General features: G+C 44.8%; 40 protein-coding genes, 1 pseudogene and 1 riboswitch. Of the genes and pseudogenes, 16 read left to right on the plus strand and 25 right to left on the minus strand.

Features of this window, described 5'->3' with window-relative positions:
- Nucleotides 1-218: 218 nt before the first annotated feature.
- Together purH and purD are read left to right on the plus strand one after the other, a co-directional pair.
- A complete protein-coding gene (gene purH, locus AAC147_RS01365; RefSeq protein WP_047684878.1) occupies nucleotides 219-1,808 on the plus strand; it encodes a bifunctional phosphoribosylaminoimidazolecarboxamide formyltransferase/IMP cyclohydrolase in 1,590 nt (529 codons plus the stop codon).
- Between the two features lie 30 nt (nucleotides 1,809-1,838).
- Entirely contained in the window at nucleotides 1,839-3,137 is a 1,299-nt protein-coding gene (gene purD, locus AAC147_RS01370) for a phosphoribosylamine--glycine ligase (protein ID WP_047684881.1), read from the plus strand.
- Between the two features lie 36 nt (nucleotides 3,138-3,173).
- On the opposite strand, the gene AAC147_RS01375 is transcribed toward purD, so the two are convergent.
- From AAC147_RS01375 to hemE, 5 genes are all read right to left on the minus strand, one after another.
- Nucleotides 3,174-3,872 (minus strand): DUF1481 domain-containing protein, encoded by a 699-nt coding sequence (locus AAC147_RS01375; RefSeq protein WP_081989128.1) that lies wholly within the window; start codon nucleotides 3,870-3,872, stop codon nucleotides 3,174-3,176.
- A gap of 5 nt (nucleotides 3,873-3,877) precedes the next feature.
- On the minus strand, nucleotides 3,878-4,150 hold the full coding sequence (hupA, locus tag AAC147_RS01380) for a nucleoid-associated protein HU-alpha (RefSeq protein ID WP_010848914.1): 273 nt from the start codon (nucleotides 4,148-4,150) through the stop codon (nucleotides 3,878-3,880).
- 187 nt (nucleotides 4,151-4,337) lie between these two features.
- Nucleotides 4,338-4,925 carry a YjaG family protein gene (locus AAC147_RS01385; protein WP_047684884.1) on the minus strand — a complete coding sequence of 196 codons (588 nt, stop codon included), beginning with the start codon at nucleotides 4,923-4,925 and terminating at the stop codon, nucleotides 4,338-4,340.
- Between the two features lie 76 nt (nucleotides 4,926-5,001).
- Nucleotides 5,002-5,679: a deoxyribonuclease V gene (gene nfi / locus AAC147_RS01390; RefSeq protein ID WP_047684887.1), complete on the minus strand. Its 678-nt coding sequence runs from the start codon at nucleotides 5,677-5,679 to the stop codon at nucleotides 5,002-5,004.
- A gap of 3 nt (nucleotides 5,680-5,682) precedes the next feature.
- Nucleotides 5,683-6,747, minus strand: coding sequence for a uroporphyrinogen decarboxylase (gene hemE, locus AAC147_RS01395; protein ID WP_047684890.1), 1,065 nt, complete (start codon nucleotides 6,745-6,747; stop codon nucleotides 5,683-5,685).
- 402 nt (nucleotides 6,748-7,149) lie between these two features.
- Here hemE and dcp point away from each other — a divergent pair, with 402 nt between their 5' ends.
- A complete protein-coding gene (gene dcp, locus AAC147_RS01405; protein ID WP_047684893.1) occupies nucleotides 7,150-9,357 on the plus strand; it encodes a peptidyl-dipeptidase Dcp in 2,208 nt (735 codons plus the stop codon).
- A 176-nt stretch (nucleotides 9,358-9,533) separates the two neighbouring features.
- Here the strand turns inward: dcp and nudC are convergent, their stop codons facing one another.
- Nucleotides 9,534-10,298 carry an NAD(+) diphosphatase gene (nudC, locus tag AAC147_RS01410; protein WP_047684895.1) on the minus strand — a complete coding sequence of 255 codons (765 nt, stop codon included), beginning with the start codon at nucleotides 10,296-10,298 and terminating at the stop codon, nucleotides 9,534-9,536.
- A 252-nt stretch (nucleotides 10,299-10,550) separates the two neighbouring features.
- Between nudC and AAC147_RS01415 the strand changes: the two genes are divergently transcribed.
- From AAC147_RS01415 to thiH, 8 genes are all read left to right on the plus strand, one after another.
- Nucleotides 10,551-11,225: an HAD family hydrolase gene (locus AAC147_RS01415; RefSeq protein ID WP_047684898.1), complete on the plus strand. Its 675-nt coding sequence runs from the start codon at nucleotides 10,551-10,553 to the stop codon at nucleotides 11,223-11,225.
- Between the two features lie 83 nt (nucleotides 11,226-11,308).
- Nucleotides 11,309-12,238, plus strand: a complete 930-nt coding sequence (locus tag AAC147_RS01420) for an Rpn family recombination-promoting nuclease/putative transposase (protein ID WP_047684901.1) — start codon at nucleotides 11,309-11,311, stop codon at nucleotides 12,236-12,238.
- 272 nt (nucleotides 12,239-12,510) lie between these two features.
- Nucleotides 12,511-12,634: riboswitch (TPP riboswitch) on the plus strand.
- A gap of 191 nt (nucleotides 12,635-12,825) precedes the next feature.
- Nucleotides 12,826-14,811, plus strand: a complete 1,986-nt coding sequence (gene thiC, locus AAC147_RS01425; RefSeq protein WP_052189733.1) for a phosphomethylpyrimidine synthase ThiC — start codon at nucleotides 12,826-12,828, stop codon at nucleotides 14,809-14,811.
- Nucleotides 14,795-15,481, plus strand: a complete 687-nt coding sequence (gene thiE / locus AAC147_RS01430; RefSeq protein ID WP_052189735.1) for a thiamine phosphate synthase — start codon at nucleotides 14,795-14,797, stop codon at nucleotides 15,479-15,481. The genes thiC and thiE overlap by 17 nt, the downstream gene beginning before the upstream one ends.
- Nucleotides 15,475-16,260, plus strand: a complete 786-nt coding sequence (locus AAC147_RS01435) for a HesA/MoeB/ThiF family protein (protein ID WP_047684904.1) — start codon at nucleotides 15,475-15,477, stop codon at nucleotides 16,258-16,260. Before thiE ends, AAC147_RS01435 begins: the two co-directional genes overlap by 7 nt.
- Nucleotides 16,257-16,469, plus strand: a complete 213-nt coding sequence (thiS, locus tag AAC147_RS01440) for a sulfur carrier protein ThiS (protein ID WP_047684907.1) — start codon at nucleotides 16,257-16,259, stop codon at nucleotides 16,467-16,469. The genes AAC147_RS01435 and thiS overlap by 4 nt, the downstream gene beginning before the upstream one ends.
- 15 nt (nucleotides 16,470-16,484) lie before the next feature.
- Nucleotides 16,485-17,252, plus strand: coding sequence for a thiazole synthase (locus tag AAC147_RS01445; protein WP_047684910.1), 768 nt, complete (start codon nucleotides 16,485-16,487; stop codon nucleotides 17,250-17,252).
- Nucleotides 17,249-18,427: a 2-iminoacetate synthase ThiH gene (gene thiH / locus AAC147_RS01450; RefSeq protein WP_052189738.1), complete on the plus strand. Its 1,179-nt coding sequence runs from the start codon at nucleotides 17,249-17,251 to the stop codon at nucleotides 18,425-18,427. The genes AAC147_RS01445 and thiH overlap by 4 nt, the downstream gene beginning before the upstream one ends.
- Before the next feature lie 153 nt (nucleotides 18,428-18,580).
- Here thiH and AAC147_RS01455 read toward each other — a convergent pair whose 3' ends face one another.
- The 6 genes from AAC147_RS01455 to malT all read right to left on the minus strand — a co-directional run bounded on the left by AAC147_RS01455 (nucleotide 18,581) and on the right by malT (nucleotide 26,429).
- Nucleotides 18,581-19,186, minus strand: coding sequence for a DUF1349 domain-containing protein (locus AAC147_RS01455; protein WP_047684913.1), 606 nt, complete (start codon nucleotides 19,184-19,186; stop codon nucleotides 18,581-18,583).
- Between the two features lie 14 nt (nucleotides 19,187-19,200).
- Nucleotides 19,201-20,310: an MFS transporter gene (locus AAC147_RS01460; protein ID WP_187649452.1), complete on the minus strand. Its 1,110-nt coding sequence runs from the start codon at nucleotides 20,308-20,310 to the stop codon at nucleotides 19,201-19,203.
- 203 nt (nucleotides 20,311-20,513) lie between these two features.
- Complete coding sequence (locus AAC147_RS01465; RefSeq protein ID WP_047684976.1) at nucleotides 20,514-21,146, minus strand: HAD family hydrolase; 633 nt, start codon at nucleotides 21,144-21,146, stop codon at nucleotides 20,514-20,516.
- 24 nt (nucleotides 21,147-21,170) lie between these two features.
- Complete coding sequence (locus AAC147_RS01470) at nucleotides 21,171-22,232, minus strand: zinc-dependent alcohol dehydrogenase (RefSeq protein WP_047684917.1); 1,062 nt, start codon at nucleotides 22,230-22,232, stop codon at nucleotides 21,171-21,173.
- Nucleotides 22,232-23,506 carry a class-III pyridoxal-phosphate-dependent aminotransferase gene (locus tag AAC147_RS01475; RefSeq protein WP_052189741.1) on the minus strand — a complete coding sequence of 425 codons (1,275 nt, stop codon included), beginning with the start codon at nucleotides 23,504-23,506 and terminating at the stop codon, nucleotides 22,232-22,234. The genes AAC147_RS01470 and AAC147_RS01475 overlap by 1 nt, the downstream gene beginning before the upstream one ends.
- A 208-nt stretch (nucleotides 23,507-23,714) precedes the next feature.
- Nucleotides 23,715-26,429 (minus strand): HTH-type transcriptional regulator MalT, encoded by a 2,715-nt coding sequence (malT, locus tag AAC147_RS01480; protein WP_047684920.1) that lies wholly within the window; start codon nucleotides 26,427-26,429, stop codon nucleotides 23,715-23,717.
- A 345-nt stretch (nucleotides 26,430-26,774) separates the two neighbouring features.
- On the opposite strand from malT, the gene malP reads away from it, so the two are divergent.
- Nucleotides 26,775-29,210, plus strand: a complete 2,436-nt coding sequence (gene malP, locus AAC147_RS01485) for a maltodextrin phosphorylase (RefSeq protein ID WP_047684923.1) — start codon at nucleotides 26,775-26,777, stop codon at nucleotides 29,208-29,210.
- 9 nt (nucleotides 29,211-29,219) lie between these two features.
- Nucleotides 29,220-31,367: a 4-alpha-glucanotransferase gene (malQ, locus tag AAC147_RS01490; protein WP_047684926.1), complete on the plus strand. Its 2,148-nt coding sequence runs from the start codon at nucleotides 29,220-29,222 to the stop codon at nucleotides 31,365-31,367.
- A 193-nt stretch (nucleotides 31,368-31,560) separates the two neighbouring features.
- On the opposite strand, the gene malG is transcribed toward malQ, so the two are convergent.
- The 3 genes from malG to malE all read right to left on the minus strand — a co-directional run bounded on the left by malG (nucleotide 31,561) and on the right by malE (nucleotide 35,399).
- Complete coding sequence (gene malG / locus AAC147_RS01495; protein WP_047684929.1) at nucleotides 31,561-32,451, minus strand: maltose ABC transporter permease MalG; 891 nt, start codon at nucleotides 32,449-32,451, stop codon at nucleotides 31,561-31,563.
- 12 nt (nucleotides 32,452-32,463) lie between these two features.
- Nucleotides 32,464-34,053 (minus strand): maltose ABC transporter permease MalF, encoded by a 1,590-nt coding sequence (gene malF / locus AAC147_RS01500; RefSeq protein ID WP_047684932.1) that lies wholly within the window; start codon nucleotides 34,051-34,053, stop codon nucleotides 32,464-32,466.
- Between the two features lie 146 nt (nucleotides 34,054-34,199).
- Nucleotides 34,200-35,399, minus strand: a complete 1,200-nt coding sequence (gene malE / locus AAC147_RS01505; RefSeq protein WP_047684935.1) for a maltose/maltodextrin ABC transporter substrate-binding protein MalE — start codon at nucleotides 35,397-35,399, stop codon at nucleotides 34,200-34,202.
- A gap of 377 nt (nucleotides 35,400-35,776) precedes the next feature.
- Between malE and malK the strand changes: the two genes are divergently transcribed.
- The 3 genes from malK to malM are packed head-to-tail and all read left to right on the plus strand — an operon-like array spanning nucleotide 35,777 to nucleotide 39,146.
- Nucleotides 35,777-36,886, plus strand: a complete 1,110-nt coding sequence (gene malK, locus AAC147_RS01510) for a maltose/maltodextrin ABC transporter ATP-binding protein MalK (RefSeq protein ID WP_047684938.1) — start codon at nucleotides 35,777-35,779, stop codon at nucleotides 36,884-36,886.
- 35 nt (nucleotides 36,887-36,921) lie between these two features.
- Nucleotides 36,922-38,184 carry a maltoporin gene (locus AAC147_RS01515; RefSeq protein WP_047684941.1) on the plus strand — a complete coding sequence of 421 codons (1,263 nt, stop codon included), beginning with the start codon at nucleotides 36,922-36,924 and terminating at the stop codon, nucleotides 38,182-38,184.
- A 20-nt stretch (nucleotides 38,185-38,204) separates the two neighbouring features.
- Nucleotides 38,205-39,146, plus strand: a complete 942-nt coding sequence (gene malM / locus AAC147_RS01520) for a maltose operon protein MalM (protein ID WP_047684982.1) — start codon at nucleotides 38,205-38,207, stop codon at nucleotides 39,144-39,146.
- 165 nt (nucleotides 39,147-39,311) lie between these two features.
- Here the strand turns inward: malM and AAC147_RS01525 are convergent, their stop codons facing one another.
- The 10 genes and pseudogenes from AAC147_RS01525 to tuf form a co-directional block, all read right to left on the minus strand.
- On the minus strand, nucleotides 39,312-40,580 hold the full coding sequence (locus AAC147_RS01525; RefSeq protein ID WP_369793167.1) for a polysaccharide deacetylase family protein: 1,269 nt from the start codon (nucleotides 40,578-40,580) through the stop codon (nucleotides 39,312-39,314).
- A gap of 124 nt (nucleotides 40,581-40,704) precedes the next feature.
- Nucleotides 40,705-44,928 (minus strand): DNA-directed RNA polymerase subunit beta', encoded by a 4,224-nt coding sequence (gene rpoC, locus AAC147_RS01530; RefSeq protein ID WP_047684947.1) that lies wholly within the window; start codon nucleotides 44,926-44,928, stop codon nucleotides 40,705-40,707.
- A gap of 196 nt (nucleotides 44,929-45,124) precedes the next feature.
- Nucleotides 45,125-49,153, minus strand: coding sequence for a DNA-directed RNA polymerase subunit beta (rpoB, locus tag AAC147_RS01535; protein WP_047684950.1), 4,029 nt, complete (start codon nucleotides 49,151-49,153; stop codon nucleotides 45,125-45,127).
- A 421-nt stretch (nucleotides 49,154-49,574) separates the two neighbouring features.
- Nucleotides 49,575-49,940, minus strand: coding sequence for a 50S ribosomal protein L7/L12 (rplL, locus tag AAC147_RS01540; protein WP_047684952.1), 366 nt, complete (start codon nucleotides 49,938-49,940; stop codon nucleotides 49,575-49,577).
- Nucleotides 49,941-50,003: 63 nt separating this feature from the next.
- Nucleotides 50,004-50,501, minus strand: a complete 498-nt coding sequence (gene rplJ, locus AAC147_RS01545) for a 50S ribosomal protein L10 (RefSeq protein ID WP_038260741.1) — start codon at nucleotides 50,499-50,501, stop codon at nucleotides 50,004-50,006.
- Nucleotides 50,502-50,841: 340 nt separating this feature from the next.
- On the minus strand, nucleotides 50,842-51,543 hold the full coding sequence (gene rplA, locus AAC147_RS01550; protein WP_047684955.1) for a 50S ribosomal protein L1: 702 nt from the start codon (nucleotides 51,541-51,543) through the stop codon (nucleotides 50,842-50,844).
- Between the two features lie 3 nt (nucleotides 51,544-51,546).
- On the minus strand, nucleotides 51,547-51,975 hold the full coding sequence (gene rplK / locus AAC147_RS01555; protein WP_047684958.1) for a 50S ribosomal protein L11: 429 nt from the start codon (nucleotides 51,973-51,975) through the stop codon (nucleotides 51,547-51,549).
- 212 nt (nucleotides 51,976-52,187) lie between these two features.
- Complete coding sequence (gene nusG, locus AAC147_RS01560; RefSeq protein ID WP_038260749.1) at nucleotides 52,188-52,733, minus strand: transcription termination/antitermination protein NusG; 546 nt, start codon at nucleotides 52,731-52,733, stop codon at nucleotides 52,188-52,190.
- 2 nt (nucleotides 52,734-52,735) lie between these two features.
- Nucleotides 52,736-53,119 carry a preprotein translocase subunit SecE gene (secE, locus tag AAC147_RS01565; protein WP_047684961.1) on the minus strand — a complete coding sequence of 128 codons (384 nt, stop codon included), beginning with the start codon at nucleotides 53,117-53,119 and terminating at the stop codon, nucleotides 52,736-52,738.
- Between the two features lie 358 nt (nucleotides 53,120-53,477).
- Nucleotides 53,478-53,618, minus strand: a pseudogene (gene tuf / locus AAC147_RS01570) (elongation factor Tu); the annotation flags it as partial.

Consider the following 53,618-nt stretch of genomic DNA (forward strand, 5'->3'; position numbering starts at 1 on the left):
CGCTGACAATAGTTTTTTTGAAAAAAATTATCATTTGCTGAATTACACAGCAAAATCCCGACTTATACGAAGTTACACACAAGTTATTAACAGGTGGATATTTTGATAAAATTTATCGAGCATCACGCAAACGTTTGCGTTACAATCATAGTAGAAAAATTACCACATAATTTTTTAATGACACATTCTTGTTTGATGAAATCCAAGGGATCACACTAATGCAACAGCTTCGTCCAATCCATCGTGCCCTGCTGAGTGTTTCTGACAAAGCGGGTATTGTTGAATTTGCTAAAGCCTTATCCAATCGCGGTGTCGAACTGCTTTCAACAGGGGGAACAGCACATCTACTGGCCGAAGCAGGTCTGAATGTTACCGAAGTTTCCGACTATACTGGTTTTCCTGAAATGATGGATGGACGAGTGAAAACACTTCATCCTAAAGTACATGGCGGCATTCTTGGTCGACGCGGGCAAGATGATGCAGTGATGGCGCAACATCAGATTGCGCCGATTAATATGGTCGTCGTCAATCTTTACCCTTTCGCGCAAACTGTCGCGAAGCCGGATTGCTCTCTGGAAGATGCGGTGGAGAATATCGATATTGGCGGCCCGACCATGGTTCGCTCCGCAGCCAAGAACCATAAAGATGTCGCTATTGTTGTTAATAGCCAAGATTACAACAAGATTATAGAGGAAATGGATAACCATCAGAATTCTCTGACCCAATCAACTCGCTTCGATCTGGCTATTAAAGCATTTGAACACACAGCCGCTTATGACAGCATGATCGCCAATTACTTTGGCAAACTGGTTCCTGCTTATCACGGTGAAATTGATCAACCGTCAGGTAAATTCCCTCGTACACTAAATCTGAACTTCATCAAGAAGCAAGATATGCGTTATGGTGAGAATAGTCATCAGGATGCTGCTTTCTATATAGAAGAGAATATAGAAGAAGCTTCTATTGCTACAGCCACACAATTACAAGGCAAGGCGCTCTCTTACAATAATATCGCAGATACCGATGCCGCTCTGGAGTGTGTGAAAACCTTTTCCGAACCTGCTTGCGTAATTGTCAAACATGCCAATCCTTGTGGCGTTGCGATTGGAACTGATATCCATACAGCTTATGATCGAGCATTCACAACTGATCCTACCTCCGCATTTGGTGGAATTATTGCCTTTAACCGTGAACTGGATGCAGATACTGCCAGAACCATCATTGAGCGCCAGTTTGTTGAAGTCATCATTGCACCTACTATTCATGAAGCAGCCTTGCCCATTCTGGCAACCAAACAAAATATCCGTGTTCTGTCCTGTGGCGAATGGTATTTACCCGCTGTCGGGTTAGATTTCAAACGTGTCAATGGTGGTTTATTGGTACAAGAGCGTGACTTAGGCATGGTAACAAAAGCTCAATTACAGGTAGTTTCTAAACGTCAACCAACAGAACAAGAAATGCAGGATGCGCTATTCTGCTGGAAAGTCGCTAAGTTTGTTAAATCCAATGCCATTGTTTATGCCAAAGATAATATGACAATCGGTATTGGTGCAGGCCAGATGAGCCGTGTTTATTCAGCTAAGATCGCAGGAATTAAGGCAGCCGATGAAGGGCTGGAAGTTCAGGGATGTGCTATGGCTTCTGATGCTTTTTTCCCGTTCCGAGATGGTATTGATGCTGCCGCAGCCGTGGGAGTGAGTTGTGTGATCCAGCCAGGCGGCTCTATACGTGATGATGAAGTGATTGCTGCTGCTGATGAGCATGGCATTGCCATGATTTTTACCGGCATGCGTCATTTCCGCCATTAACCTATCTCAGCTTTATAATAGGAGAACCTGATGAATATACTGATTATTGGTAGTGGTGGGAGGGAACATGCACTGGCGTGGAAAGCAGCTCAATCTCCGCTGGCAAGCCAAGTTTATGTCGCACCGGGTAACGCTGGAACAGCATTGGAAACGAATCTAAAGAATGTAGATATTGCTGCAACAGATATTGATGGTTTATTGGCCTTTGCTCAAAGCCATAATATTGCTCTCACTATTGTAGGGCCAGAAGCCCCTCTGGTTATCGGTGTGGTTGATGCTTTTCAACAGGCAGGGCTGACAGTCTTTGGCCCGACTAAGGCGGCCGCCCAACTGGAAGGTTCTAAGGCTTTCTCCAAAGATTTTCTCGCACGTCACCATATACCAACAGCGGCTTACCAAAATTTCACAGAAGTTGCACCCGCTCTCGCTTATCTGGAAAAAATGGGAGCACCTATTGTCATTAAGGCCGATGGTCTGGCAGCAGGTAAAGGAGTAGTTGTCGCCATGACGATGGAAGAGGCTCAAAACGCTGTTAAAGATATGTTGGCGGGCAATGCATTTGGTGACGCAGGGCACCGTATTGTCATTGAAGAATTTCTGGACGGAGAAGAGGCCAGTTTTATTGTCATGGTAGATGGTAAAAATGTGGTTCCCATGGCAACCAGCCAGGATCACAAACGGGTCGGTGATGGAGATACAGGGCCAAATACTGGCGGAATGGGCGCATACTCTCCAGCACCAGTTATAAATAATGAGATCCACCAGCGTGTGATGGAGAAAATCATTTACCCGACAATTGAAGGTATGGCTGCAGAAGGACATACCTATGTCGGCTTTCTCTATGCAGGTTTGATGATTGATAAACAAGGTGAGCCGAAAGTTATCGAATTTAACTGCCGTTTTGGTGATCCTGAAACCCAACCAATTATGATGCGTTTGCGCTCTGATTTGGTTGAACTCTGTCTCGCTGGAGCAAAAGGCCAGTTAGATGGCAAAACATCCGACTGGGATGCCCGCTCTGCACTGGGTGTAGTGTTAGCGGCAAATGGCTATCCGGCTGATTATACCAAAGGTGATGTGATCACTGGCCTGAATCAAGAAGCACTATTCAACGAAACTCAATCTGATGAAAAAGTTTTCCACGCGGGAACAGCGCTCAAGGATACAGAGATAGTAACCGCAGGTGGCCGTGTTTTATGTGTTACGGCATTAGGTGGCAATATTGCAGAAGCACAAAAAAAGGCTTACTTGAAAGCTGAAAAGATTAACTGGGAAGGTTGTTTTTATCGGAAAGACATTGGTTATCGTGCCATTGCGCGTCTGAAATAAAATAATCGGAAATAAAGGGCTGGCGAAAATACAGACTTACAACTTATCTTTCGTCGGCTCCCAGCGACAAAAATCATCATTGGCAACCAGTAATAACTGCCTCCCTGCCGGGGCTTCCAACCATGCAATTGTGAGTGTACCATAACTATTCTTGTGCCTTTCTTCGAGCCATACCCGATCCTGAGGCTCAAACTCAATAAATACTTTTTTCCCCGCACAAGTAGTCACTTCACCATTCTGCCAATGTCCCTGAACCAGTTTAACTGCTCCTGCAATTAAAGCATTGCTGATTTCCTTTGTCCGTTTAGCATCAAACTGCAAGCTAATAATGTCATCATTGGAGAGTTGTTCACGTCGGCCATCGAACTGACTTTGCATAAAAATAACATTGTCCTCTCTATCTAACCGCAAAATCTCTTCTACCGGATAGTTGTTGAGTACATTACGACGCACTTGCCACAAATTCCCCCAGCGGTATTCATAGAAAGAGACAGTGGTATTTTTATGATGATAGGGGCTGTAAACACTCATAATAACTTGAGGTTTACTATTTTGATCATTCAAGCGCCATAAGCGGATAACGCCACCATCGGTAATGAAACCACTGGCGCTGAAAATTGGAGTTTTTGGTTGGACTGAACAGGCGCTGAGCAATGAGATAACCCCCAATGCTAGCAGCCCCTGTAGCGTCAACAAAAGGGGCGTTGAATTCCCCTCTCTCTTCTTTTTTCGCAATACGATTACTTAACTGCGTCTTTTAGTGCTTTACCAGCAGAGAAAGCAGGTACGTTTGCTGCTGCAATTTTGATTTCTTTACCAGTCTGTGGGTTACGACCAGTGCGCTCTGCACGATGATTAACTTTGAAAGTACCAAAGCCAACCAGTTGCACTGCATCACCGTTTTTCAGAGATTCAGTGATTGCATTCAAAGTTGATTCCAGGGCAGCTTTAGCCTGAGTTTTGGTCAGATCAGCACCTGCTGCGATTGCATCAACTAATTCAGTCTTATTCATAGATTATCCTTACAGTGTGTTTATCGTTTGCAAAGCATCGAGTGCGACGGATATGCCGATTTGACAGCACCCCTGCATACACGCACCGATAGCCACTTCTTTTCGCCCTCAATGTAGAACAGAGTGAGGGCAAATGTGAAGTCTTTAAATCCGGCAATTCAAGCACTAAGTCACGTTTTATGACTTATCACTCCAAGTTTATGCCGATATTGCTGACCCCGCACTCACGGAGATCAGCCTTTAATCCTTTAATTAATTCTATGTCCCGTTCTTCGCAGTTCGCCAATAAACGGTAAATCTCCCATTGAATATCCCATTCTTCTTCAATGGCAGGCAATGCCTTTAATTCATCCTCTGTCATTTCTTTACCAACTTGGGTCATTTCCAGCATGGCGACAGTTCGGATGGATATTTCACTGACGGCTATTGCATGCTCTAACGTTGAACCACTCAAACGCGAATGAATGACTTCACCTAATGCAATACACGCATCAATTGCTGGATACACACCATAAATATCATAGCTATCTGCTGATGGGATAATGGCTTCCAGTTTTTCCAGTTGGTTATCAAAATTTACTTTTACATCTTTGACAACTAATGTCTCCCAAACCAGATCGAGAATGCGACGATATTGCGCAGGATCTACAAACTCAGTCTGGCAACAAAACGCTCGATAGTTTGGATGCATCCGCTCACATAGACTAGCCATAAAAGTCAAATGTTGCCAACTTTCAAGTTTCTCCAACCTCAGGTGGATCGGGTTTCTTAACATTAGCTGTTACTCATGATGCTTAATTTGCGTCGAAGTTTACCTGAAAATCAAGAATATCCACATATTTCCGCCTCAATTATAGATTTTTCTGCATTGTTTGCTTAAAAAACGGTCTATTTGAGGCAATTCCATCAGCCCAACGGGTCGGTTCAGGCAATTTATATCCTTTCATACAATGTTCAATCCAATAGATAGCACTCTCAATACTGATCTTATGACCGATGGAAATATAGAGTGGATTACATCTTTTTTTACTCCGCCATACGAGACCAATCTGTTCACCATGATCGATCAATGGCTGACTACTACCCAATGCCTCGCCCACAGGCTCATGCTCACCACATAAGCGACTTTTAGCTATCCCGATTGTCGGAACATCCACCAGCAAGCCAAAATGGCTGGCAACCCCCAAGCGTCTCGGATGGGCAATACCCTGACCATCAACCATCACCAGATTGGGTCGTAGATTTAGCTTATTCCATGCTGCGAGCAATGCCGGATATTCACGAAATGAGAGTAAACCGGGAATATAGGGGAGTACAGTATCCACCCTCGCGATTTGGTATTCTACCAGTTTAAGGGTGGGATAATGCAAGATAGCAATGGCAGCACGGGTTATCGTACCGTTTTCTTCAAATCCAACATCCGCGCCCGCAATGAACTCCGGTACAAAAGACGCAGAAAAAGCATCATGGCGGATAACCTGTCGTGCTTTTTCTATCTGTTCCTGACGTAATGCCTTCGTATCAATCATAGGCTATTGATGATATTTTACTGAAAGTCTGTGCACTGCTTCGACAAAAGCCCCTGCATGTTCTGGCGGAATATCCTGATGGATACCATGCCCCAGATTGAAAACGTGCCCGCTGCCTGCACCAAAGTCCTGTAGGATCGTCGAAACTTCTTGTTCAATTCGCGCTGGCGCGGCATACAGCATGGATGGGTCCATGTTACCTTGTAAAGCAACTTTATCCCCGACACGGCGGCGGGCGTCAGCAATATTCGTTGTCCAATCCAGCCCAAGGGCATCACAACCTGTTGCAGCTATCGCCTCAAGCCACTGCCCGCCGCCTTTTGTAAACAGAGTCACAGGTACACGGCGGCCTTCATGTTCACGGATTAATCCATCGACAATTTTATGCATATATTGCAACGAAAATTCCTGATAATCACGCTGAGATAACACACCGCCCCAAGTATCGAAAATCATGACAGATTGAGCACCAGCTTTAATTTGCGCGTTTAGATATAGAATAACGCTGTTTGCCAATTTATCCAGCAGTAGATGCAATGTCGCGGGCTCAGCATACATCATGGCTTTGATCTTAGTAAATGCCTTACTGCTTCCCCCTTCGACCATATAAGTCGCCAATGTCCACGGACTGCCAGAAAAACCGATCAGAGGAACTTGCCCTGCTAGTGCTTTGCGGATCGCTCTAACAGCATCCATCACATAACCCAACTCCATCTCTGGATCGGGGACAGATAACTTTGCCACATTAGCACGATTAAGGATCGGAAATTGAAAACGCGGCCCTTCACCTGCTTCAAAATAAAGCCCCAATCCCATTGCATCAGGGATCGTCAAAATATCAGAAAACAGAATCGCCGCATCCAATGGAAAACGTCGCAGGGGCTGGAGCGTAACTTCGCAAGCCAATTCAGTATTTTTACATAACGAGATGAAATCCCCCGCCTCCTGACGCGTGGCTTTATATTCAGGTAAATAGCGTCCTGCCTGACGCATCATCCATACGGGTGTAATATCAACAGGCTGACGTAATAAGGCGCGCAGATAGCGGTCGTTTTTCAACTCATTCATGACAAGCTCCCTTGATTATCGACAAAAAGCGCGCGCATGATAACACGTCAGAAGCTGAACTTCCGTCTTGACTACAATAAATAAACGTTCAAGCACCAATTCCCCAAAACAAACGTCACCAGATAAAAAAAATTTATGTGCAGAGTCACAAAACCCGGAACAAGAACTATGCACACCGACCCATCGCTCTCATTATGTTACATTCATGTAACACCGATGTTGCATGGAGGCAATACCGTTTCTCGTGTTGCCATAACCCTTCATTGTTTGCGCTCTTCAGTTAATCATTGGACGAATTGGTTTACGTTAGTTAATTGTTTAGTTAGTTAATTAACTGTGTCAAAGCGCCTATGAAGTCATTTCATTGATAAATAACCTATTTACATGGAGGAGTTTAGACTAATGCGTTTATCCACTTTAGTACTAGCTATTGGCTTGGCACTAGGCAGTCAGGCGCAGGCCGAAGAAAATAAACTGGGATCTGACCACACAAACGTATCAAGTGACCAAGTAAAGGAGGTGAGTGTGACCGATGAAGCGAATCAACAACAATACAAGAAGAACAAAAATCCTTTCTTCTCTCCAAGTGTACTACCGTTCCAGGCTCCTCCGTTCAATAAGATAAAAGAAACAGACTATGCCCCCGCAATTGCGGCCGGTATTAAACAGAAACTGAAGGAGGTAGAGAAGATCGCCAATAACCCCGCTGCACCTAGTTTTAAAAATACATTTGTCGCGCTGGAGAAATCGGGGGCAATGTTAACACGGGTGATGAACGTATTTGGGGCAATGACGTCGGCTAATACCACTGGCAGGCTACAAAAACTGAATGAAGAAACTTCACCAAAACTGGCAGCAATGAATGATGAAATTATGCTGAACAGTAAATTGTTCAACCGTATCAAAACCATTTACCAGCAGCGCGAAACGTTGAATCTGGATCCAGAATCGCGCCGATTGGTGGAAGTGACTTATCAAAACTTCGAGTTAGCGGGAGCCAACTTATCTGATGCAGATAAAACAAAGTTAAAGGCGTTGAACCAGGAAGCAGCAACACTCAGTACCCAGTTTACTAACAAACTGCTGGCGGCAACCCAAAATGGTGCGCTGGCGATTCAAGATAAAGCCAGCCTGGACGGGCTGTCCGAGGGTGAAATTGCCGCAGCTGCGCAGGCTGCCAGTGAGCGTAACCTAGATAAACAATGGTTGTTGGTATTGCAAAACACGACCCAACAGCCGAGTCTGCAAAGCCTGAAAGATCGTGGGACGCGTAAAGCGTTATTTGAGGCCTCGTGGACGCGAGCTGAAAAAGGTGACGATAATGATACGCGTCAAACCCTGGCCCGGTTAGCGAAGATCCGTGCTGAACAAGCTAAGCTGCTAGGCTTCCCGGATTATGCATCGTGGAAACTGCAAAATCAGATGGCCAAAACGCCTAAAGCCGCATTGAAATTTTTGCGTGATATTGTACCAGCGGCCACTGCACGCGCTGAGCGCGAAGCCAAAGACATTCAGGCGGTGATTGATCAGCAAAAAGGAGGCTTCAAGCTGGAGGCCTGGGACTGGCCGTTTTATGCCGAACAGGTACGCAAAGCAAAATATGATTTGGATGAATCACAGATTAAGCCATATTTCGAGTTGAATAACGTTCTGAATAATGGCGTATTCTATGCCGCCAATCTGCTGTATGGCCTTACTTTTAAAGAGCGCAAAGACATCCCAGTTTATCAACCCGACGTCCGCGTGTATGAAGTTTTCGATAAAGACAAGAAGCCATTGGCGTTGTTTTATGCCGATTACTTTAAGCGCGACAACAAAAGCGGTGGGGCCTGGATGAGTAATTTTGTCGATCAGTCAAAGCTCATCGGAACCAAGCCGGTGATTTACAACGTCGCCAACTTTACTAAACCAGCACCGGGCCAACCAGCGCTATTGTCGTATGATGACGTGATCACAATATTCCATGAGTTTGGGCATGCCTTGCACGGAATGTTTGCCGATCAGGAATATCCGAGCCTGTCCGGCACCAACACCGCCCGTGATTTTGTGGAATTTCCATCACAATTTAATGAGTATTGGGCGCGTGATCCAAAAGTGTTTGCCCACTATGCCAAGCATTACCAAACCGGTGAAGCAATGCCACAGACGTTGGTGGATAAAATCAATAAAGCTGACAAATTCAACAAAGGTTATAGCATGACCGAACTTCTGTCAGCCGCGTTGCTGGATATGCACTGGCATATGCTGACCGCGGCTCAACCACAGCAGGACGTGGATAAGTTTGAAGCCGAGTCCCTGCAACAAGACAACATCTATCTCAGCTACGTACCGCCGCGCTATCGTTCCAGCTACTTCAGCCACATTTGGGGTGGCGGTTATTCTGCCGGTTATTATGCTTATCTGTGGACAGAAATGCTGGCAGATGATGCTTTTGCCTGGTTTACCGAACACGGCGGTCTGACGGCAGAGAATGGCCAACGTTTCCGCGATAAAGTGTTGTCACGTGGTAATAGTGAAGACTTGGAAAAACTGTATATCGACTGGCGCGGTAAGCCACCGAGTATTAAGCATATGCTGAAAAACCGAGGCCTAGAGGAACAAAAACAATAAAGTGTATTAAAGATTGAGAGTCACCTATTTTGATATGAGTATAGTCCCCTTATACAAAACACAAGGTAACTCTCATGGTTTATACAGCCGCGGGAGAAATAGCTGTTACCAGGCTACTCCCGCGCAGATTATGGACATGTTTTGAAAAGGATTAGCGCATTGATCAATCAACATCATTACTGACGACATAATGCAACCGTTTCCTCAATCAAACGGCGGGCAATCGTGTCAGACGTAGGGATCAGAGGGAGCTCATCATAACGATACCAATCTGCGCTGATAAGTTCGACAGGGTCATGTTCAATTTCACCGCTATCATAATCCGCCAGAAATCCCATCATCAATGAATTTGGGAAAGGCCACGGCTGAGAAGCAACATAACGCAAGTTACGGATTTTTATCCCACTCTCTTCCATCACTTCACGATGCACAGCTTCTTCCAGTGTTTCTCCCACTTCAACAAACCCGGCAAGCACCGTATGAATACCGTTACGATGACGCTGATGCTGTGCCAGCAGAATGTGATCACCACGACGAATGCCGACAATAATGCAAGGCGCAATTTGCGGATAATAATGTTCATCACAGTGCCGGCACAAACAGGCCCATTCATGCTGACTCTGTTGCATTTCTTGGCCACAATAACCACAGTAATGATGTGAACGATAGAACTCAGCCAATTGGATTCCACGTCCTGCCAATTGAAATAACCTGGGATCTTGCTCTGCAACCCGACGAGGAGAAGACATATCTGCTTCCATCTTATGACGTATCAACCAAACAGTTTCTCCCAACCATTCACCGATAGCGTAAGCTACATAGCCTTGCAATGACCACTGACTGGCTGTCCCTAATGGCAATTCTCCTTGTGGTAGCCATAGCCTGTTTTCCAGACTGACAATCCACCAGCCTCGTTCTATACCTGTCAATTTTTTTTGCATCATCAATTCCATCATGTGTTGCATCGTATTTTGTGTTATAGCCAAATTAAGTTATAACCACATTAAAATGTTAATTAAATGTTATAAAAAATCAATATAAGTACAGCATACTCCTCTTCATCGTATTTTGTCTGCAATCTGTTATATTAATTACGTTTCTGAATGTTCTTTAATGCAGATAAAGTGTTTAATTTTCTTTCAATCAATAATAAGAAGGTATCAATAGGTATCCTAAATTAAGGAATAATAACTATGTCACAACAGGTTGCCATATTTGATCTGGATGATACCCTGATTTGTGGAGATTCCAGCCAGTTCTGGACTCATTATTTATGGGAAAAAGGCATCATTACTGACCCGCACTTTATAGAAGCTGACCAGAAAATGATATCGGATTACTGTGCAGGAAAACTGAATATGCAAGAATATCTGGCGACCAACTTGCAGGCACTCAGCCAAATTCCTCATGAGCAAATAGATATCTGGCTGACCGATTTTGTGGAAACCAAAATCAAACCTGTCTTCTATCCTGCCGCCAAAAAACAATTAGATATCTACCGCCATCAAAACATTCCTGTCATCATCATTTCTGCCACTGTTTCTTTTGTCGTTAAGAAAATCGCGACGGCATTTGGAGTACAAACAGCAATGGGGATTGATATGGTAATGAAAGATGGTTGTTATACCGGAGATATTCAGGGTATCCCTACTTTCCGGGAAGGAAAAGTTGCCCGTTTACAACAGTGGCTGGCAGAGCAGAATTTATCGCCACAACATATCTATTTTTATACAGACTCTGCGAATGACTTACCGATGTGCCGATTTGCCAGCGAAGTCTTTACCGTTAATCCAGATAGACAATTGCGGGCGGCAGCAAAAGCTCATGGTTGGAAACAATTGAATTGGGCTTTAGCGTCACGCACTTAATTTACAGATCTAACTACGTGAAAAATTAGTTTTTTACAAATGTACTATACACTGGGTGCGAGAATCATTTTTAATAAAAAAATATGAAGAATAAAAAGGCGATCCCCACACCGCATGATGCAACGTTCAAAAGGTTTATGGCTAAGATTGAAAATGCCCGTGATTTTTTTGACATTCATCTGCCGGAAAAAATCAAGAAACTGTGTGATTTTGATACGTTAAGATTGACTAACTCTTCATTCATTGATCGTCAGTTACGATCAAAAATGTCCGATGTTCTCTATTCGGTAAAAACTCAACAAGGTGACGGTTATATTTATGTACTTGTTGAACACCAGTCTACACCGGATAAAATGATGGCCTGGCGCATGATGCACTATGCATTTATGGCAATGAATCAGCATTTGCAACAGGGCAATAAAGAATTGCCGCTGGTTGTGCCCGTTTTGTTTTATCATGGCGATGCCAGCCCTTATCCTTTCCAGCAGGTCTGGACGCAATGTTTTTCATTGCCAAAACTGGCGGAGGAGATGTATTTCAACTCATTTCCGCTAGTCGATGTGACTGTTATTGATGATGACGAATTGGTTAATCATCGTAAAATCGCCGTGATGGAACTGGCGATGAAACATAAGAATTTGCGCGAGGGGTTTAAAGCTGTGACTACGTTATTAGCTCACGCCCTCAAACAGAACTACAATAGTGACAGTGATGTTGTTACTATCCTTAATTACCTGTTTGTTACGATGGATTCTCCCCATTTTGAACAGGTGATCCAGCAACTGACTGAACAGGCAGATAGTCATCAGGAGGTAATTGTGAATATTGCACAACGATTACAGGATAAAGGCAGATTGGAAGGTAAATTGGAAGGCAGATTGGAAGGCAGATTGGAAGGTAAAAAAGAGGCATCAATTGATATTGCCCGTACTCTCTTAAAGAATGGCGTCAGTATTGAACTGGTCATGGCAAGCACTGGCCTGAGCCGTGAAGAACTTCTTTCCCTGCAATAATACTCTCTTCTTGTTGTTCCCTTACCCGCTTTTCGGGGCGGGTAAGCGTTATTAATTTATTAAGTTAACCAAAATTAAATTTACTCAACCATTTTCTTTGAGAAAAGGGCAGTTGGCACAAGGTCTTTTAACGGAAAAAAGGGGGTTCAGACTCATCGTAGTACCTAATCCCACGAATCTAATCCCGGATGGCCAGCTTCACACAAAGGATTCTGACTTTAAGGTTATCGCTTTCTGGTTGCAGTTTTCAGAATCCCCTTTATACTCTGGGTGTTTTCTTGTCGGAGTGCCTAGCGTTCACCTGTATCACGGTGAACACAGGCTGAGACCGTTTATTCGGGATCCGCAGAACCTGATCGGGCTAATACCCGCGAAGGGAACAAGAGTAATCACTCCGCTGATATGTTCTTCTTTATTGTTGTACAAATAAGTTGTTGTACAAACAAATCTGTTTGGATGACGTAATTCAGCAATCAACCATTACTCCCTGCGAGCTCCAGACAAGCAATTTTCTCAACTTAAGCCCTCTCTGAGCGTCATGTTTATTTGCGCAATGAGACAGGCGATAACACAGTCAGGAATTTGCTATGTCTAATGCGATTAATAACAACAGCGTTACCTCTACCGCTGACATTATCCCTGCAACCAATATCTCACCTAAAGCTCATCCAGCACGGCCACGTAAAGCCCAACGAGATGCAGCACAGGAATTTATCAGTTCGATTCAAGGTGTGACATTTCCCAATTCAAACCGTATTTATCTGGCAGGATCACGCGAAGATATTCAGGTTCCCATGCGGGAAATTCAGTTATCTCCCACACTGATTGGCGGAACGAAAGAGGATCCTCAATTTGAGGAGAATGAACCCGTACCTGTTTATGACACCTCCGGCCCTTATGGTGATCCAGAAGCCATACTGGACGTAAAAACGGGTTTGCAGAAAATCCGCCAACCATGGATTGAAGAGCGCAATGATACTGAACCTGTTGCAAGACTCAGTTCTGACTTTACTCAACAGCGTCTTGCAGATGCCGGACTGGATCACCTGCGCTTCAAACATCGTTCTCAGCCATTGAAAGCCAAACAGGGCAAGCGCGTGACTCAATTGCACTATGCACGCCAAGGCATTATCACACCAGAAATGGAATTTATTGCACTGCGTGAAAATATGGGACGTGAGCGTATCCGTGGTGACATTCTGCTTCAACAACATGCAGGACAAAGTTTCGGCGCAAACTTGCCGGATAACATCACCCCTGAATTTGTCCGTCAAGAAGTCGCATCTGGCCGTGCGATTATTCCTGCTAATATTAATCATCCAGAATCTGAACCGATGATTATCGGGCGTAACTTTCTGGTGAAAGTTAATGCCAATATCGGTAATTCCTCCGTCACTTCCTCTATTGAAGAAGAAGTCGAAAAATTGATTTGGTCTACCCGTTGGGGGGCTGACACGGTGATGGATCTCTCCACCGGACGCTATATCCACGAAACCCGTGAATGGATACTACGTAACAGCCCAGTACCCATCGGCACAGTGCCTATTTATCAGGCACTGGAAAAAGTCAATGGCATTGCGGAAAGCCTGACATGGGAAATGTTCCGCGATACGTTACTGGAGCAAGCCGAACAAGGCGTGGATTATTTCACCATCCACGCGGGGGTATTGCTGCGTTACGTTCCTATGACCGCCAAGCGCCTGACAGGCATTGTTTCCCGTGGTGGTTCAATTATGGCGAAATGGTGCCTTTCCCATCATCAGGAAAACTTTCTCTATACCCACTTTCGTGAAATTTGTGAAATTTGTGCGACCTACGACATTTCCCTCTCTTTGGGGGACGGATTACGCCCCGGCTCTATTCAGGATGCTAATGATGAAGCTCAATTTGCCGAACTGCATACCCTCGGTGAACTGACCACAATCGCCTGGGAATATGATGTTCAGGTGATGATAGAAGGGCCGGGGCATATTCCGATGCAGTTAATTCGCCGCAATATGACAGAAGAACTGGAGTATTGTCACGAAGCGCCATTCTATACCTTGGGGCCACTGACAACGGATATCGCACCGGGTTATGACCATTTCACCTCTGGTATTGGTGCTGCAATGATCGGTTGGTTCGGCTGTGCCATGCTGTGTTATGTCACGCCTAAAGAGCATCTCGGCCTGCCAAACAAAGAAGATGTGAAACAGGGGCTGATCACCTACAAAATCGCCGCTCATGCAGCAGATCTTGCTAAAGGTCATCCCGGTGCACAAATCCGCGATAACGCCATGTCAAAAGCTCGTTTTGAATTCCGTTGGGAAGATCAATTTAATCTGGCGCTTGATCCTGAAACTGCCCGCGCTTACCACGATGAAACTTTACCACAAGAATCCGGTAAGGTTGCTCACTTCTGCTCAATGTGTGGGCCAAAATTCTGTTCAATGAAGATCACGCAAGATGTGCGAGATTATGCTGCAAAACTAGAGCAAGAAGCTGGCATGGAACAGATGTCCGAAGAATTCCGTGCTCATGGCAGTGAACTGTATCACCGTGCCGAGGATATCAACGATGTCAAATCAGCTTAAAACAATATCCTTTGCTCCGACTGAACACCGGTTGGGGCTATATCCCGTTGTGGATTCCCTGATGTGGATTGAACGATTACTGGAAGCGGGTATCAGAACTCTGCAATTGCGCATCAAAGATATGTCCGAAGAGCAAGTGGAGAACGATATCCGGCAAGCCATTACACTGGGGAATCAATACAACGCTCGTCTGTTCATCAACGATTACTGGCGTCTGGCAATCAAACACCGTGCCTATGGCGTACATCTGGGGCAAGAAGATTTGGATATCGCCGATCTTCAGTCCATTCAACAGGCCGGACTTCGTCTGGGTATTTCCACCCATAATGAACAGGAATTAGCACGGGCAAAAGCTCTGCGTCCATCTTATATCGCACTGGGCCATATTTTCCCGACCACGACCAAAGAGATGCCATCAGCGCCACAGGGGCTTATCGCACTGAAACATCAGGTGGAGACCACGCCAGAATTTCCTACCGTTGCCATCGGCGGTATCTCACTGGAACGTGTACCGGATGTGATCGCAACAGGTGTCGGGGGTGTGGCGCTGGTCAGTGCCATCACTAAAGCCAAAGACTGGCGACAGGCAACATCCAGATTGCTTCATTTGGTTGAAGGAATAATGGTTGAAGGGATCGTTGAGAGAAATGATCGGAGGCTCTTATGTTGAGCGATCAAGAATTTATGCGGTACAGCCGCCAATTGTTACTGGAAGACATCGGTCCTGATGGACAAGAAAAATTAAAAGCAAGCAAGGTATTGATTGTTGGAATGGGGGGATTAGGCTCCCCCGCAGCACTTTATCTCGCCGCAGCAGGAATAGGGCACTTCTATCTTTCAGATGATGACAAACTACATGTCTCTAACCTGCAACGCCAAATCCTCTATCGCACGGCAGATATTTCCGCCGGAAAAGCGGCTCTGGCGGCAGAACAATTGGCCGATTTAAATCCCCTTGTCAATTTCACCGTTATTAGCGAGCGACAAGATAAAACGTCACTGACAAATCTTGCCCGGCAAGTCGATCTGATATTGGACTGTTGTGACAATATGGCAACCCGGCACGCAATTAATGCTGTCTGTGTTGAAACTAATACCCCCCTTATCAGTGGCAGTGCTGTGGGGTTCAGCGGGCAACTTATGGTGTTTGAGCCCCCTTACCCACATGGCTGTTATGCCTGTCTCTATCCCGATCAAGAAGAACCGCAACGTAATTGTCGAACTGCTGGTGTTCTGGGGCCAGTCGTCGGTGTTATCGGTACACTGCAAGCGCTGGAAGCAATCAAAATGCTGTCCGGTCTTCCTTCTCATCTGAGTGGAAAACTGCGGCTGTTTGATGGCAGGCAACAAAGCTGGAGCACATTACAGCTAACTGCATCACCGCAATGCCCAATCTGCGGAACATTATCTTTTATAGATAAAACAGTTTCAGGAAAAAAAATCGCATGAATATTATCGTCAATGATCAAACAGTCACACTGCCCGCTCCTGTGAATAAGCCTATGACGGTACAACAGTTACTGAAACATATACAGCGTACCCAACCGGGCACTGCGTTAGCTATTAATCAGACTATTATCCCGCGCTCAGCATGGGATACTCACCTGATTAATGACGGGGACAATATCCTGCTGTTTCAGGCCATTGCTGGTGGCTAATGCCGGAGGTTAATCATGTTAAAAATCGCTGATACTCCCTTTCACTCCCGCCTGTTTACAGGAACAGGTAAATTCGCCAATGCCGGATTAATGATGGAAACTATCCGTGCTTCCGGTAGCCAGTTAGTCACAATGGCCATGAAACGTATCGATCTGCATGGCAACGATGATGGTATTCTCGCACCATTACAAGCGTCAGGCGTCAAACTCCTGCCTAATACCTCCGGGGCAAAAACCGCAGAAGAAGCCGTGTTTGCCGCCCGTCTTGCACGGGAAGCACTGGACACCAACTGGATCAAACTGGAAATTCACCCTGACGTAAAATACCTGTTGCCTGATCCGGTAGAAACACTGAAAGGTGCAGAGCAGTTAGTCAAAGAAGGCTTTATTGTCCTGCCTTATTGCGGCGCAGATCCGGTTCTGTGCCGTCGCCTGGAAGAAGCAGGCTGTGCTGCTGTAATGCCATTAGGCGCTCCTATTGGTTCAAACAAGGGCTTGCTCACCCGTGATTTTCTGCAAATCATCATCGAACAATCCCATGTTCCTGTCGTCGTGGACGCGGGTATTGGCGCACCAAGCCATGCACTGGCAGCCATTGAAATGGGAGCCGATGCCGTCTTGGTCAATACTGCCATCGCCGTTGCTCATAATCCGGTCAAAATGGCGCAAGCATTTAAAGCAGCCATTGAGGCAGGTGAACTTGCTCATCAGGCCGGTATGGCAAGCCAGAAATCCCATGCAGAAGCCTCCAGCCCACTGACCGATTTTCTGGGGGTGTTATGACAGTTAACACATTACCCAGTAACACAGCGACCCGTAATCGATTGGCAGAAGCTACCTTTCGTCAACGCTGGCAACAGTTGGATTGGGATGACATCACGCTACATATCAACAGTAAAACCAGACAAGATGTCGAACATGCCCTAAACAGCGAACATCTGACATTGGATGATTTTATGGCACTGCTCTCCCCCGCAGCGCAGTTTTACCTTGAACCGTTGGCGCAACGGGCACAGCAATTAACCCGTCAACGATTTGGTCATACCGTGGGATTTTACATCCCACTTTACCTTTCCAACCTGTGCGCCAACGACTGCACTTATTGTGGTTTTTCTATGAGTAACCACATCAAACGTAAGACGCTCAATGAACAGGAAATTGAAGCTGAATGTCAGGCCATCAAAAAACTAGGGTTTAAGCATATCCTGCTGGTAACCGGGGAACATCAGAAAAAGGTCGGCATGGATTATTTTCGCCGTTATCTTCCCTTAATACACCGTTACTTCAGCTCTGTCACAATGGAAGTGCAACCATTGGCACAAGAGGAATATGCAGAACTAAAAACACTAGGATTGGATGGCGTACTGGTCTATCAGGAAACCTATCATGAACCAAGTTATCAATTGCATCATCTCAAAGGGAAAAAACAGGATTTCCATTGGCGACTGGAAACCCCTGAACGACTCGGACGAGCAGGTATCGACAAAATCGGTTTGGGCGCGTTAATCGGTTTATCCTATAACTGGCGCACAGATTGTTATATGGTGGCAGAACATCTGCTCTTCCTGCAAAAAGAATTCTGGAAAAGCCGATATTCCATCTCTTTTCCACGCCTGCGTCCCTGTGCTGGAGGCATTGAACCCGCTTCTCTGATGAATGAGGCCGAACTGGTACAATTGATCTGTGCATTCCGCCTGCTGGCACCAGATGTAGAGCTTTCCCTCTCCACACGTGAATCCCCGTATTTCCGCGATCACGTCGTGCCATTGGCAATAAATAGTGTCAGTGCCGGCTCCAAAACCCAACCAGGTGGTTATGTCGATAATGACCATCACGAGCTGGAGCAGTTTTCTCCAAACGATCATCGTTCTGTTGAACAGGTTGCAGGTGCTTTGGTGAAAGCTGGATTGCAACCAGTCTGGAAGGATTGGGATAGTTATTTGGGCAGGCATGGATAAAAAAATAAAATGATACCCCTCATCCACATTGGATGAGGGGTATCATCTAACTATTTATTTAAAAACGGGATTTCATCGGATCGGTTTGCAATCATACAAGCCATCACTTCAATAAAGTCTGTGCATAAAACACACAACCCGATAGAATAGTTTCTAACTCAAATCATGCAGAGCTTTGTTCAATGATGACGTCAATTTGAAATCAGAGAATTTCACCTGTAATCCTTCACGTTCCGGTGAACAACACATAGCCCCAACAAATACCTGCTGTTCAGTGTGATTACTGATATTAAAAGGAGCTAACCGCAACAATGGCCATCGCTTACCATCAGTGGAATATTGCAAGCGGATAGCACCCTCCTGATAGGTCAGACGCAGCCAGTATCTATCAGGGTCACCCGGAAAAACCCCCATTGCCCAATCAGAGCAAGGAGCTGTCAGTACACTGCCAATTGTTGACTGCCCATCAGAATGCTCAATACCCGCTTTCAACCAGTGGTGCTCATCCACCAGCAACATAATACCGGCCTGATCGTATAACTGCTCAAAACGCCCTTCAATGCAGAGCTGAAAAGTGAACCCTTCTTCGATAAAAGCAGCCTCTACATAACCACCAAAAACATGTCCACTATGGCGTTGGAAGCCGTACCAAGTATCCCGCCAAAAATCTGTTTGATTATCAGTCACCACATGCAATTCATCATCTTGATGCTTCCACGAAACGGGTTCATTAAGCCAATGGCAGTGCAACAAATTCATCAATATTTCCTCTGTTATTTTCGGTCGGGTGCAATTAACCAATATCCCGCCAATAATGAAAGAGATAACAAAGCGATACAACCAAACGCGCTGTGCAATGTTATCTGATGGGCTAAACCACCAATAATCGCAGGCCCAAGCAAAATACCTGAATATCCCATTGTAGAGACAGCAGAAACAGCCAGAGAGTCAGGCATCACTTTTTGCCGTCCCGATGCGGTAAAAAACATCGGAGCCAGATTGGACAAACCAGCGCCGATCATCAGGAATGCCACCGCCAATGCAATGACACCGGATGCCAGATAAATCAGGATAAACCCTGATGTCGCCAAAATGGCGCTTGCCAAAAAAACCTGCCGATACCCGCAGGCGGCAATCATCCTGTCTCCGAAAAATCGACCGCATGTCATGGTAATGGCAAACAGGGTATAACCCAATCCCGCCTGATGACTATCTATGCTATGAACACTGCTTAATAAAATCCCACTCCAATCCAGCATGGAACCTTCCATCAGATAAACAACAAAGCAGAGAAAACCTATCAGGATCACAATACCACGCGGCAAAGCAAAAAACGGGGTATCTCCGGCTTCTGCATCATCCAGCAATCCATTCCATACCGGAAACAGCAACAGGATAATCAATAATGTCACAGCGACCATTACTAAAAATGGGGATATTCCCATAAACAGCAACAAACTCACCGAACCAGCCCCGGATATTCCCCCTAAACTGAACAAAGCATGAAAACCTGACATCACAGGACTCTGTACTCTTTTTTCAATATTAACTGCGTGGATATTGGCCGAGACATCCATCGCCCCAATCCCTGCCCCAAATAAAAATAGTGCACAAGCCAGAACTGCGGGAGTAGGTAGGATACTTAATCCCGGCAACATCAAAATGGCCAGTAATGTGAAGAAAGCAAAAACTTTCCGGCAACCAAATCGGGCGGCCAACATTCCTGCAACTGGCATCATAATGAAAGAGCCAATGCCAAATGCCAACATCAGCAACCCCATTGCACCATCATCCAAGAATAGTCGCTCTTTAACTAATGGGATCAGAGGAGCCCAACTCGCCATACTGAAGCCTGCAATAAAAAAAGAGATTTTTGTCGCCATAATAGGCTGTTTAACCAAAGTAATCGTATATTCCCCAGACACCCGCTTCCTCCATCAATTTCCGCTTATGCAACGTTGTCTTACAAATACACAAGCCTGATAAAAATTACCCTTATTCAAACAATGCCCTTCTCAATTTTTTACAAAGGGCATTAGCTTGGGATATAAAACCCAAATCATACTGGCTGAAAAATCTTTTTGAATTATATTGAGATTAGCCCTGCAAATTGGGGAATATCTGCCAGTCTCTTAATAACACGCGTTGCCTGCTTATACTGTTCCATTACTGACAAGGCATGAGGCCAGGCATATATTTGTGGAATTCCCGCTTGTTTTGCTGCCATAATTCCCAAATCAGTATCTTCAATGACTAAAGTCTGCCGAACCTCCATTCTTTTCAATTTAAGCATAGCCAGATAGGGATCGGGAAAAGGCTTGGTTTGTTCAACATCATCACCAGAAATCAACGCTGGTTCTTCCGCAAGGCCCAACAACCCAAGATTGGCCAAACACACTTCGCGTGGAGCGGTCGAAACAAAGCCAAAAGCAACTCCATTTTGCTGTAAGGCTGTTAGCAAGCCGGAAATGCCTGGTCGCAGGTAATGTGTAGATAATTTATCTTGATAAACCGAGATAATCTTGTTGGTAATGCTTTGCTGTACTTGTGATGGAACACCAATCACATTCAGTGTTTCTGCCAGACTCAGGCCGATCAGTTGTTGTGGCTGAATATCGCGTGTCTGTTCAGGTGCCAGTTCACACAGCACATCAAAATGTAGCTGTTCACTATCAACAATGACCCCGTCGATATCAAAAATGACATTGAATTTATCCATCATCACTATTCCAATACTTATCGATTACTTCAAATCAGCCACACGGATTAACACCTTACAGTTTGGCGTGCCAAGCGGTATTTGAGCCTTGCCTGCAACATCACAACCAACAGTCAGAAATGCCTGCTGATAATCATCAAAAGCAAAAACATGACTAATCAAGCGATCTGCCGGGATCACACCATCACGGATCATGGTGTAAGCCCGTTCAAAACTGTTGTTCAGGGAATCAATAGAACCAATCACAGAAAGGCTTTTATCCGCAATTTTTAAGATATCGAGATTGGCATGTTTGTCTTTTAAAGCAACATTCAACAATTTACCTCCCGGTGCCAAATGACCGAAAATATACTCTGTCAGTTGCCCGGTAGTATCTACACACAGGTCTATTAATGCGGATTTATCACCGTATTCCTGTGTCAGCGCTTCATCAAAATCAGTATATAATCGGCATTCCGCAGGTAAATTCTGGCGGGCAAACTGTATACGATTCGGGTTTTTCTCAATCATGAACGCCTTAACGCCTCGCTCATGCAACGCCCAAAGGTACAACATCCCCATCGGCCCTGCGCCTGCGACTACTGCACGAATATTAGTGTGGGTAATCCCCAATTTATCCACGCCAGTCAATGTACAACTTAATGGTTCTGTCAATGAAGCCGCTTCCATACTGACATGAGGTTCCAATTTAATCAGTGAACCCTCTTTTGCCAGATACTGCTCCGCAAATGCGCCATCATAGGAAACACCCGCTTCTGTACCCATTTTCTTCTCGCAATGATTTGGGTTGCCTGTCTGACACATTCTGCAACACCCGCAAGAGTATGTCGGGTTAATGACTACACGATCACCAAGTTGAAAGCGCGTCACTCCACTACCCACCTGTGCCACAACGCCTGCCGTTTCATGACCCAATGTCGTTCCCGGTACTGCAACAGGGTAAGAACCAGTGATAATGCCTACATCAGTTCCGCATATCCCGCATACAGCGATATTCACCACCACATCATCCGGTTCAATACAGTGCAACGGCTCAACGTCCTGGACTTGAATATCCCATACTTGATTAAATTTAAGCGCTTTCATTATGCAACCTCCCTGTGTCCCTGGGCAGAAACCGTCAGCTCAGCAAAAGTCAGATCCAATTTATGGAGTATTTCGTTCAAGTGCACTTGTGTACAAATCAAAGGAGGACGTACCTTGAGTGCCCGCCCCTTACCATACCGGGAACCACGCAGGATAAGTTTATGGTAGTTGGCAACCGCAATCGCCCTGGCTGCAAACTCTGGACTTGGCGTATCAAAACCAAACATATACCCAATGCCCCTGACTCCGGTAATTTCAGGATATTTATGTTGTAAATCCAGCAATCCGTTACGCAGGAAGGTTTCGTTCTGACGTACATTTTCTAAGATATGTTCATCTTCAATAATATCGATGATTTCGTTAAGCGCGACCAAAGACAACGGATTAGCGCCGGAAGTGCTTGAATGCTCGAATGATTCCAATACATCCAATGAACTACGCATAAGCACACCGCCAGTTGGGATGCCAATGCCGCCTGCGCCTTTGGCAAAGGCGATAATATCTGGTTCTAGTTCTTTGGCATAACCAGTAGAAGCAAAGAAAGTACCAGTACGCCCAAACCCTGTCTGAACTTCATCTGCAATAATAATAATGCCATGCTGGTGGCAAATCTCCCGGATCTTGCGATAGAACTCCACGGGGAAAACAATATTCCCGCCATTCCCCTGAATCGGTTCAATAATCAGACATGCAATATTGTCGCTTGAGCCCAACTGAATGAACTGTTCCAAATCGATATACTGTGTTGCTTCATCTGGGGGTTCAGCCATGACACTACTCGGAGCTGGAATTTTTATGGAACCTTCGATATTGATATGAAAATTTTTAAGCCGGAACGCATTGCCAGAAACCTGCGCCGTAGCAAGAGACTGACCATGATGGGCCAGAAAGAAAGAAACGATACCAGAACGGCCTGTCGCTTTTTGAGCAATACGAATGGCACACTCCACAGCACCAGAGCCAGAAACATCCCGTAACCAAATACTGTCTATACCTTTTGGGGTATGTTTAACCAACTTATTCAAAATATACTGTGACATTTCTCGTGTATAGGCAGAACTCAAATGTGTGCATCTATCAATCTGCTGCTTTAATTTTTCAGCGATCCTGTGATTGGTGTAACCAAGCGGTAAATTAAACGTTCCCGATGCCGCATCAATATATTTTTCACCATCAATGACCAAATACGGGCCATGACCGACATAACGAGAAAGCATTTCTTCGAAATGATTCTCTTTAAGGTGATCTTCTTTAAGGTGATAGTTATTTTCCATAATCACTCTCCATCATTAGTTATATTTAACAAAAACACGCCAACTATGGAGAATAAGATTAGACCTCTTTCAAATGTAATGTCGATCACAAGAAGCCCATAAAAAAGATTAAATAGTTTTAAAAATTATTTTATATTTTTAAGTTATATTTTTATTTATTCATATTTATTTATGTTCTTAACAGTAATATCACATTGGGAAAAAATGATCAGATTCCTAATCCCATCATTTGCATTAAATACTGTGCTTGCTGAATAGCTTCCTGACGATGGGTAATACCCATTTTTTGATACAGATTGCGAATATGAGTTTTAATTGTCGTCGCCGCCACTTCCAGTTCAACAGCAATCTGCTCATTACTGTAACCAGAATAAATTAACCCCAATACTTGCCATTCACGTTGAGTTAATGGGCTATTACGAATAAGTTCAGGGACATCAGGATGAGTAAGGAGCTGCTCAACAAACGTTTCATCAAAGTGAGCAAATTTATGCCGATTCTGGCGATTAATTTCCCGCAGGATACGCTGCGCCCGATGTTGCTCAAATTCAGGCAAGATATTGAGTTGAATGAGCTGGCGCAATTGCTGAGCCATTAACTCACCTTCAAGCACAAAATGACTGATAAACCCCGTGCGATTAGCCAAATGCAAGGCTTCCATTAGCACTTGTTGTGCTTCAACCTTACGCTCAAGCTGCCAGTAAAGTAAATTGCATAACAATAAATTGCGATTCAGATCGCTTACCAGTTCCAGCTTCAAAGCATATTCATTCAGCGTTTCCAAAATGGCTTCTGCTTCTTCATACTGACCAAGCAAGATCTGAGCACGGGCAATATTACGCCACTGGTTCTGGTTGAAATGGTTACTGAAGCTGTCAGGTTTTTCTGCCTGAACCAGCCATTGTGCCACTGAAACATTATCCTCCAGATGTTGCCAGATAATGACCCGCAATTTATCAGTATTGGTTCGCCAGTCACGGTGATAATGCCCATTATTGAGCAGATTCTCACACCGGGATAAATGACGGCGGGCATTATCAATATCGCCACGAATCAAAGAGCATTTCGCCAGTTGAGTCAGACACTGTAATTGCTGCTGAGGCTGAAAGTTAGACAACACATCTAAACCACGACGTGCCGATTCCTCCGATTCATCAATACGCGCCCAACACCACAAAAGCTGTGAACGAATACGCAGCAGAAACTCGTGCATGGGTAACTGTTCCAAATGCTGTTCACGGATCAAGTCAAAAGCATTATTTTGAGTCTCATAGGCGGCCTGCAAATATCCCTGAGCCAGTAAAATTTCACTTTGTTGCAATAATGCCCATAAAGCATAGTGGTAAACATGGCAGTGGCGGGCAAGCAGTTCTGTCTGCTTCATCAACGTTAATGCACGAGACAACTCCCCTTTACAGTGCAATACCTCCCCTTTCACTGACATCGCGACAATACGGCCATATTCATTATCAGGCAGCAGACTTGCCAACGCTTTTTCAGCCAGTAAATCGGCATCATCCGGTCTGCCGTCATTAATCGCGACCTGAGCACGCAATGCGTCAAACTCTCCCAGTAATTCAGCCTCAATCTTTATCTCTTTTTGCTCCAAAGATCGCTCTGCCTGATTCAATAACGCATTGACTTCATAATGCCGATACTGACTCTGCGCCAGCCATGCCTGTAACAGCACCAAACGCGGATTTTCCAATAGCTGCTCATGTGGCAAAGCATTCATGCACTCTTCCAGTAGCGATAACTGGCTGTGGTTAAACAACTCCCATGCATGTTGTAGCAAAATATCACATAACAACTTCGTATCTGCTGTCGCCAAAGCATGATGAACCGCTTCTCCCGGATACCCCTGCATCAACCAGCCTTCTGCCGCCGCACGATGCAACTCCGGTAAATCCGCTGCCATTTCCCACTGACAACGTTGGCGAAGGAATGAAGCAAACAAGGGATGAAAACAAAACCACTCTCCAGAATCATCCATGCGCTGGATAAACAACCCTTGACGTTCAATATCTTCAAGGCGTTGCTGACCATTTTCCATTCTTGTCAGACAGACAATCAAACCATCATTCATCGAACGCAGGATAGAACTACGCAGCAAAAACTCCCGTGTTTCCTGATCAACGCGGTTCAAAACTTCGTCCACAAGATAATCTGACAAATGGCAGGCATTAATTCCTGAGAGACGTTTTGCCGACATTTCTGCTGTATTACCTGCCTGACGAGCAGAAAGAGCAATTAACTGCAACGCCGTCGCCCACCCTCCCACGTCGTGACATAACTGTCTGCAATGATCAGCTTCTAATGGTCTGGTCAGCCGTTTATCAAAAAATTGCTGAGCTTCCTGATCATTAAAAGCTAACTGCTGACTGTCGAATTCCAACAATTGCTCGCGCACACGTAAGTTGGCAACGCCCAATGACGGTAAATGACGGGAAAGGATAATCAACGTCAGGTTTTCCGGCTGATGGCGTAGAAAAAAACGCATGGCTTCATGGATAAGCTTATTCACGATCAGATGATAATCATCGATCACCAGAAACAGTGGCTGTTTCCATTCATTCAGTTCAATAAACAATTGTGCAAACAGAGCAGATAAATTGGCATATTGATGTTTTTGCGCTAATACTTCACTTTTAACACAATGCCCCTGTGTCGCCTGTTGGATAGCAGCAATCAGATAGCTGGCAAAACGTTCCGGCTGATTATCACTATCATCCAGAGAATACCACCCCAGATTATCCTGTCCGGCAGCCCATTGTGACATTAACGTGGTTTTACCATACCCTGCCGGACTGGTTATCAGCACCAATCGATAATTCTGTGCTTCATTAAGCTGTTTTAACAGGCGCTCACGCATAACCATATTATTGAGGCGAAAGGGGCGACTAAGTTTCGACGGGATAAGCATGATTTCCTCCCCTCACAAATAACGAGTAAAACTGATTCCTGAAACTTTGTTCGATGTTATTAAGCAATCAAAATCAGTAACATTTGCTAATGAACAACCAAATTTAGAGAAACGCCCGCCTTTTGCAATTAGGTTGATTGATTTCATTGTGTTAAGTTGCGCCTTGTCACATTCTTTATCTGAAACGTTTCTTGTTCCCAATAGAATTGCGAAAGCATCCGAAAAAATAGCTACGCCCTGATACTCATCCCCGTGAATATCCTTACAGGATGATGTGTCTTGCCTACTGAGCCTTCAGCATATCAGGCTAAATAATCTCTATCTTTTCCTCAGGATGAAGACTCCATGAAACAGCCCAAACTCGATAAAGCCGTATTTCAGGCTGCGCTTACCCGTCAATGGCAACGCTTTGGCCTTGATTCAGCACAGAAAATGACAACACATCAGTGGTGGCAAGCTATCAGTACCACTCTTTTGGAATTACTGCCTACTTATCGTCAAAGCAGTAATCATCAAATTGATAATCCAAACCACGTCGATAACTCAAAAGGCAATCAACGACACGTAAACTACATTTCGATGGAATTTCTCATCGGCCGTTTGACTGCTAACAATTTGCTTAACCTTGGCTGGTATGATGATGTTCAGACTTATTTAGCCGAATATGGCGTGGTATTAAGTGATGTACTGGAAGAAGAAGTCGATCCTGCTTTGGGTAATGGTGGATTAGGGCGTCTGGCAGCTTGTTTTCTTGATTCGATGGCAACCCTTAAGCAACCAGCAATAGGCTACGGACTCAATTATCAATATGGTCTGTTCCGGCAATCTTTCGAACAGGGGCTACAAATTGAAACTCCTGATGATTGGGAACGCAATACCTATCCGTGGTTTTACCACAATATACAGTTGAAAGTTAACGTCAGTTTCGGCGGTAAAATTGTCATAACAACAGAAGGTCGTGAAACCTGGCTACCTGATTTTACGCTGACAGGAGAAGCATGGGATCTACCTGTGATTGGTTATGATAATGGTGTTATACAACCCCTGCGTCTGTGGCTGGCAACTCACGATAACCCCTTTGATTTATCACTGTTTAATGATGGGCAGTTCCTGCATGCTGAGCAACAAGGCATTGAAGCCACCAGCCTGACCAAAGTCCTCTATCCGAATGATAATCATCAGGCCGGAAAACGCCTTCGTCTGATGCAACAGTATTTCCAGTGCGCCTGTGCTGTGGCTGATATTCTACGCCGTCATCAACAAGCTGACCGCAAAATACAAGAGTTACCGCAGTACGAAGTTATCCAGCTCAATGATACCCACCCAACCATTGCCATTCCTGAGATGATGCGTCTTCTGATTGATGAACACCAATTGGATTGGGACACTGCATGGGCCATTACTGGGAAGACCTTCGCTTATACCAACCACACCCTATTACCAGAAGGCTTAGAACGTTGGGATGAACATCTGGTCAGTGAATTACTGCCGCGCCACCACCGTATCATTCAGGAAATAAACCGTCGTTTCCGTGAAACAGTGGAACAAAACTGGCCAGGCAATCAAAAAATATGGGAAAAACTGGCTGTTATCCATGACCATCAGGTGAGGATGGCTAATCTCTGTGTTGTAGCCTGTTTTGCAGTCAATGGAGTGGCAGCACTGCATTCATCTTTGATTGTGACAGACCTATTCCCTGAATATCATCAATTGTGGCCGGCAAAATTCCATAATGTAACCAATGGCGTTACACCACGTCGCTGGCTAAAACAGTGCAATCCAGCACTTTCCTCATTGATTGATCAGACATTAGGACACGAATGGTTCAACGATATTACCGCGTTAAAAAAACTCGAACCCTATGCCAATGATGCGGCTTTCCATGAAGCTTATCGGGGGGTAAAACAGGATAATAAAATCCGCTTGTCCAACTACGTTAATAAAGTGATGGGGCTTAAACTCGATCCCCATGCCATTTTCGATGTACAAATCAAACGACTGCATGAATACAAACGCCAGCATTTGAATCTGCTGCATATCCTCTCACTTTATCGACAAATTCAGGAAAACCCGGCGTTGGATATTCACCCACGAGTTTTCCTGTTCGGTGCTAAAGCCGCCCCCGGCTACTATCTGGCAAAAAATATTATCTCAGCCATCAACCACGCAGCCGAAAAGATCAACCATGATCCGATCGTACGAGATCGCCTAAAGATTGTCTTTATTCCCGATTACAATGTTTCTAAAGCTGAATTAATGATCCCTGCCGCCGATGTATCAGAACAGATCTCTACAGCAGGAAAAGAGGCCTCCGGCACAGGTAATATGAAACTCGCCTTAAATGGAGCGCTAACTATCGGCACACTGGATGGTGCGAATGTCGAAATAGCCGAACAAGTTGGTAACGATAATATTTTTATCTTCGGGCATACAGTAGAGGAAGCAAAAGCATTACTAAAAAATGGCTACAATCCACAAAGCATTCTCCAACAAAACAGTCACCTACAAGACATCCTCGATTCGCTTGCCAACGGTGAATTCAGTCATGGAGATACACAAGCATTTGCTTTAATGCTGCATAGCCTGATTGATGGCGGTGACCCTTATTTGGTACTGGCAGATTTTGCTGATTACTGCGTTGCTCAGCAGCGGATCGACGCTCTATATCGTAATACCCACGGTTGGACACAGAGCGCGATCCTTAATACTGCCCGTATGGGAAAATTCAGCTCTGACCGAACTATTCAAGATTATCAACAGCGTATCTGGCAGTCGAAATAAGGATCCGTCATGGAAAATAAATGCCTTGATGATTTGGCAACAGAGGCTGGTATTGCCACTGAATATATTAATGCTTATGGGAAACCACAGGCTATTCCTGCTCAAATAAGGCATCGGATTTTACAAGCTATGGGGACAAATACACCGGTCAAAAGACCGGTTTCTGACCTATCTGTTCTGTCTTTACCCACAGTGAAAGTATTGATGCAGGGAAAAGCATTTACTTTGTCTTTGGATAGCTCAATACCATATCAATGGCAGATACAGACAGAACAAGGAGAAGATTTACATGGAAGTTGCCAATATCAGATTACATTGCCGACCTCTTTGCCTCTGGGTTACCACACTCTTATTTTGACACCTATATCAGAGCAAAAAAACGATGCACAACATCACACGATGCAGATCATTGTCACACCAGAACGCTGTTATGAACCAAAGCCCTTGAAGAAAGGCCATAAACTTTGGGGAGCCTGTGTTCAACTCTATACTCTGCGTTCAGAAAATAACTGGGGAATCGGTGATTTTGGTGATTTAAAACAGATGTTGCGAGAACTGGCACAACGCGGAGGGGCTTTTATCGGCCTGAATCCGCTACATGCAATGTATCCGGCCATGCCTGAAAACGCCAGCCCTTATAGTCCTTCATCCCGCCATTGGCTTAATGTCATTTACATTGATGTAAATCAGGTAGAAGACTTCAAATCCTGTATCGAAGCTCAAATATGGTGGCAGTCACCGGAAACTCAGCACAAACTTCAGCATGCCCGCCAAACAGAATGGGTTGATTATTCCACCGTAATGGCATTAAAAATGACGGCGTTACGTTTGGCTTATCAGCAATTCAATACCCGAATTGATGCAGATCCCCTTTACATCGCTTTCCGGCAATTTATTACTCAAGGTGGTAAGAGCCTGTATTCACAGGCTGTCTATGATGCCCTGCTCTGTAAACTGTACAGTGAAAACCATGCTTATTGGGGTTGGCCCGCCTGGCCAGAAAAATATCGTGATCCAGATAGTGATACCGTTCAGGAATTTTGTCATACCCACTCACAGGAAGTGGAATTTTTTCTTTGGCTACAATGGATAGCTGACAGTCAGTTAGCTGACTGTTTTAGTGAAAGCCAAAACAGTTCTATGCCAATTGGTATTTACCGTGATCTGGCTGTCGGTGTGGCGCAAGGCGGTTCAGAAACCTGGGAGAACCGAGAGCTTTATTGCACTGAAGCATCCATTGGTGCACCACCGGATATTTTGGGGCCACTAGGGCAGGACTGGGGACTTCCACCGATGAATCCTCACGTGTTACAGACCCAACACTACCAGCCTTTTATTGAATTACTACGTAGCAATATGCGTCATTGCGGTGCATTACGAATTGATCATGTGATGGCACTGCTCAGGCTTTGGTGGATCCCACAAGGAGAAAGTGCAGCCCACGGAGTTTATGTTCACTATCCCGTTGATGATCTGCTGGCAATACTAGCACTGGAAAGTCAACGCCACTGTTGCATGGTGATAGGTGAAGATTTAGGGATTGTACCAGAAGAGATTGTCGGGAAATTACGCGACCGTGGTGTCTACTCTTACAAGGTATTTTATTTCGAGCGCGACGGACAAGGAGAATTTAAGTCACCTGATGCATATACCATACAAGCTATGGCGACTATCACCACCCATGATTTACCAACATTACGCGGGTTTTGGCAAAGTGGCGATCTGAAACTGGGGGAATCAATCGGCTTATATCCAGATAACACGCTACTTGCTGAGTTATATGATGAACGCGAACATTGTAAGCAAAAGCTATTGGCAGGTTTACACCGCTCTGGCTATCTTTCTGAATCATCGTTCATAACAAATATGCCAATTCGATTGCAGCAAGAGGCATCATCATCACAGATATCAATCTCCATTAATCATGACATACACTATTATCTCGCCAGCAGTACCAGCGCTTTATTAGGCTTACAGCCCGAAGATTGGTTAGATATGGAACACCCTGTCAATGTTCCCGGCACAACCAGGGAATACCCGAACTGGCGACGTAAATTAGCTGTTACATTGGAAACTATTTTCAAAGATGAGCGTGTAAATCACTTGCTGGAAACAGTGAATAAGCACAGAAGGACGATTTCGAAATCAGTTGAATAAATACTCTTGTACTAGGGCGGGCTTACGGCAGATTTTGCTAAATATAAGCACAACCATACCATTATTCGTGTGGTCCACGCTTCTGGTCTGAAATTCTCCGCAATTATTTAGTATTAAACTTCGTACCGGAATAATTGCGGTACGAAGTTCCAACTTAAATTCTCTTTACTTTGGTTGACTTTCAATCAGATAGTCACCCCTTCACACCACCCGCTGTTAATCCTCCCACCAACCAGCGCTGAGCAAGTAAGAAAACCACTGTGATAGGCACAGCAGAAAGTACGGCAGCCGCTGCAAAATCCCCCCAAAGGTAATTTTGTGGATGAAGATATTGCTGCATACCCACAGCTAATGTGTAATTGTCCACATCACTTAACAATAGTGACGCCACTGGCACTTCAGTAATCACCCCAATAAAAGACAGAATAAATACAACTGCCAGTATTGGTACAGAAAGAGGCAAAAGTATCAAACGAAAAACTTGCCACGATGTCGCCCCATCCAACATAGCCGCTTCTTCTAAAGAACGGTCTAACGTTTCAAAATAACCTTTTATCGTCCACACATGCAGAGCAATTCCCCCCATATAAGCAAAGATCACGCTGCCATGGGTATTCAACCCGATAAAAGGAATATATTCTCCTAGTCGATCAAACAGAGCATATAGTGCTACCAATGACAAAACAGCAGGGAACATTTGAAAAATCAACATTCCTTTCAACAAGGTACTTTTGCCACGAAAACGCATACGAGCAAAGGCATAAGCACATGTTGTTGATAGTGCAACAATACCCGTGGCAGTAATAAATGCGACTTTTACAGAATTCCATAGCCATAACATCACCGGAAATGGTGGAGATGTAACTCGCCCATCAGCGGATTCTACACTAATGCCAAGTGCCAATTTCCAGTGTTCCCAGGAAATCGTATCCGGAATAAGACTCCCTGTAGCAAAATTTCCCGGCCGTAAGGAAATAGCAATAACCATCAGTAATGGAAATAAAATCAAAGCGATAAAAGTCAGCATGAATATATGTGTTGCCCATACTCGCCACCGTTGCGATTTAGGTTGCACCATCGCCATGTTGTCATCTCCTTAGTCAAATTTAATACGTGTGGTTTTCAGGTTAATGATTGCTAAGGCGCCCACCAGCAGGAAAATTAACGTTGCTATCGCCGCCGCTAATCCAAAATCCTGTCCTCCACCACCTTCAAACGCAATACGATAGGTATAGCTGACTAAGAGGTCGGTATAACCCGCAGGTGTTGTTGTGCCAATACGATCTGGTCCACCTTTAGTGAGTAATTGGATCAGGACAAAATTGTTGAAGTTAAAAGCAAAGCTGGCAATCATCAATGGCGTCAGGGGCTTAATTAACAAAGGAAACGTGATATAGAAGAAATTCTGTAACGGTCCTGCACCATCCATTGCGGATGCTTCATACAGATCATCAGGAATCGCTTTCAGCAATCCCATACACAGGATCATCATATAGGGATAACCCAACCATGTATTGACGATAATCAGCATGGTTCTGGTCAGAGTCGGATCAGTAAACCAATCCGGTTTCAGACCAAATAACCCATTAAGCAGCAGGTTAATTTCGCCAAAACTTTGATTAAATAACCCCTTGAAGATAAGGATAGAAATAAAGGAAGGTACAGCATACGGTAAGATAAGTAATACTCGGTAAATTGCCCTGCCTTTGAGTGCTTCCCACTGTACAATACACGCCAGGATCATACCTAGCGCCACAGTCAACATTACTGTCAACAGGGAAAAGATCACCGTCCAGACAAAAATGGAGAGAAAAGGTTTTTGAATCCCTTCATCCTGTATCACCCGCAAGAAGTTTTTCCACCCAATAGAAACAGTAAAACCGGGACTCAACGTTTCTTGCCCCCATTCCCCTTTGGCATTAATGGATTGATAGAAGCCTGTCTCCATATTTGGTCGGTATTGCACACCAGTTTGATTGTTGGTTAGAGCGTTACCATCTTCACTCAGAGTATAAAGTGCATGTATACCAGAAAATTGCCGTAGAGAACTCATACGTAACTTACTGCCATCAGGCAAAATCACCACAATTTTCCCTAATATCTGTCGGTTCTGAGTGATAGTACGTAATGTAGCAGCACTACTTTCGAAACCAACCGTTCGTTCATGCAATGGCAGAATCATCTCTTCCTTTTCAGATTCAGATAAAGAAAAAGGTTCTGATACCAATATATTATAACTGGACATCTTAGAACTATCCGGGATACTCAATGCCAAAACCCACCGTTCAGCTTCAGGATAAAGCTTGAAATCAAATGCTTCTCCTGTCTGATATTGACGACTCATTAATACTGTCTTAGCCCGCTCAAGGGTGAGTTGGTTAGTACTGCTATAATTTGTAAAAGCAATCGCAATGGTGCAAATAAGCGGAAACAATACAAACAAAGCCATTCCGGCAATACCCGGATAGGTATAACGCCAAGCATAAGCTCTGCTGTTAACAAAAATATAAATACCACTGCCCAGTAATACCAGTGTCAGCATAGCAAACAGGTATTCCCCTTGTGCATACATCAACACAGTTAAATAACCGGTAAAAAATAGGCCCATCCCCGCTATCAGCCCCACAACAAGCCGTTTCAGGACAGAACGTGACCACCATACTTTTTTGTTCAATCTCGTTGACATTATGCACTTCCTGTTACTATCCCGGTTAATAACTATTCCCGTTACAAAAATATCTTTACTCAAAATCTGTTATTGAAATACAGTAACCAAACTTGCCTTTCAACAGATAAAAAAAGCTCCTTCAAAATCAGGAGCTTAATATTCGTTTATTTTACTATCCGAGCCTCTGCATCATTAAGAGCCGCATCTACAGATTGTCGACTACTTATTGAATTGAGTACGGCGCTACGCATGCCATACCAGAAACTGCTCATTTGTGAAATATTGGGCATAATTTCCCCTTTCTGAGCATTTTCCATCGTGGCAGCAATGCGAGGATCTTTGGCAAGGATATCCTGATAGGTTTTCAACGCTACAGCACCTAATGGCTTATCCTTATCCATCATGGCCAAACCTTCATTAGTCAGCAGGTAATTTTCCAAAAACTCTTTCGCCAATTCCTTATTAGGACTGGCAGCATTAATTCCCGCACTTAAAATACCAACAAAAGGTTTAGAAGGTTGACCTTTAAAAGTAGGTAACAGAGTGACACCGTAATTGATCTTACTTTTGTCGATATTCGCCCATGACCAAGGGCCATTGATCGTCATTGCTGTTTTGCCTTTATTGAAAGCAGCTTCAGCAATGGAGTAATCGATATCCGCACTGAGATGTTTGTTCTTTACCAAGTTGACTAAAAATGTCAAACCCGCTTTAGAGCCAGCATGATTTACACCACTATCTTTAATATTGTAAGTATCTCCTTGCCTCTTAAAAGCATATCCACCATCAGCAGCAATCAGGGGCCAGGAGAAATAAGGCTCCTGTAAATTAAACATAATGGCACTCTTTCCCTGTTTTTTTAGTTCGTTATCCAATGCCGGAATTTCTTCCCATGTTGCAGGTGGTGACTTAAGTAGATCCTTATTGTAAATAAGGGAAAGTGCTTCAACAGCAACAGGATAACCAACTATCTTGCCATCATGGCGAACAGCATCCCAGGTAAAAGGAAACAGTTTGTCTATAAAATTTTTATCAGGTGTGACCTCAGCTAACAGCCCAGACTGTGCATAGCCTCCAAAACGGTCATGTGCCCAAAAAATGATATCAGGACCATCCCCCGTTGTAGCAATCTGGGAGTACTTTTCTTCTAGTTTATCTGGGTGTTCAACACTGACTGAAATGCCCGTTTCCTGCGCAAACTTATCACCAACCTGAGACAGACCGTTATATCCCTTATCCCCATTGATCCAAATGACTAGTTTACCTTCTTCCAATTTTGCTAAAGCCGGGGCAGAGAGTACCCATGTAGATAAAACGGAAAGCATCAGAGCACGAACACTCACTTTCAAAGTTGTTTTTGTCATCATTCCGTCCTTTTTATCGTCTGCTAATTTAAGCTAAATTTCTCATTACACTTTCAGAAAATAGTCCTCAGTGTGCAATTAATGGAAAACAGGCTCATCCTCCTTTATCCTACGCCTCCCATCAAATGAGTGTGAGCATGATTACAAAAGCACTGTAAACCAGACTGTTAGTCTTAAAAAGGCATCAATTTTTGGGATTAAAATCACATCTTATTCCGTGACTTATCAAAGAATTTTTCAATTTTATTAATCTAATCCTCCTACCTCCTCCCCCATAAAAAACTATGAAATGGAGGATTTTTGTTCCTGTTATTTTGCACACAATCCTGCCATCTGCTTTTCACTACAAACCAGGATGGCAACTCCGAGGGAAATACATGTCCAGCGTCACACTTCGTAATGTATCTAAGGCTTATGGTGAAAATATTATTTCTAAAAATCTCAATCTTGAGATTGAAGAAGGGGAATTCGTGGTTTTTGTTGGCCCATCAGGATGTGGAAAATCAACTTTATTAAGGATGATTGCCGGGCTGGAAGATATTACTTCCGGTGAGCTATTGATCGCAGGGCAAAGAATAAATGATGTACCGCCTGCCAAACGCAGTATCGGAATGGTTTTTCAATCTTATGCGCTCTACCCCCATCTGTCTGTAGCAGATAATATGTCTTTCGGTTTAAAGCTAGCAGGTGTTAAAAAGAGTGAAATACAGAAGCGAGTAGAGCGAGTTGCAGAAACTCTCCAGCTTGCTCACTTATTAGATCGCCGCCCAAAAGCGCTATCAGGCGGGCAACGTCAGCGAGTTGCTATTGGCAGAACTCTGGTAGCCGAACCTAATATCTTTTTGCTGGATGAGCCTCTTTCCAATTTGGATGCAGCCCTGCGTGTCCAAATGCGTATTGAAATTTCACGCCTGCACAAGCGACTGAAACGCACCATGATCTATGTCACCCATGATCAAACCGAAGCTATGACATTGGCAGATAAGATCGTCGTATTAAACGGAGGCAATATTGCTCAGATTGGAAAACCTCTGGAGATTTATCACTACCCTGCCAACCGTTTTGTAGCCAGTTTTATTGGCTCTCCGAAAATGAATTTCTTGCCCGTCAAGGTTTCTGCTATCGCCGTCGATCAAGTGCAAATCAGCCTGCCCAATGGACAGCATGTTTGGCTTCCTGTCGAAAGTAAAGGCCTCACTGTTGGCAGTAACGTATCCCTAGGCATTCGCCCGGAACACCTACTGCCCAATGATATTGCCGACGTAACACTAGAAGGAACAATACAGCTAGTAGAGCAGTTAGGAAATGAAACGCAAATCCATATCCACATATCAGCTATCCATCAAAACCTCGTTTATCTCCGGCCTGATATTGTTCTCGTGGAAGAAGGGGAAACCTTCACGATCGGGTTAGCTCCTCATCGCTGCCATCTGTTCCGGGAAGATGGAACGGCATGCCAGCGTTTGCATAAAGAACCAGGAGTTTAAATCTACTCTATAAAAAAATAACAGGAGAATTATTAATGCGTATCTTACCTCTCTCATTGACTATACTGGCTGGATTATTTTCCATACAAGCCGCTGCGGTAGACTTTCACGGTTATGCCCGTTCAGGTATCGGTTGGACAGGCAGTGGAGGTGAACAAAAATGTGCTCAAAGTACAGGCGCACAAAGTAAATATCGCCTCGGCAATGAGTGTGAAACCTATGCCGAATTAAAATTAGGACAGGAATTGTGGCAGGAAGGTGACAAGCGCTTCTATTTTGACACTAATCTGGCCTATTCCATCGCACAAAAGAGCGATTGGGAATCAATCAGCCCGGCTCTTCGTGAAATGAATGTGAAGGCAAGTAATATCATTGATTGGCTACCCGGTTCGACTTTATGGGCAGGTAAGCGCTTTTACCAACGCCATGATGTGCATATGATCGATTTTTATTATTGGGATATCTCTGGCCCCGGTGCAGGCTTGGAAAATATTGATCTTGGTGTGGGCAAACTTTCCCTTGCTGTGACTCGCAATACCGAAAATGGTGGCTCATATGGCTGGATTGCAGGTAAACAGGGCGATCCCTCCACCTCTAATGATGTTTTCGATATTCGGCTTGCTGATTTACCTATCAATGATGGTGGAACGCTGGAATTGGGGATTGACTATGGGCGTGCTAATGCGCGCAAAGGCTATCATCTGGATAAAAACGCCTCCAAAGATGGCGTTATGCTAACGGCTGAACACACACAAAGTATGTTAGGAGGATTCAACAAGTTTGTTGTTCAGTATGCAACTGATTCCATGACCTCCAGCAATAATGGTCGTCCAGAAGGTGCTAACGTCAACAATAATGGTCATATGCTGCGTATTTTAAATCATGGTGCAATTAATCTGGCAAAAAAATGGGATCTGATGTACGTGGCTATGTATCAGGATATTGACCGCGATAATCGTAACGGCACCACATGGTATACGGTTGGTATCCGGCCAATGTATAAGTGGACCCCTATTATGAGTACGTTGATGGAAGCTGGCTATGACAGTGTGAAATCTCAACGCACCAAAGCGACAAATAATCAATACAAAATTACATTGGCACAGCAATGGCAAGCTGGGGATAGTATCTGGTCCCGTCCTGCTATCCGTTTATTTGTTACTTATGCCAAATGGAATGAAAAATGGGGTTATGCCAATCCCAATGGCGTTGCTTACTCTGACACACCAGCACACCGTTTCAGCCGTGGTAAGAGTGATGAATTCACATTTGGGGCTCAATTTGAGGCTTGGTGGTAATGTCAGGCAAAGGTCATAAAATGAGAATCAAACTGCTTCCTATTTGTTTCGGTATCTTGTTCTGCATGAACATACCCACACTGACTTATGCTGTCACTGAAACGGTTTCTGATAAGTCCATCACTGATTTGAGAAAGCGCAACGCTGTTGCGCCTTCTTTACCTATCTCCGTTTTACAGAAATTAGCATGGCAATCGGTGAATACCAATGCCAAGCAAACAGTGACTCTTAATCACGCATCAATTCAGCTTAACCAAGGAAATATCCAGGGTGCAGTTGCCGCTCTTGCTTTACCTGCCAATCATGGAGCATTGGAAATAACCCTGAGTAGCCTGATAAAAGACAGACAAGTTTATTCACCTAATGTGTTAGTGCTTGATGAACAATTCCGTCCTGCTGCTTTTTACCCAAGCCATTATTTTACCTATCAGCAACCAAGTATTATGTCAGCAGACAGGCTTGAGGGGACATTAAAACTGACACCTGCATTAGGGCAGCAGCAAATTTATATGCTGATTTATACAACCCATACAGATCTACAAACATCGACAGAAATGGTTGATCCCGCCAAAGCTTATGCACAGGGAGTCGGTAATGCTGTGCCTAATATCCCTAATCCGATAGCTCACCATACCGATACAGGTACTTTAACGCTGAAAGTAAAATCGGAACGAGATGCTGGAAATATTTTAATTGGTCATGCTTTTACTGTATCCGAGCCTAAAGCAGTGACTGTTGGTTCTACCCAACTAAATACTGTTCCTTCTGGGCAACCGTCATCTATTGCACCGGAAACCAAATCGGTCTTAGGTGATACCGAACAGTATTTCAATGATGCTATTAAAAAAGCGATTAAAAGTGGTGATATTGATAAGGCACTGAAGTTATTAGATGAAGCAGAGCGTCTTGGCTCACCAAGCGCACGAGAAACATTTATCAAAATGGTAAAAAACAAAGAATAGGCTTGTTTCAGCGAAAACCATATTCAGCGAAAACCATAGTGAGATTCAATAAATAAACTTAGGGCCTAAAGGAATAGGCTCTATATCCTATGAATTCAGATAGGTTTATAACTGTACATTTATAACTATGGTGAACCTCTAAAAATCTGACAATGTATTAATATCTTACATCCTGTTATCTATAAGCTGTAAAGGTACAATATTTGCCTGATTAGAAATCATTCTTGCCATTTTTTCAATGGAGTCTGTCCGTAATATATATAATCGTTTCAAAGAGAAGGGATTATCCCCAAACTTTACTTTTCCCTGAACTGTAGTAACCGCCAAATGAAATCCAGCATTTTTGGCAGCTTTCATCGCTATCTGGTTATATCCACCAAAAGGATAAGAGAGATAAAGTACATAGGGATTAAATTGTGATAGTGCCCGGCGTGAATGCTCGAAATCATACAGGATATTGCGGTATGAACGACTGAATAATATTGGTTGTTTATTTTTACCTAAACGATGCAAAAAATGGGTATGGGATTGAAAATCAAAAACGTTCTGCATGGAGTATAATTCAGAAAGACTTAAAAATTGCAGACTATTAGGGTTCCATTTTTGTGGGTGGCGTTTAATTCGGGATGAAATAATAAAAAGCGTTGCCTTTTGTCCATTTTCTTTCAGTATTGGATAAGCATACCGATATACAGATTTCAATCCATCATCAAACGTCAAAGCAACAGCTTTAGCTGGCAAGTTAATGTCTCTATTCAGGTATCCTTCCAGTTCATATAATGAAATCGTGGTATAGCCCGCCTGTTTCAAATAAGCCATCTGATGACGAAAGGCAGTCAAAGATGTGGTTGTTGAAGTATGGAGAAAACGTTTATTTTCCTTATCATTAAGAACATGGTGATAAGTCAACACAGGAATACCATTATCCAACTCAGCATCTTGGTCACTAATGTAACCCAAGCGATCGCCTAAATTGATTTCATACCAAATATGATGTGAAGCGTCTTGTAATTTATCCAAAATTGGATAACGGAGATCCGCTGCCAAAATTGCGACGGGTTTATTATCTACTTTTGGTGTGCTATAGACTCGAATGTCCTTAAAAATAACTAAGCCTTGAGATGCTTTTTTATTGAGAGTCTGGAAGGGATCAATAGGAAATGCTGATCTCTTTATTTCCCTCAAACTCTCTTTGGCAATATAACCTTTCCCATTACCAAAGCTAAGTTCGTAATAATCACTGTCTTCCCCTTCTTCCTGAGTCACTTTCAGGTTTTGCCCTTTTTTGAATAGTCCAACCTGAATGACATGTTCACCAATCCAGGCATAGATTTCACTATCTCTGATTACCTCCATATAACGATAGCTTGACCCATTATGCTGATGTGCTACGGCCGGATTGAGAAAAAATATCAAGGGCAGTAAGAAAACCATTACAAAAACATGAACGATTCGTCTCATTTGTATTTTCCACCCAATAAAAAATGCCCTCTACCAAGAGAGGGCATTTTACAATTAGCTATACTGATTAAGTATACTATTATTCATCATCAGGAAATTACTCGTTATTGCTGCTACCGAAACCAGCATTCAACAATTCAGCAAGGTTTGCAGTGGCTTCATCAACACTAACTTGTGGTGCTTCAATCACTTCATTTTCGTGACGACGACGCATACGATCCTGATGGTAAGCATAACCTGTACCCGCAGGGATCAGACGACCCACAATAACGTTCTCTTTCAGGCCACGCAGCTCATCACGCTTACCTGCAACAGCAGCTTCAGTCAGTACGCGAGTTGTTTCCTGGAACGACGCCGCAGAAATGAAGGATTCTGTTGCCAATGACGCTTTGGTAATACCCAACAGATCACGGTGGAAAGTCGCAGATACTTTGCCGTCCTGCTCCAACTTACGGTTAGCAACTTTAACGCGTGCGTATTCAACTTGCTCGCCTTCGAGGAATTCAGAACTTCCCGCATTTGCAATGGTAACTTTACGCAGCATCTGACGAACGATAACTTCAATGTGTTTATCGTTAATCTTAACGCCTTGCAGACGGTAAACTTCCTGAACTTCGTTGGTGATATAACGGGCAACAGCATGAACACCACGCAAACGCAGAATGTCATGTGGAGATTCTGGACCATCGGAGATCACGTCACCACGTTCAACAACCTCACCTTCGAACACGTTGAGCTGACGCCATTTAGGGATCATCTCTTCGTAAGCATCACCACCATCCAGTGGGCTGATTACCAGACGACGCTTGCCTTTGGTTTCTTTACCGAAGGAAACGATACCGCTGATCTCTGCCAGGATAGCAGGCTCTTTTGGACGACGAGCTTCGAACAGGTCTGCAACGCGTGGCAGACCACCGGTAATATCTTTAGTACCGCCAGATTCCTGAGGAATACGCGCCAGCGTATCACCCGCAGAGATAGCCATGCCATCTTCCAACTGAACAATCGCTTTACCCGGCAGGAAGTACTGAGCAGGCATGTCTGTACCTGGGATCAGAACATCGTTACCCTGAACATCAACGATTTTCAGTGCCGGACGCAGGTCTTTACCACTACCAGTACGCTCTGCACTATCCAGAACGACCAGTGATGACAGACCAGTCAGTTCGTCCGTCTGACGGGTGATGGTTTGACCATCAACCATGTCGTAGAACTGAATGATACCGGATACTTCACTCACGACTGGCATGGTGTGTGGATCCCAGTTCGCAACAGTTTCACCGCCGGTTACTGCTTCACCATCACCTTTAGCCAATACCGCGCCGTAAGGTACTTTATAGCTTTCTTTCGTACGACCGAAGCCGTCAATCAGGCGCAATTCAGTATTACGGGAAGTAATAACCAGTTTGCCCACAGAGTTAGTAACAAATTTTGCGTTAGTCAGTTTAAGCTGACCTTTATTACGTACCTGAATGCTGGATTCTGCCGCCGCACGAGATGCCGCACCACCGATATGGAACGTACGCATCGTCAACTGTGTACCTGGTTCACCGATTGACTGTGCCGCGATTACACCAACTGCTTCACCTTTGTTGATGATATGTCCACGAGCAAGGTCACGTCCGTAACATTTCGCACAAACACCAAAGTCAGTTTCACAACTCACGACGGAACGTACTTTCACGCTGTCAACGGAGTTTTCTTCTAACAGGTCACACCATTTTTCGTTCAGCAGGGTATTACGTGGAACCAGAATGTCTGCTGAACCTGGTTTCAGGACGTCTTCAGCAGTCACACGGCCCAATACACGCTCACGCAGAGGTTCTTTAACGTCACCACCCTCAATAACCGGGGTCATCAGAATACCGTCGTGAGTACCGCAGTCATCTTCAGTGACCACCAGATCCTGAGCAACGTCAACCAGACGACGCGTCAGGTAACCGGAGTTCGCAGTCTTCAATGCGGTATCCGCCAGACCTTTACGAGCACCGTGAGTTGAAATGAAGTACTGGAGTACGTTCAGACCTTCACGGAAGTTCGCAGTGATTGGGGTCTCAATGATGGAGCCATCTGGCGTTGCCATCAGACCACGCATACCCGCCAACTGACGGATCTGAGCCGCAGAACCACGAGCACCAGAGTCGGCCATCATAAAGATGTTATTGAAGGAAACCTGCTGTTCTTCTTCGCCATTACGGTTAATCACAGTTTCAGAAGAGAGGTTTTCCATCATTGCTTTAGCAACACGCTCGTTCGCCGCAGCCCAGATATCGATAACCTTGTTATAACGTTCGCCCGCAGTTACCAGTCCTGACTGAAACTGTTCCTGAATTTCGGCAACTTCGGCTTCAGCTTCTGCAATGATGCCTTCTTTCTTCTCAGGAATAACCATGTCATCAATACCTACGGATACCCCTGAACGGGCAGCGTAAGCAAAACCGGTATACATGGTCTGGTCAGCCAAAATAACGGTTGGTTTCAAACCCAGTACGCGGTAACAGGTATTCAGCATCTTAGAGATAGCTTTTTTACCCAGAGGCTGGTTAATCAATGAATACGGCAAACCTTTTGGTACGATCATCCACAGGATGGCACGACCAATAGTCGTATCAACCAATCCTGTATTGACAGTGACATTACCTTCACCATCTTTCACTTCTTCGGTAATACGAACTTTGACTCTGGCATGCAGAGAAGCCAGACCTGCGCGGTATACGCGTTCTGCTTCTTTAGGACCGGTCAAAACCATGCCTTCGCCTTTCGCGTTAACACAGTCACGAGTCATGTAGTACAGACCCAATACAACGTCCTGAGATGGAACGATGATTGGTTCACCGCTCGCTGGAGACAGGATGTTGTTGGTAGACATCATCAACGCACGCGCTTCCAACTGAGCTTCCAGTGTCAACGGTACGTGAACAGCCATCTGGTCACCGTCAAAGTCGGCGTTATACGCCGCACACACCAGTGGGTGCAACTGGATTGCTTTACCTTCGATCAGAACCGGTTCGAATGCCTGAATACCCAGACGGTGAAGGGTTGGTGCACGGTTTAACAAAACCGGGTGCTCACGGATAACCTCATCAAGGATATCCCATACAACCGCTTCTTCGCGTTCAACCATCTTCTTGGCTGCTTTGATGGTAGTCGCCAAACCACGCAGTTCCAGCTTACCGTAGATGAATGGCTTGAACAGTTCCAGCGCCATTTTCTTAGGCAAACCACACTGATGCAGACGCAGGTATGGACCTACGGTAATGACAGAACGGCCTGAGTAGTCAACACGTTTACCTAGCAGGTTCTGACGGAAACGGCCTTGTTTACCCTTGATCATGTCTGCCAGGGATTTCAGAGGACGCTTATTGGAACCCGTAATCGCACGACCACGACGACCGTTGTCTAACAGCGCATCAACCGCTTCTTGTAGCATACGTTTTTCATTACGTACGATGATGTCTGGCGCAGCCAGATCCAGCAGGCGTTTCAGACGGTTGTTACGGTTAATAACGCGACGATACAGATCGTTCAGGTCTGAAGTTGCGAAACGACCGCCATCCAGTGGAACCAATGGACGCAGATCCGGTGGCAGAACTGGCAGAACGGTCAGAACCATCCACTCTGGCTTGTTGCCAGACTGAATAAAGGCTTCCAGCAGCTTAATGCGCTTGGTCAGCTTCTTGCGCTTAGTTTCAGAGTTGGTTTCGTTCAGTTCTTCACGCAGGGTTTCACATTCGTTTTCCAGATCCATGTTTTTCAACAAAGATTGGATCGCTTCCGCACCCATTTTGGCGTCGAATTCATCACCGAATTCTTCCAGTGCATCCAGATACTGTTCTTCAGTCAGGATCTGGCCGCGCTCAAGGCTGGTCATGCCACCTTCAACAACTACATAGGATTCGAAGTACAATACGCGTTCAATGTCGCGCAGTGGCATATCCAGCAGCAAACCGATACGGGATGGCAGAGATTTCAGGAACCAAATGTGAGCGGTCGGAGATGCCAGTTCGATGTGACCCATACGTTCACGACGAACTTTAGTCTGAGTCACCTCAACACCACACTTCTCACAAATGACACCCCGGTGTTTCAAGCGCTTGTATTTACCACACAAGCATTCGTAATCTTTTACTGGCCCGAAAATACGCGCACAGAAAAGTCCGTCACGCTCAGGTTTGAACGTACGGTAGTTAATGGTTTCCGGCTTTTTTACTTCTCCGAATGACCACGAACGGATCATATCTGGAGAGGCCAGAGCAATTTTGATCGCATCAAACTCTTCGGTCTTGGTTTGCGCTTTCAGAAACTTCAATAAGTCTTTCACGAAATGGCTCCTGTCGGAGTTAGACCTGTTAGGTGAGTGGCCCATGCCACTCCCCCCTATGACCAGTGTAACCACTGGCTGGCAAACTGCCCGACATTGCTATATGTTTCAACGCAATATTTCAACACAACGTTGCAAAACCATGTTTCAACACCCGGTTTCAACATAAGGCCGGACAGTGCCAGCGGAAAACAATTTATTCGTCTTCCAGCTCGATGTTGATACCCAAGGAACGGATCTCTTTCAGCAATACGTTGAAAGATTCCGGCATACCTGGTTCCATCTGGTGATTACCATCCACGATGTTTTTATACATCTTGGTACGGCCGTTAACATCATCAGATTTAACGGTAAGCATTTCTTGCAGAGTATATGCAGCACCGTATGCTTCCAGTGCCCATACTTCCATCTCCCCGAAACGCTGACCACCGAACTGTGCCTTACCACCCAGTGGCTGCTGAGTAACCAAGCTGTAAGAACCAGTAGAACGAGCATGCATCTTGTCATCAACCAAGTGGTTCAATTTCAGCATGTACATGTAACCAACAGTTACCTGACGCTCAAATTGCTCACCAGTACGGCCATCGAACAGAGTGATCTGACCAGAGGTCGGCAAACCACCCAATTTCAACAGCTCTTTGATTTCAGTCTCTTTCGCACCGTCGAAGACTGGAGTTGCGATTGGCATCCCTTTCTTCAAGTTTTCAGCCAGACGCATGACTTCGTCGTCAGTGAAAGTATTCAAATCAACTTTCTGACGGGTATCGTCACCCAGATCATATGCTTTCTGGATGAATTCACGCAGTTTGGCAACTTCTTGCTGCTGTTTCAGCATCGCATTGATCTTGTCACCAATGCCTTTCGCCGCCATACCTAAATGGGTTTCCAGAATCTGACCGATGTTCATACGTGATGGTACGCCCAGCGGGTTCAGTACGATATCAACCGGCGTACCGTTTTCATCGTAAGGCATGTCTTCGATTGGGTTAATCTTAGAGATGACACCCTTGTTACCGTGACGACCTGCCATCTTGTCACCAGGTTGGATCTGACGTTTCACTGCCAGATAAACTTTGACAATTTTCAGCACGCCTGGTGCCAAATCATCACCCTGAGTGATTTTACGGCGCTTAGCATCCAGCTTCTTCTCGAACTCAGCTTTCAGTTCGTCATACTGTTCTGCCAATTGCTCAAGCTGATTTTGTTTATCTTCATCAGCCAGACCCAGTTCTAACCAGCGCTCACGTGGCAGTTTGTCTAATTTTTCCGCTTCAATGCCACCGGAAATCAATACATTGCGAATTCGGGCAAACAGACCAGCTTCGAAAATTTGTAGTTCTTCAGTCAGGTCTTTTTTCGCCTGACGCAACTGCATCTCTTCGATTTCCAACGCACGCTTGTCTTTTTCTACACCATCACGGGTAAAGACCTGTACGTCGATAACAGTGCCGGAAACACCGTTTGGTACGCGCAGTGATGAGTCTTTAACGTCAGATGCTTTCTCACCAAAGATCGCACGCAACAGTTTTTCTTCTGGCGTTAACTGCGTTTCACCTTTCGGTGTCACTTTACCCACCAGAATGTCGCCACCTTTCACTTCCGCACCGATATAAACGATACCGGATTCGTCCAGTTTAGACAGGGCGGCTTCACCCACGTTAGGGATGTCAGCGGTGATCTCTTCAGGCCCCAGTTTGGTATCACGGGATACACAAGCCAGTTCTTGAATATGAATAGTGGTGAAACGGTCTTCCTGAACTACACGTTCAGATACGAGGATGGAGTCCTCGAAGTTATAACCATTCCATGGCATGAACGCCACACGCATATTCTGACCCAGTGCCAGTTCACCCAAGTCAGTGGATGGACCATCAGCCAGAACGTCACCACGTTCTACGAGTTCGCCCAGAGATACACATGGCATCTGGTTGATACAAGTGTTTTGGTTAGAACGGGTATATTTGGTCAGGTTATAGATATCAATGCCCGCTTCACCTGCGTACATTTCATCTTCGTTAACCTTAATCACGATACGGGATGCGTCAACGTACTGAACCACACCACCACGTTTAGCAACGGAGGTTACACCAGAGTCAACCGCTACTGCACGCTCCATACCTGTTCCGACCAGCGGCTTATCTGCACGCAGAGTTGGAACTGCCTGACGTTGCATGTTTGCACCCATCAATGCACGGTTGGCGTCATCGTGTTCAAGGAATGGGATCAAGGAAGCACCGACGGACACGATCTGCTGTGTCGAAACGTCCATGTACTGAACTTGATCACGGTTAAATAAGCTGGATTCGTCATAGTGACGACAAGTTACCAGTTCTTCAATGAAGTGGCCTTCTTCGTCCAATGCGGAGTTAGCCTGCGCAATGACGTAATTACCCTCTTCAATGGCTGAAAGGTAGTGAATCTCATCGGTTACTACACCGTCGCGCACTAAACGGTAAGGGGTTTCAAGGAAACCATATTCGTTAGTACGTGCATAAACAGACAGTGAGTTAATCAGACCGATGTTTGGACCTTCAGGCGTTTCGATTGGACATACACGACCATAGTGAGTCGGGTGTACGTCTCGAACTTCAAAGCCTGCTCGCTCACGGGTCAAACCACCTGGGCCCAAAGCAGAAATACGACGTTTATGGGTAATTTCAGACAGTGGGTTGTTCTGGTCCATAAATTGAGACAACTGGCTGGAACCAAAGAACTCTTTCACTGCCGCAGAAATTGGCTTAGCGTTGATCATGTCCTGTGGCATCAGGGTATCCAGATCACCCAGAGACAAGCGCTCTTTCACCGCACGTTCTACACGTACCAGACCAACACGGAACTGGTTTTCAGCCATTTCGCCAACGGAACGAATACGACGGTTGCCCAAGTGGTCAATATCATCCACTTCGCCTTTACCGTTACGGATATCGATAAGCTTCTTCATGACATCAATGATGTCGTCTTTGCTCAGGATACCGGAACCTTCAATCTCTTCACGATCCAGAGAACGGTTGAACTTCATACGGCCAACAGCAGACAGATCATAACGATCTTCAGAGAAGAACAGGTTCTCAAATAAGTTTTCTGCTGCTTCGCGGGTTGGTGGTTCACCTGGACGCATCATGCGGTAAATTTCAACCAGTGCGCTCAAACGATCATTGGTTGGGTCAATACGCAGAGTTTCGGAGATGTATGCACCGTGGTCCAAGTCGTTGGTAAACAGAGTTTCAATGGATTTATGACCAGATTGGCTCAAACGTGCCAGCAGATCCAAAGAGAGTTCCATGTTAGCAGCACAGATGATTTCACCTGTGTTCTGATCGATGTAATCTCTCGCAACAACTTTACCCGCGATATATTCGACAGGCACCTCAATACGGTCTACCTGATCTTTCTCTAACTGACGGATATGACGAGCAGTGATACGACGGCCTTTTTCAACATATACTTTGCCGTTCGCTTCAATATCAAATGAAGCAGTCTCACCACGCAGACGTTCTGGTACTAGAGTCATCTGCAACTTGTTGTCGCGGATTTCGAAAATAGTTTTGTCGAAGAACAGATTCAGAATGTCTTCAGTGGTGTAATCCATCGCGCGCAGAATAATCGAAGCCGGCAATTTACGACGGCGGTCAATACGCACAAACAGATTATCTTTAGGATCGAATTCGAAATCCAGCCATGAACCACGGTAAGGAATGATACGTGCATTATACAGTACCTTACCGGATGAATGGGTTTTACCCTTATCGCTGTCAAAGAAAACGCCTGGGCTACGATGCAACTGAGATACGATTACGCGCTCAGTACCGTTGATAACGAAAGTCCCGTTATCAGTCATGAGTGGAATTTCACCCATGTAGACTTCTTGTTCTTTGATGTCCTTAACTGTACCCTCTGGCGCTTCACGCTCATAGATCACCAGACGCAGTTTAACGCGCAGTGGAGCAGAATAAGTCACGCCACGGATCTGACATTCTTGAACATCAAAAACAGGTTCGCCAAGACGGTAGCTTACATATTGCAGCTCAGAACTGCCGCTGTAACTCTGAATTGGGAACACAGAACGGAAGGCCGCTTCCAGTCCATTCTGGCCTTCAGGATCTTGCTCGATAAACTTCTGGAACGAGTCAAGTTGGATAGAAAGAAGGTATGGAACATCCAAAACTTGTGGACGTTTACCAAAATCCTTACGAATACGTTTTTTCTCGGTATAGGAGTAAACCATAGGGTTCCTCAGCTCGCTGATAAGTGACCCACTCTGTCCGCCCTTAAGGACAGCACTCTGCAACACTATTTTTTCGAACAGAAAATAGAATATTTTCCGTAATACTCATTACTATTACTCTTAAATCATTTCATTGCGTTACTTACTACCGAGCTACCCGAGTGGATCGTAGCTGAGAACGCAGTATATTAAGTCGTCAATAGGAAGGAGTATTCTGGGTTCATTAGCAGCCAAACAGTGTGAAATGCTACTAACTCCCTGCGTTGTGCTCTATAGAGCATATGCCTTATAAAACTCCAAAATGACTTTATAAAACAATGATCTTTAAAACAATAAGGTGCTCTACAGCGCAAAAAGGCTGGCGATTAAAAAACCGCCAGCCGCCAGCCTTAATAATCAGGCTGCGAACTTCAAACTGATCTTACTTGATCTCAACAGAAGCACCTGCTTCTTCCAGAGATTTTTTCAGAGCTTCAGCGTCTTCTTTGCTGATGCCTTCTTTCAGTGCTGCTGGTGCGCTTTCAACCAAGTCTTTAGCTTCTTTCAGACCTAGGCCAGTTGCACCACGTACTGCTTTGATTACAGCAACTTTGTTAGCACCAGCGCCAGTCAGGATTACGTCGAATTCAGTTTTCTCTTCAACTGCTTCAGCAGTAGCACCAACTACAGCTACAGCAGCAGCAGCAGAAACGCCGAATTTCTCTTCCATCATGCTGATAATTTCAACAACGTCCATTACAGACATTTCTGCAACTGCGTCCAGAATTTGTTCTTTAGTGATAGACATAACAAGTGTTCCTAAAATTCAGAAAAAATTTATACGTTAAAAAGCAACGAAGGAAATAAGCAATTAAGCTGCTTCTTTCTTATCGCGTAGTGCAGCCAGGGTGCGAACCAGTTTGCCTGCAACGGCTTCTTTCATGGTTGACATCAGGCGTGCGATTGCTTCTTCGTAAGTTGGGAGCGTTGCCAGACGATCGATGTTGCTCGCTGGGATAAACTCACCTTCAAAGGCTGCTGCTTTAATCTCGAATGCTGGGTTCGCTTTCGCGAAATCTTTGAACAGACGAGCAGCGGCGCCCGGATGTTCATTAGAAAAAGCAATCAAGGTTGGACCAACAAACGCTTCTTTCAGGCACTCATACTCAGTACCTTCAACAGCACGGCGCATCAGAGTGTTACGAACAACACGCATGTAAACGCCAGCTTCGCGACCTGCTTTACGCAGTTCAGTCATTTTATCTACGGTAACGCCGCGAGAATCCGCAACAACCGCAGACAGCGCGCCTTTGGCTACTTCGCTGACTTCAGCAACAATCGCTTGTTTGTCTTGAAGATTTAGTGCCATTAGCTTCTTGCTCCTGGATTAACCGGGCAGACCCGGGACTCACTTCACCCAGAGCACGAAATGTGCCTGAGCGCTGAAACACGGTGAGCAGAATCCAGAAAATAAATTTCCTTTGGCTCTGTCACCGTCTACGCAGGATATTAAGTAATTACTTACGCCTGCGGTCTTGGACGGGGCTTGGATTAGGCCAAGCTCCAACCGAAAACTGTGATTTGCTCTGATACATTTTATGTATCAATTATTATCAATTGTTATACATCTGTTCAGGCAAATTCGAAGCGTCAGATTTTAGACAAATCTGACGCCAAGGTAAAGCGTTATTCGCTTTTAGCTTAAATTATTAAGCTGCGGTGTTCAGACCAGACTGGTCGATTGCAACACCTGCGCCCATGGTTGTGGACAAGCTAACTTTCTTGATGTAAACGCCTTTAGCAGAAGATGGCTTAGCTTTTTTCAGCGCAACCAACAGAGCTTCCAGGTTTTCTTTCAGTTTGTCAGCATCAAAGTCAACTTTACCGATGGTGGTATGGATAATACCGTTTTTGTCGTTACGGTAACGAACCTGACCTGCTTTAGCGTTTTGTACCGCTTCTGCAACGTTAGGAGTTACAGTACCAACTTTTGGGTTTGGCATCAGGCCACGTGGACCCAGAATTTGACCCAATTGGCCAACAACGCGCATTGCATCTGGAGATGCGATAACTACGTCGAAATCCATCTCGCCTTTCTTAACCAGTTCAGCCAGATCTTCCATACCTACCAGTTCTGCACCAGCAGCTTTAGCTGCTTCAGCGTTTGCGCCCTGAGTAAATACAGCAACACGTACTGAACGACCAGTACCGTGTGGCAGTACAGTTGCACCACGAACGTTCTGGTCAGATTTACGCGCATCGATGCCAAGATTAACAGCTACGTCAACGCTTTCTACAAATTTAGCGGTAGCTAATTCTTTTAGCAGAGCAACGGCTTCATTGATGTCATATTGTTTAGTTGCATCAACTTTTTCACGAATAGTGCGCATGCGCTTGGTCAGTTTAGCCATTGATTAACCCTCCACTACCAGGCCCATGGAACGAGCAGTACCTTCGATTGAACGCATCATTGCGTCAACATCAGCACCAGTCATGTCCGCAGCTTTAGTTTCAGCAATTTCACGAATCTGAGCGCTGGTTACTTTACCAACTTTGTCTTTGTTCGGCTTGCCAGAACCAGATTTGATGCCTGCTGCTTTCTTCAGCAGGACAGCCGCTGGTGGGGTTTTAGTAACGAAAGTGAAAGAACGGTCTGCGTAAACAGTGATAACAACTGGAATTGGCAGGCCTTTTTCAATGCTTTCAGTTTTAGCATTAAACGCTTTACAGAATTCCATGATGTTAACACCTTGCTGACCCAAAGCTGGACCAACTGGTGGGCTTGGGTTAGCCATACCTGCTGCAACTTGCAGCTTAACGTAGGCTTGTACTTTCTTAGCCATCTATATTTTTCCTCTATATGGGTGTTATCGCCTCCAGAAAGAGGCTCCCCTAACGATTCAGGCCTCGTCTAATAATCTAATAAAGACCAGACCACAAAAAAAGTTATGTTTGTTACCAGACTTAGTTGCTTATCTAGATAAAAACAAAAGGCGCGAAATTGTATGTTAATTTCACACCCTTTGCAAGCCAACTCGCTTAATTAAGCATCAGATCAAACTTTCTCGACCTGACTAAAATCCAGCTCAACTGGCGTGGCACGACCAAAAATAGAAACCGAAACTTTCAAACGGCTCTTCTCGTAATCGACTTCTTCCACTACGCCATTGAAGTCCGCAAACGGACCATCGCTGACACGAACCATTTCGCCTGGTTCGAACAAAGTTTTTGGACGTGGTTTATCACCAACCTGCTGAAGGCGATTCATAATCGCATCGACTTCTTTATCACTAATTGGTGCCGGGCGGTCAGATGTACCACCGATAAAGCCCATTACGCGTGGTACACTGCGAACCAGATGCCAGGTTGCATCGTTCATTACCATTTGTACTAAGACATAGCCAGGGAAGAACTTACGCTCGCTTTTACGACGCTGGCCACTGCGGATCTCAACAACCTCTTCTGTCGGCACCATCACTTCGCCAAAAGAATCTTCCATATCATGCAATTTGATATGCTCACGCAGAGATTGAGCCACACGACCTTCAAACCCAGAAAATGCCTGTATGACATACCAACGCTTTTTTGGGGATTCAGACATTCTTAAAACCTCAGGCCTGTAATAAATGAAACTAAACGCACCAGAATACCATCCAGCCCCCACAAAATAAGAGACATGACAGCCGTAACAGCCGCAACAATCAGTGTCGTATGCAGAGCTTCCTGGCGTGTTGGCCAAATGACTTTACGCATTTCAACGCGGGATTCACGGGCAAATGCTAATGCAGTTTTGCCTTTCGCAGTCCACAATGCAACTGCTCCTGCAAGGGCAACAATAGCAACAACGGCTATCGCGCGCAGAGGCAGGTTATACTCCCGGTAATAGTAATTACCCACAATAGCAACCACCAGCAGCACTGCCACCAATAGCCATTTTGCTATATCAAGACCACGCCCGCTTTCTTGAGCATTGCTATTCGCACTCATAAACCAACCTGTAACTATATGTAAGTAACTATGATGTAAATAGATAGCCAGCTTGCCTCGCAAGAGCAAAACAAATCAGACCGAACCCAAAGATAATTGTAATTGTATCTGACTCGGTGCCATAATTCAGCAGGACTTTTTGTATCTGTTTTCTTGAAAACTATTTTTTAGAAAGAATTCTTGAAAACTGGGCGATACCAAAGTCTATCCGTTGTATCAGAGCCTATCTCACCAATAATTCACAGTTATTTCAGTCAGCGTACCATCAGACAACTATTGATGAGATAGGTTCTTCCTAGGACAACGTATAAAAAGGGCATCTGTCGATGCCCCTTCCAAAATGAACACATTAAAAAGATTATGCGATCACTTTAGCAACAACACCAGCACCTACAGTACGGCCACCCTCACGGATTGCGAAACGCAGACCTTCGTCCATTGCGATTGGCGCAATCAGAGTCACTTTCATGTTGATGTTATCACCTGGCATTACCATCTC

Origin of the sequence: Xenorhabdus sp. NBAII XenSa04, from assembly GCF_963866145.1 — a bacterium.
GTDB lineage: Bacteria > Pseudomonadota > Gammaproteobacteria > Enterobacterales > Enterobacteriaceae > Xenorhabdus > Xenorhabdus indica.

Coding starts and splice junctions, on each gene's coding strand:
- thiS (WP_047684907.1), top strand. CDS start 16,257: ATGAATATTATCGTCAATGATCAAACAGTCACACTGCCCGCTCCTGTG.
- AAC147_RS01445 (WP_047684910.1), top strand. CDS start 16,485: ATGTTAAAAATCGCTGATACTCCCTTTCACTCCCGCCTGTTTACAGGA.
- malE (WP_047684935.1), bottom strand. CDS start 35,399: ATGACAAAAACAACTTTGAAAGTGAGTGTTCGTGCTCTGATGCTTTCC.
- AAC147_RS01515 (WP_047684941.1), top strand. CDS start 36,922: ATGCGTATCTTACCTCTCTCATTGACTATACTGGCTGGATTATTTTCC.
- hupA (WP_010848914.1), bottom strand. CDS start 4,150: ATGAATAAGACTGAATTAGTTGATGCAATCGCAGCAGGTGCTGATCTG.
- AAC147_RS01455 (WP_047684913.1), bottom strand. CDS start 19,186: ATGAATTTGTTGCACTGCCATTGGCTTAATGAACCCGTTTCGTGGAAG.
- malG (WP_047684929.1), bottom strand. CDS start 32,451: ATGGCGATGGTGCAACCTAAATCGCAACGGTGGCGAGTATGGGCAACA.
- AAC147_RS01465 (WP_047684976.1), bottom strand. CDS start 21,146: ATGGATAAATTCAATGTCATTTTTGATATCGACGGGGTCATTGTTGAT.
- rplK (WP_047684958.1), bottom strand. CDS start 51,975: ATGGCTAAGAAAGTACAAGCCTACGTTAAGCTGCAAGTTGCAGCAGGT.
- nfi (WP_047684887.1), bottom strand. CDS start 5,679: ATGATTGATACGAAGGCATTACGTCAGGAACAGATAGAAAAAGCACGA.
- thiH (WP_052189738.1), top strand. CDS start 17,249: ATGACAGTTAACACATTACCCAGTAACACAGCGACCCGTAATCGATTG.
- AAC147_RS01475 (WP_052189741.1), bottom strand. CDS start 23,506: ATGGAAAATAACTATCACCTTAAAGAAGATCACCTTAAAGAGAATCAT.
- malQ (WP_047684926.1), top strand. CDS start 29,220: ATGGAAAATAAATGCCTTGATGATTTGGCAACAGAGGCTGGTATTGCC.
- secE (WP_047684961.1), bottom strand. CDS start 53,119: ATGAGTGCGAATAGCAATGCTCAAGAAAGCGGGCGTGGTCTTGATATA.
- purH (WP_047684878.1), top strand. CDS start 219: ATGCAACAGCTTCGTCCAATCCATCGTGCCCTGCTGAGTGTTTCTGAC.
- AAC147_RS01435 (WP_047684904.1), top strand. CDS start 15,475: ATGTTGAGCGATCAAGAATTTATGCGGTACAGCCGCCAATTGTTACTG.
- malK (WP_047684938.1), top strand. CDS start 35,777: ATGTCCAGCGTCACACTTCGTAATGTATCTAAGGCTTATGGTGAAAAT.
- hemE (WP_047684890.1), bottom strand. CDS start 6,747: ATGAATGAGTTGAAAAACGACCGCTATCTGCGCGCCTTATTACGTCAG.
- AAC147_RS01415 (WP_047684898.1), top strand. CDS start 10,551: ATGTCACAACAGGTTGCCATATTTGATCTGGATGATACCCTGATTTGT.
- AAC147_RS01385 (WP_047684884.1), bottom strand. CDS start 4,925: ATGTTAAGAAACCCGATCCACCTGAGGTTGGAGAAACTTGAAAGTTGG.
- malT (WP_047684920.1), bottom strand. CDS start 26,429: ATGCTTATCCCGTCGAAACTTAGTCGCCCCTTTCGCCTCAATAATATG.
- AAC147_RS01460 (WP_187649452.1), bottom strand. CDS start 20,310: ATGGCGACAAAAATCTCTTTTTTTATTGCAGGCTTCAGTATGGCGAGT.
- rplJ (WP_038260741.1), bottom strand. CDS start 50,501: ATGGCACTAAATCTTCAAGACAAACAAGCGATTGTTGCTGAAGTCAGC.
- rplL (WP_047684952.1), bottom strand. CDS start 49,940: ATGTCTATCACTAAAGAACAAATTCTGGACGCAGTTGCAGAAATGTCT.
- rpoB (WP_047684950.1), bottom strand. CDS start 49,153: ATGGTTTACTCCTATACCGAGAAAAAACGTATTCGTAAGGATTTTGGT.
- nusG (WP_038260749.1), bottom strand. CDS start 52,733: ATGTCTGAATCCCCAAAAAAGCGTTGGTATGTCATACAGGCATTTTCT.
- thiE (WP_052189735.1), top strand. CDS start 14,795: ATGTCAAATCAGCTTAAAACAATATCCTTTGCTCCGACTGAACACCGG.
- malF (WP_047684932.1), bottom strand. CDS start 34,053: ATGTCAACGAGATTGAACAAAAAAGTATGGTGGTCACGTTCTGTCCTG.
- dcp (WP_047684893.1), top strand. CDS start 7,150: ATGCGTTTATCCACTTTAGTACTAGCTATTGGCTTGGCACTAGGCAGT.
- purD (WP_047684881.1), top strand. CDS start 1,839: ATGAATATACTGATTATTGGTAGTGGTGGGAGGGAACATGCACTGGCG.
- AAC147_RS01525 (WP_369793167.1), bottom strand. CDS start 40,580: ATGGTTTTCTTACTGCCCTTGATATTTTTTCTCAATCCGGCCGTAGCA.
- malP (WP_047684923.1), top strand. CDS start 26,775: ATGAAACAGCCCAAACTCGATAAAGCCGTATTTCAGGCTGCGCTTACC.
- nudC (WP_047684895.1), bottom strand. CDS start 10,298: ATGCAAAAAAAATTGACAGGTATAGAACGAGGCTGGTGGATTGTCAGT.
- AAC147_RS01470 (WP_047684917.1), bottom strand. CDS start 22,232: ATGAAAGCGCTTAAATTTAATCAAGTATGGGATATTCAAGTCCAGGAC.
- rplA (WP_047684955.1), bottom strand. CDS start 51,543: ATGGCTAAACTGACCAAGCGCATGCGCACTATTCGTGAAAAAGTTGAT.
- malM (WP_047684982.1), top strand. CDS start 38,205: ATGAGAATCAAACTGCTTCCTATTTGTTTCGGTATCTTGTTCTGCATG.
- AAC147_RS01420 (WP_047684901.1), top strand. CDS start 11,309: ATGAAGAATAAAAAGGCGATCCCCACACCGCATGATGCAACGTTCAAA.
- thiC (WP_052189733.1), top strand. CDS start 12,826: ATGTCTAATGCGATTAATAACAACAGCGTTACCTCTACCGCTGACATT.